The 51597-nt window shown below is 70.6% G+C and carries 46 protein-coding genes (1 of these 46 cut by a window edge); 19 read left to right on the top strand and 27 right to left on the bottom strand.

Features of this window, described 5'->3' with window-relative positions; all coding sequences use genetic code 11:
* Positions 1–111: 111 nt before the first annotated feature.
* Complete coding sequence (locus tag AB0M88_RS13040; RefSeq protein WP_364099992.1) at positions 112–1338, bottom strand: MFS transporter; 1227 nt, start codon at positions 1336–1338, stop codon at positions 112–114.
* Positions 1339–1422: 84 nt separating this feature from the next.
* On the opposite strand from AB0M88_RS13040, the gene AB0M88_RS13035 reads away from it, so the two are divergent.
* Entirely contained in the window at positions 1423–2034 is a 612-nt protein-coding gene (locus AB0M88_RS13035; RefSeq protein WP_364099989.1) for a TetR/AcrR family transcriptional regulator, read from the top strand.
* Between the two features lie 151 nt (positions 2035–2185).
* Here AB0M88_RS13035 and AB0M88_RS13030 read toward each other — a convergent pair whose 3' ends face one another.
* Together AB0M88_RS13030 and AB0M88_RS13025 are read right to left on the bottom strand one after the other, a co-directional pair.
* Complete coding sequence (locus AB0M88_RS13030) at positions 2186–4012, bottom strand: MFS transporter (RefSeq protein WP_364099986.1); 1827 nt, start codon at positions 4010–4012, stop codon at positions 2186–2188.
* A 76-nt stretch (positions 4013–4088) separates the two neighbouring features.
* Complete coding sequence (locus AB0M88_RS13025) at positions 4089–4541, bottom strand: MarR family transcriptional regulator (protein WP_364099983.1); 453 nt, start codon at positions 4539–4541, stop codon at positions 4089–4091.
* 162 nt (positions 4542–4703) lie between these two features.
* On the opposite strand from AB0M88_RS13025, the gene AB0M88_RS13020 reads away from it, so the two are divergent.
* Entirely contained in the window at positions 4704–5597 is an 894-nt protein-coding gene (locus AB0M88_RS13020; RefSeq protein WP_364099980.1) for a DUF4240 domain-containing protein, read from the top strand.
* A gap of 12 nt (positions 5598–5609) precedes the next feature.
* Here the strand turns inward: AB0M88_RS13020 and AB0M88_RS13015 are convergent, their stop codons facing one another.
* The 10 genes from AB0M88_RS13015 to AB0M88_RS12970 all read right to left on the bottom strand — a co-directional run bounded on the left by AB0M88_RS13015 (position 5610) and on the right by AB0M88_RS12970 (position 14464).
* Complete coding sequence (locus AB0M88_RS13015; protein ID WP_364100004.1) at positions 5610–5753, bottom strand: DUF397 domain-containing protein; 144 nt, start codon at positions 5751–5753, stop codon at positions 5610–5612.
* A gap of 1 nt (position 5754) precedes the next feature.
* Positions 5755–7233 (bottom strand): plasmid pRiA4b ORF-3 family protein, encoded by a 1479-nt coding sequence (locus tag AB0M88_RS13010; protein ID WP_364099977.1) that lies wholly within the window; start codon positions 7231–7233, stop codon positions 5755–5757.
* A 43-nt stretch (positions 7234–7276) separates the two neighbouring features.
* Complete coding sequence (locus tag AB0M88_RS13005) at positions 7277–7627, bottom strand: hypothetical protein (protein ID WP_364099974.1); 351 nt, start codon at positions 7625–7627, stop codon at positions 7277–7279.
* A gap of 20 nt (positions 7628–7647) precedes the next feature.
* Positions 7648–7881 (bottom strand): hypothetical protein, encoded by a 234-nt coding sequence (locus AB0M88_RS13000; RefSeq protein WP_364099971.1) that lies wholly within the window; start codon positions 7879–7881, stop codon positions 7648–7650.
* Positions 7882–7910: 29 nt separating this feature from the next.
* Entirely contained in the window at positions 7911–9500 is a 1590-nt protein-coding gene (locus AB0M88_RS12995) for an APC family permease (RefSeq protein WP_364099968.1), read from the bottom strand.
* 43 nt (positions 9501–9543) lie between these two features.
* Entirely contained in the window at positions 9544–10533 is a 990-nt protein-coding gene (locus AB0M88_RS12990; protein ID WP_364099965.1) for a zinc-dependent alcohol dehydrogenase family protein, read from the bottom strand.
* Positions 10530–11345, bottom strand: a complete 816-nt coding sequence (locus AB0M88_RS12985; RefSeq protein WP_364099962.1) for a carbohydrate ABC transporter permease — start codon at positions 11343–11345, stop codon at positions 10530–10532. The genes AB0M88_RS12990 and AB0M88_RS12985 overlap by 4 nt, the downstream gene beginning before the upstream one ends.
* Complete coding sequence (locus AB0M88_RS12980; protein ID WP_364099959.1) at positions 11342–12271, bottom strand: sugar ABC transporter permease; 930 nt, start codon at positions 12269–12271, stop codon at positions 11342–11344. Before AB0M88_RS12980 ends, AB0M88_RS12985 begins: the two co-directional genes overlap by 4 nt.
* 6 nt (positions 12272–12277) lie before the next feature.
* Positions 12278–13612, bottom strand: a complete 1335-nt coding sequence (locus tag AB0M88_RS12975) for a sugar ABC transporter substrate-binding protein (RefSeq protein WP_364099955.1) — start codon at positions 13610–13612, stop codon at positions 12278–12280.
* A 90-nt stretch (positions 13613–13702) separates the two neighbouring features.
* Entirely contained in the window at positions 13703–14464 is a 762-nt protein-coding gene (locus tag AB0M88_RS12970; protein ID WP_364099952.1) for a DeoR/GlpR family DNA-binding transcription regulator, read from the bottom strand.
* 261 nt (positions 14465–14725) lie between these two features.
* Here AB0M88_RS12970 and AB0M88_RS12965 point away from each other — a divergent pair, with 261 nt between their 5' ends.
* The 7 genes from AB0M88_RS12965 to AB0M88_RS12935 all read left to right on the top strand — a co-directional run bounded on the left by AB0M88_RS12965 (position 14726) and on the right by AB0M88_RS12935 (position 23314).
* Positions 14726–16960, top strand: coding sequence for a bifunctional diguanylate cyclase/phosphodiesterase (locus AB0M88_RS12965; protein WP_364099949.1), 2235 nt, complete (start codon positions 14726–14728; stop codon positions 16958–16960).
* Positions 16961–17091: 131 nt separating this feature from the next.
* Positions 17092–18126 (top strand): glycosyltransferase, encoded by a 1035-nt coding sequence (locus AB0M88_RS12960; protein WP_364099946.1) that lies wholly within the window; start codon positions 17092–17094, stop codon positions 18124–18126.
* 4 nt (positions 18127–18130) lie between these two features.
* On the top strand, positions 18131–18586 hold the full coding sequence (locus tag AB0M88_RS12955; protein ID WP_364099943.1) for a GNAT family N-acetyltransferase: 456 nt from the start codon (positions 18131–18133) through the stop codon (positions 18584–18586).
* Positions 18579–19607, top strand: coding sequence for a pseudaminic acid synthase (gene pseI / locus AB0M88_RS12950; RefSeq protein WP_364099940.1), 1029 nt, complete (start codon positions 18579–18581; stop codon positions 19605–19607). Before AB0M88_RS12955 ends, pseI begins: the two co-directional genes overlap by 8 nt.
* Before the next feature lie 136 nt (positions 19608–19743).
* Complete coding sequence (locus AB0M88_RS12945) at positions 19744–21321, top strand: hypothetical protein (RefSeq protein ID WP_364099937.1); 1578 nt, start codon at positions 19744–19746, stop codon at positions 21319–21321.
* Positions 21273–22277, top strand: a complete 1005-nt coding sequence (locus AB0M88_RS12940) for a hypothetical protein (protein ID WP_364099934.1) — start codon at positions 21273–21275, stop codon at positions 22275–22277. The genes AB0M88_RS12945 and AB0M88_RS12940 overlap by 49 nt, the downstream gene beginning before the upstream one ends.
* Entirely contained in the window at positions 22274–23314 is a 1041-nt protein-coding gene (locus tag AB0M88_RS12935; protein WP_364099931.1) for a hypothetical protein, read from the top strand. The genes AB0M88_RS12940 and AB0M88_RS12935 overlap by 4 nt, the downstream gene beginning before the upstream one ends.
* A gap of 178 nt (positions 23315–23492) precedes the next feature.
* Here the strand turns inward: AB0M88_RS12935 and AB0M88_RS12930 are convergent, their stop codons facing one another.
* On the bottom strand, positions 23493–24137 hold the full coding sequence (locus AB0M88_RS12930) for a response regulator transcription factor (protein ID WP_364099928.1): 645 nt from the start codon (positions 24135–24137) through the stop codon (positions 23493–23495).
* 28 nt (positions 24138–24165) lie between these two features.
* Complete coding sequence (locus tag AB0M88_RS12925; protein WP_364099925.1) at positions 24166–25461, bottom strand: sensor histidine kinase; 1296 nt, start codon at positions 25459–25461, stop codon at positions 24166–24168.
* A 109-nt stretch (positions 25462–25570) separates the two neighbouring features.
* Between AB0M88_RS12925 and AB0M88_RS12920 the strand changes: the two genes are divergently transcribed.
* On the top strand, positions 25571–27166 hold the full coding sequence (locus AB0M88_RS12920) for a methyl-accepting chemotaxis protein (protein WP_364099922.1): 1596 nt from the start codon (positions 25571–25573) through the stop codon (positions 27164–27166).
* Here AB0M88_RS12920 and AB0M88_RS12915 read toward each other — a convergent pair.
* Genes AB0M88_RS12915 through AB0M88_RS12885 form a run of 7 tightly spaced genes read right to left on the bottom strand, consistent with a single transcriptional unit; the run spans position 27163 to position 36230 of the window.
* Positions 27163–29469 (bottom strand): hypothetical protein, encoded by a 2307-nt coding sequence (locus AB0M88_RS12915; protein ID WP_364099920.1) that lies wholly within the window; start codon positions 29467–29469, stop codon positions 27163–27165. The genes AB0M88_RS12920 and AB0M88_RS12915 overlap by 4 nt on opposite strands.
* Positions 29466–31805 carry a hypothetical protein gene (locus AB0M88_RS12910; RefSeq protein ID WP_364099917.1) on the bottom strand — a complete coding sequence of 780 codons (2340 nt, stop codon included), beginning with the start codon at positions 31803–31805 and terminating at the stop codon, positions 29466–29468. The genes AB0M88_RS12915 and AB0M88_RS12910 overlap by 4 nt, the downstream gene beginning before the upstream one ends.
* Positions 31806–31813: 8 nt before the next feature.
* Entirely contained in the window at positions 31814–33004 is a 1191-nt protein-coding gene (locus AB0M88_RS12905) for an acyl-CoA reductase (protein ID WP_364100001.1), read from the bottom strand.
* Between the two features lie 5 nt (positions 33005–33009).
* Entirely contained in the window at positions 33010–34044 is a 1035-nt protein-coding gene (locus AB0M88_RS12900; protein ID WP_364099914.1) for an acyl-protein synthetase, read from the bottom strand.
* Positions 34041–35258 carry an AMP-binding protein gene (locus AB0M88_RS12895; protein ID WP_364099911.1) on the bottom strand — a complete coding sequence of 406 codons (1218 nt, stop codon included), beginning with the start codon at positions 35256–35258 and terminating at the stop codon, positions 34041–34043. Before AB0M88_RS12895 ends, AB0M88_RS12900 begins: the two co-directional genes overlap by 4 nt.
* Positions 35255–35992: an SDR family oxidoreductase gene (locus AB0M88_RS12890; RefSeq protein ID WP_364099908.1), complete on the bottom strand. Its 738-nt coding sequence runs from the start codon at positions 35990–35992 to the stop codon at positions 35255–35257. Before AB0M88_RS12890 ends, AB0M88_RS12895 begins: the two co-directional genes overlap by 4 nt.
* The gene (locus AB0M88_RS12885) at positions 35985–36230 is read right to left on the bottom strand and encodes an acyl carrier protein (protein ID WP_364099905.1); all 246 of its coding nucleotides are present in this window, start codon (positions 36228–36230) and stop codon (positions 35985–35987) included. The genes AB0M88_RS12890 and AB0M88_RS12885 overlap by 8 nt, the downstream gene beginning before the upstream one ends.
* Positions 36231–36475: 245 nt before the next feature.
* Here AB0M88_RS12885 and pseB point away from each other — a divergent pair, with 245 nt between their 5' ends.
* The 6 genes from pseB to AB0M88_RS12855 all read left to right on the top strand — a co-directional run bounded on the left by pseB (position 36476) and on the right by AB0M88_RS12855 (position 42720).
* The gene (gene pseB, locus AB0M88_RS12880) at positions 36476–37459 is read left to right on the top strand and encodes a UDP-N-acetylglucosamine 4,6-dehydratase (inverting) (RefSeq protein WP_364099903.1); all 984 of its coding nucleotides are present in this window, start codon (positions 36476–36478) and stop codon (positions 37457–37459) included.
* Positions 37456–38583 carry an aminotransferase class I/II-fold pyridoxal phosphate-dependent enzyme gene (locus AB0M88_RS12875; RefSeq protein WP_364099900.1) on the top strand — a complete coding sequence of 376 codons (1128 nt, stop codon included), beginning with the start codon at positions 37456–37458 and terminating at the stop codon, positions 38581–38583. The genes pseB and AB0M88_RS12875 overlap by 4 nt, the downstream gene beginning before the upstream one ends.
* A 4-nt stretch (positions 38584–38587) precedes the next feature.
* Positions 38588–39409 carry a hypothetical protein gene (locus AB0M88_RS12870; protein WP_364099897.1) on the top strand — a complete coding sequence of 274 codons (822 nt, stop codon included), beginning with the start codon at positions 38588–38590 and terminating at the stop codon, positions 39407–39409.
* Positions 39379–40896 (top strand): hypothetical protein, encoded by a 1518-nt coding sequence (locus AB0M88_RS12865; RefSeq protein WP_364099894.1) that lies wholly within the window; start codon positions 39379–39381, stop codon positions 40894–40896. Before AB0M88_RS12870 ends, AB0M88_RS12865 begins: the two co-directional genes overlap by 31 nt.
* Entirely contained in the window at positions 40893–41618 is a 726-nt protein-coding gene (locus tag AB0M88_RS12860) for a glycosyltransferase family protein (protein WP_364099891.1), read from the top strand. Before AB0M88_RS12865 ends, AB0M88_RS12860 begins: the two co-directional genes overlap by 4 nt.
* Before the next feature lie 82 nt (positions 41619–41700).
* Positions 41701–42720 (top strand): spore coat protein, encoded by a 1020-nt coding sequence (locus AB0M88_RS12855; RefSeq protein WP_364099888.1) that lies wholly within the window; start codon positions 41701–41703, stop codon positions 42718–42720.
* On the opposite strand, the gene AB0M88_RS12850 is transcribed toward AB0M88_RS12855, so the two are convergent.
* The 4 genes from AB0M88_RS12850 to AB0M88_RS12835 form a co-directional block, all read right to left on the bottom strand.
* Positions 42707–43720 (bottom strand): NADPH:quinone reductase, encoded by a 1014-nt coding sequence (locus AB0M88_RS12850; RefSeq protein WP_364099885.1) that lies wholly within the window; start codon positions 43718–43720, stop codon positions 42707–42709. The two genes, AB0M88_RS12855 and AB0M88_RS12850, sit on opposite strands and share 14 nt — an antisense overlap.
* Before the next feature lie 9 nt (positions 43721–43729).
* Positions 43730–45202 (bottom strand): MFS transporter, encoded by a 1473-nt coding sequence (locus AB0M88_RS12845; protein WP_364099882.1) that lies wholly within the window; start codon positions 45200–45202, stop codon positions 43730–43732.
* Between the two features lie 131 nt (positions 45203–45333).
* Complete coding sequence (locus tag AB0M88_RS12840; protein WP_364099880.1) at positions 45334–46380, bottom strand: S66 peptidase family protein; 1047 nt, start codon at positions 46378–46380, stop codon at positions 45334–45336.
* 43 nt (positions 46381–46423) lie between these two features.
* Positions 46424–47026, bottom strand: coding sequence for a TetR/AcrR family transcriptional regulator (locus tag AB0M88_RS12835; protein WP_364099877.1), 603 nt, complete (start codon positions 47024–47026; stop codon positions 46424–46426).
* Positions 47027–47100: 74 nt separating this feature from the next.
* Here AB0M88_RS12835 and AB0M88_RS12830 point away from each other — a divergent pair, with 74 nt between their 5' ends.
* Both AB0M88_RS12830 and AB0M88_RS12825 read left to right on the top strand, forming a co-directional pair.
* Positions 47101–48357 (top strand): FAD-dependent monooxygenase, encoded by a 1257-nt coding sequence (locus tag AB0M88_RS12830; RefSeq protein WP_364099875.1) that lies wholly within the window; start codon positions 47101–47103, stop codon positions 48355–48357.
* 119 nt (positions 48358–48476) lie between these two features.
* Complete coding sequence (locus tag AB0M88_RS12825; protein ID WP_364099872.1) at positions 48477–50039, top strand: HipA domain-containing protein; 1563 nt, start codon at positions 48477–48479, stop codon at positions 50037–50039.
* Here the strand turns inward: AB0M88_RS12825 and AB0M88_RS12820 are convergent.
* Positions 50036–50659, bottom strand: a complete 624-nt coding sequence (locus AB0M88_RS12820; protein ID WP_364099869.1) for a response regulator transcription factor — start codon at positions 50657–50659, stop codon at positions 50036–50038. The genes AB0M88_RS12825 and AB0M88_RS12820 overlap by 4 nt on opposite strands.
* Positions 50660–50885: 226 nt before the next feature.
* Here AB0M88_RS12820 and AB0M88_RS12815 point away from each other — a divergent pair, with 226 nt between their 5' ends.
* Positions 50886–51597, top strand: the 5' portion of a protein-coding gene (locus AB0M88_RS12815) for a BTAD domain-containing putative transcriptional regulator (RefSeq protein WP_364099866.1). 2612 nt of this gene lie beyond the right edge of the window; the window shows 712 of its 3324 coding nt (coding positions 1–712); its start codon is at positions 50886–50888; its stop codon lies off the right edge, out of view.

The raw sequence follows: 51597 nt of genomic DNA, 5'->3' as shown, positions 1-51597 counted from the left end.
CACTCATTTCTCTCCCTCCCAGTCTTTCGTGTCCGTTTCGCCCAAATCGGGGGCCGGGGGCCCGCCCCTGCCGGCCCGCCCCACGCCGGGGCGCCACGAAAGATGGCGGGTTCAGCGGGCCTTGCGAACCTGCTGGGCGACCACCGCGGCGGCTCCGAAGAAGGCCACCACCGTGCCGTAGACCAGCGCGGTCGGGTGCAGACCGGCCGAGGTGGCGGCGAAACCGGCGATCACCGCCGGCACGCTGAACGCGGTGTACGCGATCACCAGCGCGACCGCGAACAGCTCACCGCGCTCGTGCGGCGCGGCCAGCGTGGCCAGGGTGCCGAACTGGGCCAGCGCCGAGGCGCCGAACCCGATCCCGCTGAGCACCGTGCCCGCCGCGGCCAGCCAGATGTTCTCGAACTCGACGCCGAGCACGCTCACCACCGAGCCGACGGTCAGCAGCACGCCGGCCAGCGTCAGGACCCGCGCCGCGGGCACCTTGCGCAGGACGTACGAGGCGACCGCGCCCACGCCGGCGAGGAGCGTCACGACCAGGCCGCCGATCAGGTGGTTGGTGAGCCCGAAGACACTGGCCGCCACCGACGGGCCAAGCGACATGTAGAGCCCGGCGATCGCCCAGCCGGCGACGATGATCGGGGTCAGGGCGACCACGTCGGCGCGGATCCGGGCCGGGACGCCGAGCCGGGGACGCAGCGAGCCGGCGGCGCCGGGCTTGAGGGCCGAGGTCTCGGGGATGCGGGCGACGACCACGGCGGCCAGCGCCATGCCGACCAGCAGAAGTGCCCAGACGAGGTGGGTGGGCTCGGGGGCGTACTGCACGAGGGCACCGCAGCCGAGGGCGCCGATCGCCAGGCCGGAGGTCGGGGCGATGCCGTTGAGCAGCCCGGCGCGTCCGGGGGCGTGGGGCGGGTTGAGGTCGACCAGCGCGGCACCGAGGGTGGTCATCGCGGTGCCGGTGGCCACACCCTGCAGCAGCCGGGCCAGCAGCAGCACCGGCACGTTGCCGGCGGTCAGGAAGAGCACGAGCGAGATCACCTCGAGGGCGATCGCGGCGGCGAGCACCGGGCGGCGGCCGATGTGATCGGAGAGCGCGCCCAGCATGAGCAGCGCACCGATCAGGCCGGCGACGTAAACCGCGAAAACAACGGTGAGAGTTGTCGCGGAAAAGCCCCACAGGTGCTGGTAGACGACGTACAACGGGGAGGGGGCGGCCGACGCGGCGGCGAACGTGATGAAGATCGCGGCGATCGCGGCGAAGGCGACCGGGCGGGAAAGCCGTCGGTCGGAGCTGCGGGCGACGTCCGGCCGGGCCCTCTGGGCAACGGTGGTCATCTCGGGGTTCCTCCCGGTCAATTAGCCAGACAGGTCTGTCTGACTCCAAGACAGTAGACAGATCTGTCTGCTATCGTCAACCTCATGTCCGCTGCGTCACCTGCAACCACCCGGCCGAATTCCCCGCGCAGGGCGTCGGCCCGCGAGCGGCTCCTGGCCGCCGCCGACGAGCTGTTCTATGCCGAGGGCGTGCACACGGTCGGCATCGACCGCATCATCGAGCGCGCCGGCGTCGCCAAGGCCTCGCTCTACAGCTGCTTCGGCAGCAAGGACGAGCTGATCCGGGCCTACCTCGAAGGCCGGCACGAGATCCGGCGCAGCCGGCTGCTCGCCGGCCTGGAACGCCACGACGACCCACGCGACCGCCTGATCGGCGTGTTCGACGTGCTCGCCGACATGGCCTCCGACAACGGGTTCCGCGGCTGCGCGTTCTACAACGCGTCGGCCGAGTCTGCGCCCGGCGGCGTGGTCGACGAGGTCGCGACCGCCAACCGGGCCTGGACCCGGGGGCTCTTCACCGAACTGGCCCGCGACGCCGGCGCCCACGACCCGATCCTGCTCGCCGAGCAGCTCATGGTCCTCTACGACGGCGCGACCGCCGGGGCCCGCATGGACCGCCGGGCGGCGGCCGCCGTGACCGCCCGCGGCGTGGCCGCCTCACTGGTCGACGCCGCGATCGCGCCCACCTCCGCCTGAAGCCCGCGGGGGCCCGTCATCTCGGCCGCGCTCATCTCGGCGGGACCGGACGGGCGGCCCAGCTTCCGGCCGCCCCCGATCAGACCGCGCCTGGGACGGGCGATGGGGCCCGCCGAACCGGCGAGCCCCATCCAATCCTGTGCGGTAACGCCTACTTGGTCAGCGGCGCCGAGTCGTCCGGCACCTGATCACCCAGCGGTTCCGGGATCGCCGTCATCGGGGCGATCGGCACCGCGTCGGCCAGTTCGGCCTGCACCTCGGCCTCGTGGGCGACGAACTCGCCGGTCCGCTCGACCGCCGGCGACTCCCCTTCCGCCGGCTCGACCGGCTTGCGGGCCTTGACCAGCGAGGCCGCCGCGCCGACCAGGGCCATCGCGATCGCCAGCCAGAAGACGATCACCAGGCCGTCGTGGAACGGCTTCGAGATCAGCTGCGGGAAGAACTCCAGGCCGGTCAGCCGGTCGGAGTTGGCCTTCGGCAGCGCGCCGAGCACCTGCGGACCGAGCAGCTGGCCGATCGGGTTGAAGCCGAGGAACGCCGCGAACAGCGTGCCGACCGGCGGCAGCTGGGCGATCTGGTTGGCGGTCGCGGCCGGCACCCCCTGGCCGGTGAGGCCGGCGCTCAGGCTGCCCGGCAGCGAGTTGGCCAGCCCGGCCACCATCAGCGAGAAGAAGACGCCGATCGAGAGCACCATGCCCGAGTTTTGGAAGGTGGCCCGCATGCCGGAGGCGGCGCCGCGCATGTTGGCGGGAACGCTCGACATGACCAGCGACGTGTTCGGCGCCGCGAAGAGACCGCCGCCGAGGCCGTTGACGAAGATCAGGATGGCGAACAGCGGGTAGTTGAAGTTGCCCGGCAGCAGCAGGAGTCCGAAGAACGACGCCGCCATCACGACCAGGCCGCCGCTGGCGAACAGGCGCGGCCCGAACCGGTCGGACAGGTAGCCGGCGAGGGGACCCGCGACCAGGAAGCCGATGGTCATCGGCACCAGGTAGATGCCGGCCCAGAGCGGAGTCTTCTCGTACGTGTAGCCGTGCTGCGGCAGCCAGATGCCCTGCAGCCAGATGATGAGCATGAACTGCAGACCACCGCGGGCGATGCTGGCCAGCAGGTTGGCCGCGTTGCCGCTGGTGAAGGCCAGGTTCTTGAAGAGCCCGAGCGGGAACATCGGCTCGGCGACCCTGGTCTCGATGATGCCGAAGATCACGAGCACCGCCGCACCGCCGATCAGGCCGGTCAGCACCCACGGGTTGGTCCAGCCCATCGTGTGGCCACCGTACGGCTGAATGCCGTACGTGATCGCGGCGAGAAGGGCGGTGAGCCCGATCGCGAAGGTCGCGTTGCCCCACCAGTCGATCTTGGCCTTCCGGCGTACGCCGGTGTCGTGCAGCGAGCGGTACGCCCAGATCGTGCCGATCACGCCGACCGGAACGTTGACCCAGAAGATCGACCGCCAGTCCCACTCGGCGAGCACCCCGCCGAGCACCAGGCCGATGAACGAGCCGGCCAGCGCCGAGACGATGTTGACGCCGAGCGCCATGCCGCGCTGCCGGGTCGGGAACGCGTCGGTGATGATCGCGGCCGAGTTGGCCATCAGCATCGCGCCGCCGACCGCCTGCAGCACCCGCCAGCCGATCAGCCACAGCGCGCCGTCGCCGCCGCTGAACGGGTCGAGCGACAGAATGACCGAGCAGACGGTGAAGATCGCGAAGCCGGCGTTGTAGATCTTGACGCGGCCGTACATGTCACCGAGCCGGCCGAGGGTGACGACCAGCACCGCGGTCACCAGCATGTAACCCATGAGCATCCACAGCAGGTAGCTCACGTTGCCGGGCGACAGCGGGTCGACCTTGATGCCCTTGAAGATGGCGGGCAGCGAGATCAGCACGATGGAGGAGTTGATCGTCGCCAGCAGTGTGCCGAGCGTGGTGTTCGACAGCGCGATCCACTTGTAGCGCGGATGATCCACGGATAGCACGCGTAATACCCCCTTCTTGGGCAGCTCGGACCGGGCCCGCGTCGGCGCGGGCGGACGATCCGATGGTCAGGTCGGGTCAGGTCGTAGGTTGCTCGGCGACCAGGTCGCCGAGCCGCTCCAGCGCCGGCAGCGCCGCGACGATGGCGGCATGCTCAGCCGGAGTGAGGTCCTGCAGGAGCCCGGAGAGGGCCTGGGCCCGGCCCTCCCGGCGGCGGGCCACGGCGGCTCGCCCGGCCTCGGTGATGCTGACGACCACGGCGCGTCCGTCGGCCGGATCGCTGCTCCGCTCGGCGAGGCCCTCCTTCTCGAGGCGCGTCACCAGCTGCGTCATCGCGGGCTGGCTGATGCCCTCGGGGGTGTACAGCTCGCACAGCCGGTGAGGGCCGGACCGCTCGAGCCGGCGCAGCGTGGACGCGGCGGTGAGGCTCAGCTCTTCGCGCGGGGTGATGCGGCGGAGCGTCTCGAAGAAGCGCTCGAACCCGGCCGCGACAGCCGCGTCCTCGACCGGAAGCATCACTGACTGCTGCACAGGAGAATTTATATCACCTGCTTATAGAAGCAGGTTATCCACCGTGACGAAGCCCTCAACCCCTCAGAACGGGGTAACCGGCCGGTCATCACCCGGCAATTCGCCCGTACGTGCCGAGTCGCATTCCAGCCGGAGAGTGATCGCAATGTCACCATGCGGGGTATGGACGAGCAGACGTTCTGGGGCCTGGTCGACTCGATCGGCCGCGAACCGGCGGACTTCGACCGGCTAGCCGATCAGCTCTCCGACCACGGCGCCGCCGACATCCGGGACTTCGCCGACCACCTGGCGCGCGCACTGCACGCCCTCGACACCCCCGCGCATTTCCGCGCGGTGCAACGGTCCGGCGCATCGTTCCTGGGCGTACGCTGCGCGGCCGTCGCCGCCGGCGCCTCGGCGTACCGTCAGGTCTTGTCCGCACCGGACCGCCTGGCCGGATTCACCGACCGGCCCGCCGCCCAGCTGATGCCGATCGCCGAGCAGGCCTACCGCATCTCCACCCGCACCGACTGGCAGCACGAGCCGGCGGTCGACACCGGCACCGGCGCCAACACCGCCGCCTGGGGCAGCTCCTGGCTGCACCCGCACATGGGCACCACGACCGGCGAGGGCGACGCCCCACAGGACTACATGATCGCGCTCCAGCACGTCGCCCTGACCCTGAACGCCGACCCGGCCTGGCGCTCCTGGTGGCGCCGCTCCGGCCTGGCCGCCTGCGAACTGGGCATCGTCGCCGAAGGCAACCTCGACCACCTGCGCCCGAGCGCCGACATCCGCCGCCTCGACGACCGGCTGCGCGCGAACTTCACCTGCGCCCTCCCCCGCCGCGAGGAGACCGACCTGCCGGTCCGCGCGACCTCCGAGGTCCGGAGCATGTTCGAGGTCATCCGCCAGGCCATGTCGATGCCCGACCTCCCACCGACCCCACCGGTCCCCCGGCTCCCGGCCGACGTCCGCGCGGTCACGGTCACCACCAGGCCCCTTCCGGAGATCCCGGCCGACCTCGAGCCGCAGGGCTATCTCACCTTGGCCCAGATCCAGGAGTTCTTCGGCTGAAAGCCGGGCGCCTCAGGCGTCGAACTCGCCGTCCTTGACCCCGCCGACGAACGCCCGCCATTCATCGAGGGTGTAGACCAGAGGCGCCCGCGTCAGGTCCTTCGAATCCCGAACCCCACGAGCCCCGGCACACTGAAATTCGCCTCGACGCGTCAGGTCACCTCAGCCGGGCGAGGGCCTCGTTGATGGCGGCCTGGTCGAACCGGGCGGGCTGGAAGTCGTCCGCTGAGTCCAGGCCGAGCCACTCCAGGCGGTCCTGGTGTTCCGGGTGACTCGGGTCGGCCAGCACCGCGACCAGTTCTTCGTAGCCCCAGACGCCTCCGGAGTCCTCGGACGGTGCCGCCCGCCGCCCGTCGGTGCAGCGGGGATAGGTCACCTGCTCCCGGGTGGGCGTGTCCTCGAACACGATCTCGTGGAGCCAGTTGTCGCCGAAGTCGTAGAGATAGGTGAACATCTCCCCCGCCATTTGTTCCAGGGTTACCGACGCCTCCGAGCGGCCTTCGTCGCCGAATTCGCCGTACGGGGTCCGGAAGATGTGGAGGTGGCTGTCGTCCCAGCCGAACGCCACCTGAATGATCCGGTGCAGGCGGGCGAGCGTGGTGTCGGCCGGCAGTTCGAGGCGCCGCCAGATCGGCGGTTTCGCGCCTCGCAGGCTCACCTTGATCTGGTAGATCGGGGCCGGTCCGTCGGCCTTCTTCCGTTTCGGCTTCGGCGGCAGCTTCGCCTGTCCGAGCCGCTTGAGCCGGTTGTTCCCGGATTCCTCGGCTGCCTCGGCGATGTGGCCGATCGACTCGACCAGCGAGAAGTCGTCGGAGCCGTGCCGGGCCGGCGGGCGGGTCGGCTCGGGCAGCGTACGCATCCGTGACCGCAGCAGTTCCGCCAGAACGTCGTAGTCGGGTTTGTCGGAATCGTCGGGCTCTTCCGGCATCGGGCCGTCTTCCTCGTCGTGCACCGCCCGGGCGTCGAGCGCCCGCTCGATCTCCCACCGGAAGTCCTCCGGGGCGAGATCCTCGGCGACCACCTGGATGCCTTCCTTTTCGGCCTCGACCGGAGTCTGGGCCATGAACTCGTCCAGAACCTCGCCCGGCGCCAGCTGGATGTCGATCGCCGAGTGACAGTCGGTGTCATCGATCTTGACGACGAACGCCTGGGTGCGGCCCGCCCGCTCGAAGGAGCAGACCAGCATCGAGGCGGCGACCTCCTCGAACCGGAAGGCGCGAAACAGGTGGCCGGTCAAGGGTTCGCGCGTGGCCGCCGCCCACCTCGGCTCGGGCATCCCGGCCTGGGCCAGCTGCTCGACCGCCGCGGCGGTGGCCGGCGAGCCGCGTACGGCGTCGAGCTCCAGCAGCAGGGCGAAGGCCTGCGGGGTGGCCGCCGTGATCAGCGACGGCACGACCTCGTCGGCGGTGATCGGTGCCGCGGCGAAGAACAGCGCGGCGAGCAGTTCCGCCTCGGTCGGATCGTCGACCTCGGCCAGCTCACCCATGCCGCCCAGCAGGTCGTCGAACATCTCCGCCGGATCGAATTCCTCGCCGGTGCAGGCCGGGCAATTACACGGCTCAGGCTCGACATAGGCCGGAACTGCCCGCACCACCCGAGCGGTGGCACCCTTACGACGACGACTGACCGGGCTCATGTCGCCATCCTGCCGCAAATCCCGGGGCGGCCAGCCATCGCCTTCACCCATTCGGTGCGCGCACCTGGAGGCCGGCCGCCACGACGTAGTAGTCGCGCTTGTCGCCGAGCAGCTCGTAGCGGCGGTACGCACCCTGGGGTCCGGCGTCGACGACGGCGGTCGGCCGCATGTGGGCGCCGGCGACCTCGAACTCCTGGACGTCGTGGAAGACCAGGCGGCCCAGGATCATGCGGTGGTCCGACGTGATCGCCCGGAGCCAGAGGCCGTCGCCGTCGAGCGTGAGCGGCAGCACGGCGTCTTCCAGCGGCCCGAGCGTGGGTCCCTGGAACGTCTTGGCGTCGGGTGTGTAGTCGCGCTCGGTGATCTGCCAGGCGAACGCGCCCCAGGGGACCACGAAGTCGCCGCTGGGCAGCGTCAGGTAGTCGTGCCGGGCCGCTCGTCGACGACCGGCTGGAACGGGCGCTCCGAGCGGGGCCATCCGGCGGGCCGGGCGGGCCGGGGCGTGAGCAGCGCTTCCGCCTCGGCGTCGGTCAGCGCGCCCTCCGGGTCCCAGCCCGACCACCCGGCGAGCGGCCGCAGCCGGTCGAGCTCGATCTCGAACGCGTGGTGCAGCATGATGACCAGCCGGACGACACTGTCTTTCTTCATGTGGGCCCCCGCGCTCGTCCCGTAAGGCGTCAATCTCTAACGCGCTCGGGGCGGTGGGCGCCAGGTTCCCGTGGTTTTCGGGGCCGGGGGATTTTCGGGCTGACCACGACCGGGGCGCCGCCGTGGCCGATGCCGGCGTAGATCGCCGGGCGGGTCGCGCGGAGCATCGCCGCGTGCAGGAGGCCGATCAGGGCGACCGCGCCGAGCGCGGCCGGCACGATCCAGATCAGGTTGTCCGACGCTCGGATGCTCAGCAGGGCCGGCAGGTTACGGAAGGCCAGGTAGCACAGCACCCCGAGGGACACAGTGGACAGAATGGGCGCGATGAAGCGGGCCATGACACCGTCGGCCCGGGCGTTCGGGACGCGGTTGAGGTGCAGCAGGGCGGCGAGCGAGGTCGCCAGCAGCAGCACCAGGATGCCGAGGCCGCCGAGGGCGGTGAGGCGGCGGGCGAGCACGCCGGGTGCGTCGACGCCGGCCAGGACCGCGGCGCCGAGCGCCGCGCCGGTGAGAACGGTCTGGGTGAGCGATGCGGCGCGCGGTGCGGACGTACGCCGGGACGCCCGGCCGAGCACTCGCGGGAAGATCTGTTCGCGGCCGAGGGCGAACAGGTAACGCGCGATCGTCGCCTGCAGCGCGACCATCGCCCCGAGCAGCCCGGTGACCAGCACGATCCGGCCCAGCGTCACCGCCCACGGCGCGAGCCGGGCCGACGCCAGGTCGAACACCATCTCCGAGCCTCGCGTGTCGGCCAGCGCGCCGACCCGGTCCGGTCCCGCCCCGGCCGCGAGCGCCCACGCCGGCACGGCCAGGAGCAGCGTGAAGCAGATGACCACCGCGTACGTCGCCCGGCCCGCGTCCCGGCGCGGCCGGGTCGTCTCCTCGGCAAAGACCCCGGTGGTTTCGAAGCCGACGAAGGCGAGCGCGCCGAACGCCAGGAGCAGGCCGAGCACCGGCCGGTCGATCGCCGCCGGGTGGCCGGGGAGGATCGCCGTGCGGGTGAGGTGGTCGCCGGCCGGGTGGATGAGGTCGGCCGCGGCGAAGCCGGAGAGGACCGCCGCCTCGGCGACCACGATCACCGCGAGCAGGACGCCGAGGGCGCGGACGCGTGCGGTGCCGGCGATCGCGACCAGGAACCAGCCGGCGGCGGCCACGGCCCACCACGGCTCGTGGAGGCCGAACCAGTTCCCGAGCATTGGCGCCGCGGCCGCTCCGACGATGCCGTAGAGGCCGGCCTGGAGTGCGGTGTACGAGAGCAGCGCGACCCAGGCCGCGCCGAGCCCGGCCGGGCGGCCGAGACCGCGGGCGATGCACGCGTACAGGGCGCCGGCGAACGGGGCGCGGTCGGCCATCGCGGCGTAACCGGCCGAGAAGAGCAGGAGCACGACGGCGAGCGCGACGAAGGTGAGCGGGACCAGCGGACCCCCGCCGCGGGCGTACGCGGCGGGGACCACGGTGATCAGGACGGCCAGGGGCGCGGTCGCGCCGAGTGCCGAGACGAGGACGGAGGCCGGACCGATCCGATCTGAGGCGAGCGTGGGCGGTGAATCCTCGGCGTTGTCCACCGGTCCATTGAGCGTGACCGGCAAGAGAAGAGACAACCGGGTGTGACCATTCATTCACTGATCGTGGATAAAGATGGCACAAACCCATGTCTACCAGCTAAGGCTCTATGAGGATCTTTCGGCCCACACCGGCTCGGAACTGGCCCAGCGCCTCGGCGTACGAGGTCAGAGGGAACCGGTGACTGACGAAGATCGATGGGTCGAGGACGCCCGCGGCGAGAAGCTGCCCGGCCCGGTCGAAGCTGTGCAGCACCGCCATCGAGCCGGTGATGGTGATCTCGCGGCGATAGATCTCGTACGGCTCGATCGCCACCCGCGCGTCGTACGCCGCGACCCCGAACTGCAGGAAGGTGCCTCCTCGTCCGACCCGCTGGAGACCGTCGCGAATCGCCGCCTCCACGCCCGTACAGTCGATGACCACGTCGAAGCCTCGCGGCGCCTCGATCTCCTCGGCCGAGGTCACGGCGGCGGAGCAGCCGATCCGGCGGGCCGTTTCGAGGCGCGCCGGGTTGAGGTCCACGATGGACACCGACTCGGCGCCCGCCCGCTTGGCCAGCGAGAGCATCATCAGCCCCATCGTGCCCGAGCCGTAGATCAGATAGGTCGAGGCCATGGCTCGGGGCAGCACGTCGAACCCGCGGACCGCGCACGAGAGCGGCTCGATCAGAGCCGCGTCGCGCGCCGCCAGATGAGCGGGGAGCTTGAACAGGTTGGCCATCGGGGCGGCGACGTATTCGGCGGCCGCCCCGGCGGCGGTCACCCCGATCGCCGCCCAGTTCTCGCACTGGTTGCCCCGCGCCCGTTTGCAGTAATAGCAGTGTCCGCAGTAGAGGGACGGGTCGACTGCCACCTGGTCGCCGACCGCGTAGCCGGTGACCCCGGAGCCGACCGCGACGATCTCGCCGGCGAACTCGTGGCCCGGCACGATCGGATAGGCCGGGGCGAACTCGCCGTCCATGATGTGCAGGTCGGTGCCGCAGATCCCGGTCGCGGCCGGCCTGACCACCACCTCGGTGGGACCGGGCGCCGGGTCCGGCACCTGTTCGACGGCGATCGTCCCCGGGGTGGTGACGACGGCTGCTTTCACTTGACGGCTCCCATCGAGAGGCCGCGGACCAGCTTGTTCTGAGCGAGCCAGCCCGCTATCAGCACCGGCAGCGACACCAGCGTCGCGGCCGCGCAGAGCTTGGCCAGGAACAGCCCCTCGGAGGTGATGAAGCCGACCAGGAAGATCGGCGCGGTGCCGGCGTTCGTCGCGGTCAGGTTAACCGCGAGGAAGAACTCGTTCCAGGCGAAAATGAAGCAGATCAGTGCGGTAGCCGCCAATCCCGGCGAAACGATCGGAAGGATGATCTTCCGGATCGAGGTCGTCAGCCCGGCGCCGTCCACCTCGCCGGCCTCGAGCACCTCGCGCGGCACCTCGAGCAGGAACGAGCGCATCATCCAGACCGCGAGCGGCAGGTTCATCGACGTGTAGAGGATGACCATGGTCCAGACGTTGTCGAGCATGTGCAGCTGCTTGGCCAGCAGATAGACCGGCAACAGGGCGGCCACAGCCGGCATCATCTTGGTGCTGATGAAGAAGAACAGCGTGTCCGTCCACTTGCGTACCGGGCGGATCGAGAGCGCGTACGCGGCCGGGGTGGCGAGCGCGATCACCAGCACGGTCGAGAAGATCGCCGCCATCAGCGAATTGAGCAGGAACGGCAGGATGTTGCGGTCGAAGACCTCGTGATAGTGCGACAGGGTCGGCTTGAAGACCCAGGTCGGCGGGTTACTGGCGGCGTCCTGCTCCTGCTTGAAGCTGGTCAGCACCATCCAGATCACCGGAAACACGAAGACGATCCCGGCCACCCACGCGACCACGCCCCAGACCGTGTTGCTCAGGCGCTTGTTCACCGGCTCTCCTCCATCTTGAAGAGGCTGGAGATGACCCGCAGCGCGAAGGTCGCCACGATGATCGTCAGGACCACCACGACGACGCCGGCCGCGGACGCCTCGCCGTACTCGAACTTGCGGAACGTGGTCAGGTAGATCTCGTACGGCAGGTTCGTGGTCGCCGTGCCGGGACCGCCCTGGGTGATGCTGAAGACCGCGTCGAACGTGTTGACCAGGTAGATCGAGCCGAGGAGCCCGCCCAGTTCGAGGTATTGGCGCAGATGCGGCAGCGTCATCCGGCGGAAGATCTGGAACGCGTTGGCCCCGTCGACCCGCGCCGCCTCCAGCACCTCGTTCGACTGCGACTGCAGCCCGGCCAGCAGGATCAGCATCATGAACGGCGTCCACTGCCAGACCAGCGTCGTGATCACCGCGGCCTTCGGGTACGACGAGATCCAGTCGGTCTGACCGCCGAGCAGCCCGTTGATCAGACCGTACGCCGGGTTGAAGATCGCGTGCTTCCAGAGCAGCGCGGCCGCGATCGGCATGACCAGGAACGGCGTGATCAGCAGGGTACGCACGACCGACCGCCCGATGAACTTGCGGTCGAGCAGCAGGGCCAGCCCGAGCCCGATGATCATCGAGCAGATCACCGCGCCGGCGGTCAGCAACACCGTGTTGAGCAGCGCCGCCCGCAGCCGCGAGTCGGAGAGCACGGTGCCGTAGTTCGACAGCCCGACGAAGTCGTGCTTGCCCGGCCGCAGCGCGTTCCAGCTCAGCGTGGACAGGTAGAGCGTGTAGAGGAACGGGATCTGGGTGACGACGACGGCGAAGATCAGGGCGGGCAACAGTGGTGCGCGGCGTACCCAGCGTTCTTTGGCTGCGCCCCGGGCGGGCCGGACGGGCGGCTGGGTCCGCTCGTCCGGCCGGGCGACCATGGTGGTCATCGCCGTTTACTTGCCCTTGTAGTTCTTGGCCACGGCCTCGGCCTGTTGCTGGCCGTCGTCCAGCGCCTTGTCGACCGTCGTGCTGCCGGCTATCGAGGCGCTCACCTCCTGCGACACCTTGGTGCCGAGGTCGGCGAACTCGGGGATGCCGACGTACTGGACGCCGAGCGCGGGCCGCGGCTGCAGACCGGGGTTCTGCGGGTTGGCGTGCTCGATCGAGCCGAGCGTGACGTCGGCGAACGCCTTGGCCGAGTCCTTGTACTGCGGGATCGAGTACGTCGAGGTGCGCTTGCCGGACGGGACCCGCGACCAGCCGAGCTTGGAGCCGACCAGCTGCTCGTAGTCCTTACTGGTCGCCCAGGAGATGAACTTCCAGGCCGCCTCGGCCTTCTTGGTGGTCTTCGGCATCACCCACGACCAGGTCCAGAGCCAGCCCGAGTAGTCGGTCTTCTCGACCGGGGCGTAGACGTAGCCGACGTGGCCGGCGACCTTGCTGGCGTTCGGGTCCTCGAGCGTGCCGGCGGCCGACGTGGCGTCGTACCACATGGCGGCCTTGCCCTGGCCGAAGGTGTTCAGGCACTCGGTGAAGCCGGACTGCGGGGCACCCGACTCGCCGTACTTCTTGACCAGGTCGACGTAGAACTGGGTGGCCTGCTTGAACTCGGGTGCGTTGACCTTGGGCGTCCAGTCCTTGTCGAACCAGGTGCCGCCGTACGTGTTGACGACCGTGGTCAGCGGGGCGAACAGCTCACCCCAGCCGGGCAGCCCGCGCAGGCAGATGCCGGCCACGCCCTTGCCCTTGTCGTTGAGCTTGGCCGCGAACCCGGCGACCTGGTCCCAGGTCGGGTGCTCGGGCATGGTCAGGCCCTTGGCCGCGAACAGGTCCTTGTTGTACATGAGGAACGACGACTCGCCGTAGAACGGGGCGCCGTACATTTTGCCGTCGTCGCCGGTCAGCGCGGCCACCATCGGCTTGAGCAGGTCGCCGGTGTCATAACCGGCGTCGGCGTTGGCCTTGTCGGAGAGCTGCTGGAGCCAGCCGTTCTTGGCCCAGATCGGCACCTCGTAGGCGCCGACCGTGGCCACGTCGTACTGGCCGCCCTGGTTGGCCACGTCCTGGGTGACCTTGTCGCGCAGTTCGTTCTCCGGGAGGATCGTGAACTTGACCTTGATTCCGGTCTGCTTGGTGAAGTTGTCGGCGGTCAGCTTCTGGATGTCCTCCATCTGCGGGTTGCCGACCATGAGCGCGGTGATGGTCTGGTCATCGGAGCCGCCGGAGCCGCTGCCGGTCGACCCGGCACCGGAACAGCCCGCGGTCAGCAGCAGCAGACCGGCGGCCACCAGTGCTAGCTTCTTTGGCCTGAGTTTTTTGGGCATGGTGGAACCTCCGTTTTATGGAAAACGGCGAATGGATCGGGTGCGAGAGAGCGGTTAGACCCGGATGACCGACGGCCCGAGCCGGGAATAGCGTTGCGCCTCGGACGCCGGCAATGCGGTGTCCGTGACCAGGGACTCGAAATCGGAAACCTCGGCGAATTTGCAGAACGTGCGCACGCCGAATTTGGTGTGAATGCCGGCGAAGACCCGGCGTCGTGCGGAGCGGACCGCGTGCGATTTCACGTCGGCGACCGCCGGGTCGGGGGTGGTGAGCCCGGCCTCCCGGGAGATGCCGTTGGCGCCGACGAAGGCGAGGTCGATGACGAAGCCGGCCAGCATGGCGCTCGCCCAGTGGTCGACGGTGGCCAGGGTGCGGCCCCGCACCCGGCCGCCGAGCAGCAGAACCGTGGCCGGGCTGGAGGTCGCCAGCCAGGCCGCGGTGTGCAGGGAAGCGGTGACGACGGTCAGCGGCCGGTCGGTCGGGAGCGCCTCGGCGATGAGCTGCGGGGTGAATCCCTCGTCGATGAAGATGGTCTCGGCGTCACCGATGAGGGCGGCCGCGGCGGCCGCGATCCGGCGTTTTTCGGGAACGCCGCGCGTGGTCCGGATGGCGAGGTCGGTCTCGAATTTCGCGGTCTCCACCGGATATGCCCCGCCGTGCGTGCGCCGGAGGAGTCCGTGCTTTTCGAGCAGCCGCAGATCGCGGCGAATCGTCTCGGCCGAGACATTCAGTTCCGCGGCGAGTTTCGCGACGTCGACCTCGCCCTGCTGACGGGCCAAGGCGACGATCTGGTGCTGCCTCTCGTCCGCATTCATCCCCGCCCCCTCGCTCGATCAACCGACGACTATTTTTAACACCGGAGAAACCTGTGGCCCCCATCACAAGGTAGGCGAGTTTGTTGTTTACTTGCCCGCTTCGATGCCTGTCGAGCTCGCCACGAACCATGATCAAACCGGCCGGAACTCGCAAATTGCGTGCCCGTTTGGCCGAAAAATCTGACCGCTTCATGCCCGCGGTGTGGCCTCCGGGCGTCCCCTTTTGCTCAAGTGCCCGAGCGGGCGGCCGATTGGCCCGGCGTGCTAGCGACCCAGCAACTCACCGAGTTCCTGTCCGTGGTGGCCGACCGGCCCGGCGGACCGGCCGCTCAGCATGCCGCCGTGGAGTGCGCGGCCCGGGCCCTCGACGCCGACATCGCGGTGCTGATGATGGACGAGGGCGTCGTGGCCGCCTACGGCATCGCCGCCGAGGACGTACCGGCGTACGCGATCAGCGAGATCCTCTCCGGAAGCCGGGCCACCCTGGAGATCGGCGGCCGGCGGCACGCCGCCACCGTGGCGACGATCGACGGCGACCCGGCCGGAGTGCTGGTGCTCGGCCGGCAGTCGGCGCCGTTCACCGCCGAGGAGATCTGCCTGCTGCGCGGCCTCGCCCGGGTGCTCGAACTGAGCCTGCGCACCCTGCAGACCACCGAGTCGGAACGCCGGTACGCCCGCGAGAACGACCGCCTCCTCGACTTCCTGCACCAGCGCCAGCGCCTGTTCGAGCAGCTCACCGACGTGCAGCGGGCGATCGCCCGGCGGGCGCCGCTCGACCAGATCTTCGACACCGTCACGGTCAGCCTGCGCGGCCTGCTCGACGTCGACATGTGCTGCCTCAACCTACTCGACCGGGACGACCCGAGCCGGGGCAGCATGACCGCGTTCACCGGGGTGCCGGTGGAGACCGCGGTCCGCCTGCAGCACCTGCCGCTGCCCTCGGCCGGCGTCTCCGGGCTGGCGATCCTGGGCGACGAGCTGACGATGGTCACCGACTACGCGGCCTCCCCGATCGCGATGCCGTCGATGAGCGCGCACCGGCTGGCCTCGGTGATGGCCACCCCGGTGCACGAGAACGGCGTGGTGGTGGGCAGCCTGACCGTCGGCACCTATGGCCGGACCCGGGAATGGGACAAGCCGGCCCAGGAGGTGCTCAAGGCGTACGCCGAGCACGTCAGCCTGGCGCTGACCGACGCACGCACCCTGGAGGCGATGAACCAGGCCTTCCACGACTCGCTGACCGGGCTGGCCAGCCGCGCCCTCTTCCTGACCCGGATGGAGGAGCAACTGGCCGCCGGCAGCCTGGCCGTGCTCTTCGTCGACCTGGACCGCTTCAAGGTCATCAACGACTCGCTCGGGCACGCGGCGGGCGACCGGCTGCTCGTCGAGGTGGCCGACCGGATCCGGGCCTGCCTGCGGGACCAGGACACCGCGGCCCGGCTGGGCGGCGACGAGTTCGCGGTGCTGCTGCCCGGGATCGGCGGGGCGGACGAGGCCAAGCCGATCGCCGACCGGATCCTGGCGTCGCTGCGCGAGCCGTTCCAGCTGCAGAGCGGGGCCGGCGAGTCGTACATCAGCTCGAGCATCGGGGTGGCGTTCAGCGAGGCGGCCGAGCACGACGCCCAGGAGCTGATGGTCCACGCCGACCTGGCCATGTACCAGGCCAAGAAGCAGGGCAAGGACCGGGTCGAGCTGTTCGCGCCGGAGATGGAGGAGGTTTTCCAGGCGACCATCGCGATGGAGGCCGACCTGCGCCGGGCGGTCGTACGCCACGAGTTCGAGCTGCGCTACCAGCCGATCGTGCACCTGCGGACGCGCGAGATCACCGGGGTCGAGGCACTGATCCGCTGGCGGCACCCGGAGATGGGCATCATCCCGCCGCTCGACTTCATCCCGCTGGCCGAGGAGACCGGCATGATCGTGCCGATCGGCGAGTGGGTGCTGCGCGAGGCGTGTGCCCGGGTCGCCGAGTGGAACCAGCAGCGACCGGGGAATCCGCTCTCGGTCAGCGTCAACATCTCGGCCGTCCAGCTCGAGCAGAGCAACCTGCCCGAGATGGTCCGGGCGATCCTCGACGAGACCGGCCTGCCGCCGTACAGCCTGGTGCTCGAGCTGACCGAGTCGCTGATGGTCGACCACCGGCCGGAGACGCTGCGCCAACTCGAGGCGCTGAAGGCGCTCGGCACCCGGCTGGCGATCGACGACTTCGGGACCGGCTACTCCTCGCTCGCCTATCTGCGGCAGTTCCCGGTCGACATCATCAAGATCGACAAGTCGTTCGTCGACGACGTGGTCGACGAGCCGACCGCGGCCGCGCTCACCCACGGGATCATCCAGCTCGGGCAGGCGCTTCAGCTCTCCACGGTGGCCGAGGGGATCGAGCACGCCGGGCAGCTCAGCTCGCTCGCCGGCGGCAACTGCGAGCTCGGCCAGGGTTATTACTTCGCGGAGCCTTTGACCGGTGCCGCGCTGCATGAGATGTTGTTCCCCGAATAGGGGAATCTGACCGCTTTAATCCGATTTTCACGGAACCGACCGCAACCTGGACGACGTGAATTGGACTAGCTCGCGTCCGTCCTTAAATCCGAGTTTGCCTCCGCTTCACCGAAGGGGCAGAGGTTAGCGCGATGGTCACCTTGAGCGTCGTGGTGCCCGTGCATGCCGTCGAGCGCTACCTGGTCCAGTGCCTCGACTCCATCCGGGCCGGCCTCACCGCCGCGGAGAACGCGTCGGTCGAGGTCATCGCCATCGACGACGCCTCGCCGGACCGCAGCGGGGCGATGCTCGACGCGTATCCCGGGATCAAGGTCGTCCACCTCCCGCAGAACGTCGGCCTGGGCCTGGCCCGCAACGCCGGGCTGGCCGCGGCGACCGGTGACTACGTCTGGTTCGTCGACAGCGACGACTGGCTGCCCGCGGGATCGGTGAGCGCCGTCCTGGGCACCCTGGCCCAGAGCCGCCCCGACGTGCTGCTCGTGGACCACCTGCGCGCTCACGAGGACGGCCGGATGGAGGTCGACGCCAGCTCGCCCCTGCTGGCCGGACCGGTGACCACCGAACGCATGCTCGGCGTCCAGCACACGGCCTGGAACCGCATCGTCTCGCGCGACTTCCTGCTCCGCAACGACCTGCGCTTCGGCCCCGGGTGGTACGAGGACGTCCCGTTCAGCCACCCGGTCGTGCTCGCCGCCGACCGCCTGGCCGTGCTGAACCGGGTCTGCTACCACTACCGCATCGGCCGGCCCGGCGCGATCACCTCGACCCGCAGCGACCGCCACTTCGAGGCCTTCGAGCAGTACGACAACCTCCAGCAGTGGATGGGCACGCGCGAGGTCGACCCGGCCCTCAAGATCAAACTATTCAGCCTCATGATCAGCCATCTGCTGGTCGTGGTCGGCAACGAAGGCCGGATGCATCCGAGTCGGCGCCGGCCCTTCTTCCACCGCCTCGCTGAGCTGTACCGCCGGCACCGTCCGGCCGGTTACGCCGCGCCGAGCGGCTCGAAGGGCCTCAAGCACCGGCTCGTCGCACTGGACAGCTACCCGCTGTATGCCCTGCTCAGGCTCGGCTACCGGGTCAGCCGTGGCACCGAACGGCCACCCCTCGTTTCGACGGAAGTTCCGTATTCGATACCGCGGCCTCAGCCGGCGTCCATACTTTGACGCGGTGCTGAGACCCGCCCTCGAATCCGAACGCGACCTGGTCCTCCCCTGGCGCAATCACCCCGCCGTGCGCGCGGTCAGCATGACCACGCACGAGATCCAACCGGCGGAGCATGCCGCCTGGTGGGCGAAGAACTGGCCGGCCGTCCTCATCTTCGAAGACGAGGGAACGCCGGCCGGTGTGGTGATTTTCAACGGCGAGACGTGGGCGTTCTACCTCGACGTCGAAGGGCTGGGGCGGCGCATGCTGCCCGCCTGGATGCGGCTGGAGAAAGAGGCGATCGAGTACGCGTTCACCACCCTGGGCCTGGACCGCCTCGGCGGCGAGACCCTGGAGGAGAACAAGCAGGTCCTGGCCCTGCATCGACGCTTCGGTTTCCGGGAGATCCGACGTTACGAGCGCTCCGTCGACGGCATCATGAAAACCGTCGTGGTGACGGAGAAAGGCAGAAATGACTAAGTTCGGACCCGATAAGCGGCCGTACATCGTCGCGGAGATGTCGGGCAACCACAACGGATCGCTCGACCGCGCGCTGGCCCTGGTGGACGCCGCGGCCGACGCCGGAGCGGACGCCATCAAGATCCAGACCTATACCGCCGACACGATGACGGTGGACGTCAAGCATCCCCGCTTCCAGATCTCCAAGGGCCACGAGCTGTGGGGTGATCAATACCTCTACCAGCTCTTCGAGAAGGCCCACACCCCGTGGGACTGGCACCAGCCGATCTTCGAGCGGGCCCGTGAGCGGGGCATCACGCCGTTCTCCAGCCCGTTCGACCGCACCGCGATCGAGCTGCTGGAGAAGCTGGACGCGCCGATGTACAAGATCGCGTCCTCGGAGATCACCGACCTGCCGCTGATCCGGATGGCCGCGAGCACCGGCAAGCCGATGATCATCTCGACCGGCATGGCTTCGGTCAAGGAGATCGCGGCCGCGGTCGAGGCCGCGCAGGGGGCCGGCTCCCCCGACGTGACCGTGCTCAGCTGCACCGCCTCCTACCCGGCCCCGCCGGAGGAGACCAACCTGCGGCGCATCCCGGTGCTGGCCCAGATGCTCGAGCTGCCGATCGGGCTCAGCGACCACACGCTGGGCATCGGCGTGCCGATCGCCGCGGTCGCGTACGGCGCCTGCCTGATCGAGAAGCACGTGACCCTCGACCGGGGCGACGGCGGCGTCGACTCGGCGTTCTCGCTCGAGCCGCACGAGGTCAAGCTGCTGCGCGAGGAGTCGGAGCGGGCCTGGCAGGCGCTCGGCACCACGCACATCGGACCGACCGAGGCCGAGAAGGAGAGCCTGCGGTTCCGCCGGTCGCTCTACGTGGTGGCCGACGTCAAGGCCGGCGACCCGGTGACCGAGGAGAACGTCCGCTCGATCCGCCCGACCGGCGGACTCGAGCCCGACGCGATCGGCACGGTGCTCGGGCGTACCTTCGTCGGTGACGCGGCCAAGGGCACGCCGCTGACCTGGGATCTGATCTAGGCGGCCCTCGGTGCCGGGGCCTCGGCCCCGGCACCGAGAGTTAACCCTCCGCTTGCCCGGCGGCAACCAAGCTCTCAGCCGCTGTCCGTACGGTTGCGCGCTCCCCCCGTTTGATGAGGAAAGGCACGAAGTCACCGTGTGGCTCATTGCGAACCCCAAGGAACTGCAGGTGTTCCTGGAGTCGGCGACCGTCTACTGGGAAAAGAACCTCCCCCGGCCGACCGACGACGCGGTCATCCTGGTCGAGGCCTTCCACCAGGACATTCGCGTGACCCTGCGGAACCTGGCGTTCGCGAACGCCATCCGCAAGATCCGTCCGGCCCGGATGATCGTATTCACCGGCGTCGAGGCGGCCTGGCGAAAGACCCTGTGGACCGCCTTCGACATCGGGCTGGTCCGGCAGATCGCCGAGGCGTTCGGCGCGTCCGAGACGATCGACGTCTGGGACATCGTGCGCGGCAGCGCCCCCGGGCCGGTCGACGAGGTGGTCACCGACTACGCCAACGCGACCTACTGCCGCCTGGCCAAGGTGCCGCGGCTCCCGGCCGACTATCAGAGCCGGGCCGATTACCGGCAGCGCCTGGCGTACGCGGCGACGCTCAAACACTTCTACGAGCAGCAGATGGAACAGAACGTGGTCGCGCTGGTCACCAGCCACGTCGACTACGACCAGTGGGGGCTGGCGGTCGAGGCGGCCCGCGACCACGACGTGCCGATCATCCACACCCAGCAGACCGGGTGCTTCAAGGCGTACGGCCTGTTCCCCGAGAACGACACCCACACCGGCACCTTCCGCGAGGAGCTGACCCGCCAGATCGGCGACACCTTCGAGCGTCAGGTGTGGGCGCGGCGCGACCAGCTGCGCGACGCGGCCGAGCTGATCGCCTGGCGGTCCAAGGTCAACCTGGGCCGGCCGAGCTGGTGGCGGGGCGGCGCGACCGCGTCGGTCGACCTCAACAACCCGGACGAGCGCAAGCAGCTGCGCCGCAGCGCGGTGACCCGGCTCGGCTTCAGTGCCGACCGCCCGATCGTCACCGTCTTCAACCACGCGGTCAGCGACGCCCTGGGCACCAACCGGGAGCTGTTCGACAGCCTGGCCGACTGGTTCGCCGACACCGCGGCCTGGGCGGCCAAGCACCGTGAGGCCCAGTGGCTGTTCCTCGAGCACCCGAGCCAGGCGCTCTACGACTCGACCGGCTTCTTCAACTCGCTGGCCAAGCAGTACAAGAAGGAAGATCACATCGTCTTCCGGCCGAGCACCGCGTTCAGCAAGAACGCGCTGTGGAGCCTCACCGACCTCGGCGTCACGGTCCGCGGCAGCGTCAGCAACGAGCTCCCGGCGTACGGCATCCCGGTGATCCAGGCCGGCTGGTCGGAGTGGAGCTCGTGCGGGCTCTCCACCGTGGTCGACGACCAGGAGCAGTACTTCAAGACGCTCGAGCAGAGCATCAACCAGATCCGCGAGGGCGTCGACCTGGTCACGCCCGAGCAGGTCGAGCGGGCCCGGCTCTGGCTGTGGCTCTACCGCAGCGGCACCGACGTCGTCACGCCGGTGGTGCCGCAGTGGGAGGTCTGGCCGGCCGACGTGCTGCTCAAGGCGGTCAGGGCGACGTTCCGGCACATCGAGAGCGACGCCGACCCGCTGTTCGAGACCGTCGAGCGCATGTGGAACCGGCACGAGCCGATGCTGACCCGGACGGACTGGTCGGCATGATCGGCTCCTACTTCGCCACGAAGTTCGACGAGCCCCGCCACACCCTGGAGCTGCCGGTCGAGGTGACCAGCGGCCGCGACGAGGGCCTCATCATCGTCGACCAGGTCATCCGCGGCACCGCGATCGTCGGCCGGGCGACCGGTGACTTCGGCGCGGTGGCGCTCAAGGTGCAGGGCACCGGCAAGCCGGTCCACGTGACGATCACCATCCAGCTCGACGACATGAGCACCCGCTGGTGGTCGGACAGGGTGCGGCCGCCCCGGCTGACCCCGGAACGCCCGCGGCTGGTGCTGGTGCGCGCCCAGGGCGACCTCAAGGGCGCCGCCCTGCTGGCCCGCCGGCAGGCCTGGCGGCGGGCGTCCAACTCGATCGTCGAGATCGGCTTCGACCTGACCGCCGACGAACTCGACCGCGACGGCCTGCTGGTCGTCGAGCTGGCCGAGGCGCCGCGCCCGTCCTGGGTCGAGGGCCGGTTGTCCCGGCAGTCAGCGCTGGGCCTGCGGATCGACCGGATCACGGTGCGCGAGCAGGGCGACGGCGAGCCGGTGCGGTTCGCCTACCGGCAGACCGGCTGCGACCTGGCCCTGCTGCCGCCGGACGGGCCGAGCGCGTTCCGCCTCGACGTCAACACGGTCGAATACGCGCCGCCCCTGCCGCGCACCCCGACCGGCAAGATCACCAGGCGTACGCCGGCCCGGGCGGTCTTCAAAGCCGGCCGCATGGCCCGCCGCGTGGCGGTCAGCGCCGGCTCCCGGGTCAATCCGGACCGGCCGGGCAGCAGCCTGGGCGTGCTGGCGGCCGACCTGAGCACCGGTGAGCCGGTCGACGTCGCGATCGTCGCCCGGCGACCGGGCAGCGTCGACGTCGAGCTCGACCCGCGGCCCGGGGTGCCGGTCCTGGTCGGTCTGGACACCGCCCATCCGGGCGTCTCGTGCCGGGTGGTGACCCCGCGATGACCCATCGCCCGGCGCTCACCACCGACGCCGACGACAACCGCCGGGTGCTCCAGGAGACGCTGGACTCCGCCCTCGGCGGTGAGCTGGAGGTGCCGCGCGGCGAGTGGACGATCACCGACGGCCTGCGGGTGCCGGCCGGCTGGACGCTCCGCGGCGCCGAGACGGTCGACCCGGCCGCCGAGGCCCCGGCCAGCACGCTGGTGTCGGCCGGCCGCACCGGCCATCCGGTCCTGCACGTGCTCGGCTCCGACGTGGCGATCAGCGATCTCGGCCTGAAGCCGCCGCCCGCCGACCCGGGCGAGCACGGCGGCGACCGCGGCACCGCGATCACCATCGGCGACTACCTCTACGCCTCGATGCCGGAGTGGATCCAGCGGGTCGACGTCCGCCGGGTCTACGTCGCGCGGCCCGGCGAGCGGCACGCCAACTGCGTCGCGATCATGGGTGCGGTCCGGGAGATCACCGTGCACGACGTGCTGGTCCGCGGCGGCTACACGGCCGTGGCGGTGCACTGGGGTGCGGTCGGGGCGGACGTCTCGTCGATCGTCGGGCCGACCTTCCACCCGCACCAGCTCTCCCTCACCGACATCCGGGTGCGGGACGCGGTCGAGGGCTTCTACCTCAGCTCGGTCCACGACGTACGCGTCGGCGGCGCCTGCCTGCGCGACGTCGAGATGGGCTTCCGCCTGCTGCCCGGCGACAACACCAACCGCTTCGTGCCGTCGGCCTACACCGGCGACACCCCGTCGGCCAGCCTGGCCGTCGACATCGGCTCCCGGATCGAGATCGCGGACTGCTGCGTGGCCTGGAACGGGCCGCGCTACGGCGTGCGGGTCGCCGGCTGGGGCCGCAGCGAGGTCGACGGCGTGGTCAGCGTCCTGACCTACCGGGACGCGCTGATCCGCGACTGCACGATCAACGGGACCGGCAGCGGCGACTCCTGGTCACCGATCGTGGTCGAGCAGGCGGCGGGAGTCGAGCTCCGGTCGGTCCTGACCGGCTCCCGGGCGGACGGAAAGTGCTGCTCACTGGGTTGAATCGGGGACCGGCGGCGCGGCTGGCAAGATCAAAGCCTACAGTGGACGCAGACACCACTCCTCTGTCCTGGCGAAACTTGCCCCCGGCACCGCTACCCAAGCGCGGTCGCCTACGCCAGGACGCATGACGCGGCCGGGACGAGCGCCGCCACGCCCGTCCCGGCCGCCCATGCACGTATTACGGGTGCAGATAAGCCAGGACGGCCAGCACGCGCCGGTGCTGCTCCTCGTCCTGGTGCAGGTCGAGCTTGGTGAAGATGTTGCGCACGTGCTTCTCGACCGCACCCTCGGTGACCACCAGTTTGCGGGCGATCGCGGTGTTGGACAGGCCCTCGGCCATCCGCTCGAGCACCTCGCGCTCGCGCGGCGTGAGGTTGCGCAACGGGTCGTCGCGGCGCCGCCGCACCAGCAACTGGCTGACCACCTCGGGGTCGAGCACCGTGCCGCCGTCGGCCACCCGGGTCAGCCCGTCGAGGAAGTCGGCGACCTGGGCGACCCGGTCCTTGAGCAGATAGCCGACCGCGCCACGCCGGTCGGCCAGCAGATCGTCGGCGTATGACACCTCGACATACTGAGAGAGCACCAGGATCGGGGTGCCGGGCACCAGGGAGCGGGCCTCGACGGCCGCCCGCAGGCCCTCGTCGGTGTGCGAGGGCGGCATGCGCACGTCCACGATGGACACGTCCGGCTTGTGCTCGACCACCGCGCGGACGAGAGAAGGCCCGTCGCCGACGGCCTCCACCACCGTGTGGCCGTTCTCTTCGACGAGCCTGATCAGGCCCTCGCGCAGAAGCACCGCATCATCGGCAATCACGACCCGCATGCCGCCATGCTGTCAGATGACGGCCCGCTCAGAGTGGCAGGGCGGCCGTGATCGTCGTTCCCAGCCCGTCCGGGCTCTCCAGCGAGAGCACCCCGCCGGCCGCCCGCACCCGGTCGTCGAGCCCGGCGAGCCCGTGACCCTTGGCCAGGCTGGCCCCGCCGACCCCGTCGTCGCTGACCGCGACGAGCAGGCCGGTGGCGAGCCGCTGCACGCTGACGTGCACCTCGCTGGCCCGGCTGTGCTTGGCGACGTTGGTCAGCGACTCGGCGACCACGAAGTAGGCGGTCGACTCGACGGCCGGGTCGAGGCGGTCGATGAGCGGCGCGTCGAGGTCGACCGGGATCGTGCAACGGCCGGCCAGGGCGGTCAGCGCGGCCTGGAGGCCCCGGTCGACCAGAATCGGCGGGGCGATGCCCCGGGACAGCGCCCGCAGCTCGTCGAGCGTCTCGCGGGTCTGGGTGAGCGCCTCGGCCAGCGTCGCCCGGGCCGCCTCGGGGTTGGTGGCGAACTGCTGCTCGGCCCGGCCGAGATCCATCGCCAGGCGGACCAGCCGCTGCTGGGGGCCGTCGTGGATGTCGCGCTCGAGCTTGCGCAGCGCGGTCGCCTCGGCCGAGACCGCGGCCGCCTTCTGCGCCTGGGCCATCTCGCGGGCCGCGTTGGCCTCGACGACCTGGGTGCGCAGCTCGTGGACCCCGCTGAGCAGGGCCCGGGCGAAGAGCGCCTCGAGCAGCGTCACGCCGCGCACGACCGGATAGAGCGTCAGCGCGAAAAAGGCGCCGATGACCAGGTAGAACACGACGGACGTGGTGTAGTCGCCCTGCAGGCCGAGCAGTTCCGGCAGGCCCTCGTTGCCCTCTCCGAGGGTGGCCCAGCCCCACAGCGACCAGCTGAGGCCACCCAGCGCGATGCTCCACCACACGACGGTGAAGGCGAAGGCGATCGTGCTCGGGATGAAGCGGAAGGCACCGTGCACCAGGTCGAGCCAGGCCTGCCCGTCGGTGAGCGGAGTGATCATGCGCCGCACCCAGCCGGCTTCTCTGCGCTTCTTGTAGTACGGATGCGGCATGTCGCGGTGGAGCACCGGACGGATGCGGGCCCGCTCGATGGTGGCGAAGCCTCGCGCCATCATCAGCGTGGCCGGCATGATCACGATGCCGATCCAGATCACCGTCGTGCCGAGGCCGAGGAAGAAGAAGGGCAGAAGGAGCGCGACGGTGAGGATGCCGAGTGGGAACCCGAGCAGCGCGTATTGCGTGTCGATCCCGAGCTGGCGGAGCATCCGCAGGGGCCGGCTGGGAGCGTAGTCGGCGTAGATGGTGGTCATGTCATTGACGCTAGGCATCGGAGCGCCCCCTTCCGATCCCGCTCGCCGCCCGACCGACAGTAGGGTTAACCTGACCACCGGCTCAACCCCGTTGTGATTTTGTGGATGCATGAGCTGGTTGCGCCCTTTGACCGACCGCCGCGTCGGCACCAAAATCATGATTGCGGTGTCCATCGTCGCCGTCTTCAGCGTGTTCGACGGGCTCTGGGCACTCGACAGCCTCGGCGCGACCAACCGGCAGGTCAAGGTGGTCTACCGACATAGTCAGGAACTCGATGCCATAGGAGCACTGCACAGCGCGGTGAACCAGGCCTGGCTCGCCGCCGACGACTATCTGCTGGCCCCCGACGCGACGACCCGGGCCGCCGCCGGCGCCGCGCTCACCGCGGCCCGGGCCCAGGTCGACCACGACGCGGCGACCTATCGAAGCTATCCGCTCAGCAGCGCGGCCGCGGGCGATGTCGCCTCATTCGACGCCGACTGGGCCCGCTACCTCACGGTGCTGCAAAATCAGGTCCTGCCGCTGGCCGGCTCGGCCGGCCGGTCACGCCTCGACGCCGTACGCAAAAGTCAGGTCGCCCCGCTCATGACGACCGTGCGCTCGGCCCTCACCAGCCTCTCCACCCGCACCGTGGCCGACGCCGCGGCCCAGGAGAACACGGCCGAGAGCCGGTACCAGTCGACCAGGACCTGGGTGATCGTGCTGCTGGTGGTCAGCGCGCTGGCCGGGCTCGCGCTGGCGGCCGGCATGGCCCGGCTCATCGTCGGCCCGCTCGGCCGCTGCGTGGCCGCGCTCGACCGGATCGGCCGGGGCGACCTCACCACCCGCATCGCCGTGGAGAGCAAGGACGAGATCGGCCGGCTCTCGCAGACCCTCAACCAGACCGCGTCCGCGGTCGGCGGCATGGTCGGCAAGGTGCACGCCAGCTCCGATCTGCTCGCCACCGCGTCCGACCACCTCTCCACCGTCTCGGCCCAGCTGTCGGCCTCGGCCGAGGAGGCGTCGGCCCAGGTCAGCACCGTCTCCGACTCGGCCGACCGGGTCAGCGACGGCGTACGCGCGGTCTCCGCCGGCGCCGAGGAGATGGGCGCCTCGATCCGCGAGATCGCCACCAACGCCGGTGAGGCGGCCGGGGTGGCGGCCGACGCGGCGAAGACCGCGGCCGACACCAACGCCAGCGTGGCCAAGCTGGGCGACGCGTCGGCCCAGATCAGCACCGTGGTCGCCCTGATCACCTCGATCGCCGAGCAGACCAACCTGCTGGCGCTCAACGCGACCATCGAGGCGGCGCGGGCCGGCGAGGCCGGCAAGGGCTTCGCGGTGGTCGCCTCCGAGGTCAAGGACCTGGCCCAGGAGACGGCCAAGGCGACCGAGGAGATCACCGCCCAGGTGGCGGCGATCCAGGCCGAGAGCGAGGGCGCGGTGGCCGCGATCGGCCGGATCGCCACGGTGATCTCGACGATCAGCGAGTACACCACCACGATCGCCTCGGCGGTCGAGGAGCAGACCGCCACCACCAGCGAGATCGCCCGCAGCGTGAGCGACGCGGCCGAGGGGTCGTCGAGCATCGCCGAGAACATCCATGGCGTGACCACGGCCGCCCAGCAGGTGACCGACGGCGCGACCCAGACGTCGACGACCGCCGCCGAGCTGGCCACCACCGCGGCCGAGCTGCGGACGACGGTCGCCGCGTTCCGGATCTAAAGCTCGAACACGCTCACCGGGCCCGACTGGTAGCGCAGGTGGCAGACCCGCGCCAGCTCGGGTGAGACGCCGCCGACGCGGGTGTCGGCGAAGAGCCACTTCACGTGGTACTGCCGGCGGAGCTGCTCGACGTCGGCCGCGTTCCCCTGGGCGAACACCCGGTCGTTGAGGGCGAACTGCTCCGGATGGGGCGGCGGCTGAAACATGTACCGTTCGCCGTTCGTCCCGTCCGCCGCCACCGCCTGGTCGGTGTAGCCCCAGCTCTCCACCAGCGCGCGCCGGCCGGTGAGCCCCACGACCCAGAACGCGCGCGCGTCGCAGTGGGCCGGCTGGTTGCCCATCTGGCAGTGCACGTTGGTGGCGATCACGTCGTCCTTCCCGGAATGGTCGCCCAGCCAGAGCGCGGCCCGCATCTCGTCCGCGGTGACCGACAGCCGGACCGCCGCCACCGCCGCCTTGCCGTGCAGGTCAGCATCCACCCGCGCGTTGACCGGCCCGGCCAGCGACGCCCCGAGGATCGCCGCGGTCAGGCCGGCCGGAACGGCGCGCCAGGCGAACCGGCCGATCGCGACCCGCCAGACCACGAGCACCACCAGGGCCACCCCGGCGGCCACGGCCGCGGTCACCAGTAGCGGGTCGAACATGGCCCGGAACCAGTCGCCGACGGTGTCGTGCCGGGGCGTGAAACCGTTCGGCGCGAACACCTCCCAGAGCGCCCCGGCCGCGAGCCCGGCCACCACCGGCCGCCAACCGCGGGCCTGATCGGCCAGCAACCAGACGGTCAGCAGCCCGGCGAACGGTGCCGCTCCGACGAAGAAGTAGATCTGGCTGGACGCCGCGTGCCAGATCACCCAGAGAGCTCCGACGCCGGCCGTCGTGATGCCGGCCAGCAGCCACGCCGCCGGATCGACCTGGGTGCGCCGACGGGTCAGCGCGACCATCCCGAGCAACCGGGGCACCTGGACGACCAACCACCAGGCGAACATGCCGAGTGCGACCCGGACTCCGTACGCCCCGTGGCTTTCGATGCCGGTCGGCAGCAGATGGGTGGCGTCGATCGGGTCGTCCGCTCCGATCGTCCGCCGGAAGGGCAGGAACCATTCGAGGACCGCGAACACCTGGATGGCCAGGGAACCCGCGCCGCCGCCGGCGAAGAGCCTCGTGCCGAGCACCATCGCCACCAGGGTCAGCCCGAACATGAGCAATCCGGCGCGCAGCCGGTCCCGGTGGCGCAGCAGGAGCACCAGCACCGCCAGCGCCATGCCGGCCACGAACAGGGGCAGCGTGCTCTCCTTGGCCCCGGCACAGGCCAGCGCCAGCGGGAACACCAGGGCCCAGGTCCCGCCCAGCCGGCGGCCGTGCAGCACGTCCAGACTCACCGCGATCAGCAGGCCGAGCAGTGGCAGGGCGTACGACTGGGAGGGGCTCAGGAAGGAGAACGCCGAGCCACCGAAGGCGGCGACCACCGAGCCGAGCATCAGCGGCCACGCGAGCAACGAGACGGCTCCACCGAGCGCGCCCGCCCACCACTTGCCGGTCAGTTCGCGCGCGATCGCCGCGCAGACCAGCACGGTGGCCAGCCCGATCGGGACGATCCAGAGCCGGAACAGCAGTGTGGTCGCCGGGATCCGGGTGATCATGCTGGCCGTGGCCATGTCGGCGTCGGACAGATAGTGGTAGCGCAGCGTGTCCCCGGCCACCTGCGGCACCTGGAACGGCATCGAGCGGGTCATCTCGTGCACCAGCGCGAGGTGGTAGGTGAGGTCCTGGTAGTAGTCGGCGGTGGCCGGCGGCAGCGGGTTGTCCCGCCAGAACGACCAGGTCACCGCCACCAGGGCGAGTGCCACCGCGGCGAGGATCCACGACCAGGCGGCGGGCAGCGGCCGGCGCTCCCCGGCCGGGATCCGCCAGTGCCGGCGCAGCCCGGGTACGGCCACGAACAGCGCGATGACCAGCAGCGGCCAGCCCGGCAGCAGGATCTGCAGGCCGGTCGCCGCCGCGAGCGCCCAACCGATGATCAACACCAGCAGGCCGGTGGCCGCCCCGAGCCCGAGGTCCTCGGGCAGGTTGCCCCGGCTGCCCCGCAAGGCCCGGTGCACCAGCGTGCCGGGCAGCACGATCGCCACGGCCAGGTACGCCGCGTAGAGCGCGATGTCACCGGCCGGCGTGCCGAATCTCAGCAGGCCGAGCGTCCAGGCGAGCGCCGGGACCAGCCACGGCACCAGGGTCCCCAGGAGCCGCCCGCGGGTCCCGGCGGCGGGTTCGGTGTGCGTGTCCACCGGGCGTTCGGCGAGGAGGCTCACGACACCGCGTTCAGCTGATAGACGGTTACCGGGCCGGCGGTGTAGCTGACGTGGGCCACCCGGGCCAGGGCCGGCGCCACCTCACCGGCCCGCGTGTCCGCGAAGAGCCACTTGACGCCCTTCGCGCGCAACTCGGCCACCGAGGCGGCGTCACCGGTCGTGAAGACCCGCTCGTTGAGCGAATACCGGTCCGGGTACGGCACCGGCTGGTACATGTACTTCAATCCGTTCACTCCGTTCGCGCCGACCGACTGGTCGGAGTAAGCCCAGCTCTCCACGTAACTTCGCCGTCCGCCGAGCCCGGCAACCCAGAACGCGCGGGCATCGCACTTCTTCTTCGCGCTCACCGCGTTCATCGGCATGCAGTGCACGTTGGTGGCGACCACGTCGTCGGCACCCGCGTTCTGGTCGAGCCACTGGGCGGCCCGCATCTCCGACGTCGTGACCTCGGCGCGCAACGGCACCGGCCCGTAATGGGCGTGGATGCCGCGGGCCGTGACCTCGAGATTGGCCGCCACGCTGCCGCCCAGGACGGCGGCCAGCAGGGCGACCGGCACCGCGCGGAGCGCCCGGCGCCGCCAGATCGCCACCCCGATCGCCGCGAGGACCACCGCTGTCCCGGCGGCGACCAGCACCGGAACGACGAGGGCGGTCTGCCAGGCGTCGACGGTGGAGTGGGACGGCGGCCGGTACCGGAGACCGAACCACATCCACAGCGCCCCGGCCGCGGCGCCGGCGGCCAGTACCGGCCAGCCGCGGCTCCGCAGGGCGACGGCCCGTACGGTCAGCACCACGCCGAACGGCACCGCGCCGTTGAAGAAGTAGACCTGGCTCGCCGCGGGATGCCAGAGCAGCAGCGCGGCGCCCAGCCCGGCCAGGATCATCCCGCCGAGCAGGACGGGCGCGGGGTCGCCGGTGCCCGTCCGGCCGGGCACGACCAGACCGATCAGTCGCGGCGACTCCATCAGCAGGAACCAGCCCATCAGGATGGCGACGAAGAGCAGGCCACGGCCGTCCGCGTGCTGCATGCCCGGCGGGAACAGCCCGTCCCGGCTCACGCCGTCGTCGACGCCCAGCGTCTGGCTGTACGGCTGCAACCAGCGGAACAGGCTCAACGGTTGCAGGCCCAGTGTGCCGGCGCCACCGCCGGCGAAGAGCCGGAAGCCGACGGCCATCCCGAAGGCGACCGAGGCGAGCAGGCCGACCGCGGCCCACGGGATCGTGCGGCGCCGCCACCACAGGTAGAGCCCGGTGAGCAGCACACCGGCCAGCAGCGGCGGCAGGGCGCTCGACTTCGCGCCGGCGCAGGCCACCGCCAGCACGGGGAGGGCGCCCCAGCCGGCCCGGCCGGCCCAGCCGCGGGCCACCCGGTCACCGCGCAGCTTCTCGACCGCGACCAGGGCGAACAGGGTGAGAAGCGGTATCGAGTAGGACAGGGACGGACTCAGCAGGGAGATCGGCTGGGTGCCGAACGAGATCGGGGAGTTGCCGAACAGAGGTTGGCCGGCGAAGGCCACCGCGGCGGTGACCGGGCCGGCCCACCAGCGCGGGGCGACCATACGGGTGAGCGCCGCGATCGTCACCGCGGCCGTCGCGGCCACCGGCAGGATCCAGAGCCGCAGGAACACGGTCGTCGGCGCGATGTGCGTGACCATGCTGGCCGTGGCCATGTCGGCGTCGGACAGGTAGTGGTAGCGCAGTGCGTCTCCGGCCAGCTGGGGCACCTGGAACGGGAACGACCGCATCATCTCGTGGATCAGCGAGAGGTGGTAATAAACGTCGGGGTAGTACTGGGTGGTGACCGGCGGCAGCGGGATGGTGCGCAACTGCGCCGCCGCCCAGGCGACCAGGGCCAGCAGCACCGCCGCCATCGCCCAGGACCAGACGAGCGGCAGCGGGGACGGGTCGGCGATGCGCCAGTTCCGGCGCAGCCCCGGCACCGCCAGGAAGAGCGCCAGGATCAGGATCGGCCAGACCGTCAGGATCAGGTGCTGGCCGGTCGCGGCGCCGATCGCCCAGCCGACCAGCTGCAGCAGCATGCCGGTGGCCGCGCCGAGACCGAGGTCCTCGGGCCAGTTGCCGCGGCTGCCCCACAGGGCGCGGAAGACCAGCGTGCCCGGCAGCACGACGGCCAGCCCGACGTACGCGGCGTAACCGGCGGTCGCCCCGTCGGGAGTCCCGTAGTGGTGCAGCACGAAGCCGGCGACCACGGCCACGACCAGCCACGGCAGCAGCGCCCAAACCGTCCTGACCAGACGCGGTGTGATGGCCGCCGACGGAGTGACCTCCACCGGCACATCGGCGACCTGGTTGTCGATTTGCCCCGTGGAGGTCATCGGCTCCATCAGTTCTGGAGAACGGTCAAGCGCGTGAACTCACGCGGCAGGTCGTAGCCATCCCAGATCGCTCCGAAGGTCAACGCCTGGCCGAACGGCACGATCCGGTCCACCCCGCGTCCGCCGAGTGCGCTCGCGAACGCCCGCAACTCCTCCGGCGCGAAGCCGAAGTGACTGAACGTCTGATCCTGCCGGTTCATCGCCGGCACCAGGTCGAGCAGGGAGCCGACCTGGGCGAACGGGAAGGCACCGGCCCCGATCCAGTGCCGCGGCGCGTCCGGCACCGCGGTCAGCGACATCGAGGTCACCGCGTTGGCCGGGAAATCCATCCGGGTGATCGCGCCGGTCGCGGCCAGCCCGTACGCGTTGACCCGCTTCTCGACCGCCATCGCCGCGTCGACCTCCCAGCCGCGCTGGGCGACGACCTCGAGCAGCAGGGTGAGGAACTCGTCGCGTACGTCCTCGCCGTCGTCTCCGACGAGGAAGACCGTGCGCGGCGACGAGCAGGCGGCCTGGTCGAACCAGTACGCGTCGTTGGAGAACCCGACCACGGCCTGGCGCCGCGCGGCCGGATCGGCGGCCCGCCAGCCGGCGACCGACAGCGCGGCCCAGCTCGTACGGTCGGGGAAGGTCAGGTCGCGCCCGGACGGCCGGAGCGGCTGCCTGCGGATCGTGTTGACCGCGACGTCGCCACCCCAGATCACCCGTAGGTCGCACCACTGGCTGAGGGCGGCGGTGACCGCGTCGTCCCGGCCGTACGTGATCATGCGCTGGGTGCGGCCGATCACCGGGTCGGCGTCGGCCAGCGTGGCGTTGAGCGCCTCCAGGATCGTGTCGGCCGCGGTCGCCGAACGCTCCGAGATCCGCACGATGTTGTGGTTGCCGGCCAGCGCGGACAGCGCCCACGAATACACGAAGATGGTGTCCACGTTCGCCGGCGGCACGTGGAAGACGTTGCCGCGCGGGAAGACGAAGGCGTCCTCGCGCCGCATCCGGGCGACCGCCCGGGTGAGCTCGGCCGGGCGCATGAAGTAGCCGAGCGAGCCCAGCTCCGGGTGCCGCCGGGCGACCGACGGGGCGAGCAGCCGGCGGGCCAGCTTGCTGAGGAAGTCGACGACCCGGGGGTCGCCGACGGTCAGCCGGTCTTCGGCGAGGGCGGGTGCGGTGAGGTCGCCCTCGGCCCCGAACCGGAAACGCACGCCGTTCACGCCGCCTCCTTGTAGGTGTCGGAGCAACCCCGCGCCTCGGCCCGCGGCAGCCGGCCGAGCACCGAGAAGCGCTTGCCGGGCCAGTCGCCGTCGTCGATGCCGTGCACCACGCCGAGGTCCTCGGTGAGCAGCACGTGCCCCGGGTAGGACGTGGGCAGCGTGCTCACCACCTCGAGGAGACCCGGTTTGCCGGGCGGAAGCTCCGCCCAGGTCTGCGGGTCGCGAACCACCACGTCCGCGAAGTCCGGGCAGTACAGCGAGCCACCGGACGGTCCCTCCAGGAAGATCGTGCCGATCTGCTCGACCATGCCGTAGAAGTTGTGGGTCCGGGTCAGTCCGACCCCGGCCAGCCGGCGCCGGAACTCCTCCGGCGACACCGCCTGGTCGACCAGCTTCTTCCAGCCGCCCGAGTGGATCAGGATGCCGTTGCTCAGGTCGAGCCCGTTGTCGCGGGTGACCTCGTAGAGGTGCAGCCACACCATGAAGGTGAAGCCGAAGATCAGGAACGGCTGGTCGCCGTGCTTCTCGAGGAAGCTTTTTATAGCGGAAAGGTCGACGAGCCCTTCGTTGTCGAGCGCCCAGACATGGTCACGCCCGAATGTCGACATGCCGAGAACGCCGGCGCCCCGGGCGCTGAACGACTTGCGGTCCTTGAGCATCGCCTTGGTGTCGACCAGCAGCATCGGCAGCCGCTTGGGGCCGAGCACGCTCTGCACGGTGGCGCCCAGCTGCCGGGTCTGAGTGGCGGCGGCCACCTTGTCGAGGTAGATCTTGCTGACCTCGCCGGTGGTGCCGCTCGACGTGAGGACCTTGAACACCTCGTCGTCGCCGATGCTCTTGAGGTCGAGGTTCTTGAACAGGCGTACGGGCAGCCAGGGCAGGCCGGCGACCGAGTCGGCGCCGGCATATCCGTTGGCGGCCAGGATCCGGGCGTACGGCTCGCACCGCTCCCGGTGGTGCTCGACGAGGCCGGACAGCTCCTCGAGCAGCACCTTCTCCTTCTCCGCCTGCGGAAGGGTGAAGACACTCACAGCGACGCCTCCAGGGCCCGATAGTCGGTCTTGCCGTTGGGCAGCAGAGGTAGGGCCTCGATGCGGTGCACGACCACGCCGGTGTGGTGGGTGCCGAGCCATTCGGCGATCTTCGAGCGGAGAGCCTGCTCGTCGTCGAGGTCGACCACGAAAACCACCAGTTTGTCGTCGCCGGCGACGGCCGCGACCGGGAAGTTCTTCTCGACGTCGTCGAGGTTGATGCGGACGCCGAAGACCTTGGCCATCCGCTTGAGGCGGCCGGTGATGAACAGGAAGCCCTCGTCGTCGAGCCGGCCCAGGTCGCCGGTGCGCAGCACGCCGCCCTGCTCGTCGCCCTTGGCCAGGTCGGCGGCGGTCTCGGCGTAGCCCATCATGACGTTGGGTCCGTGGTAGACGACCTCGTCGTTCTCGATCGTGAACTCGCCGCCGGGCAGCACGCGGCCGACCGATCCCAGCTTGTCGGCGAGCCGGTCGGCGGGCAGTGTCGCCATCCGCGGGCCGGCCTCGGTCTGGCCGTACATCACGAAGAGCCGGCCGCCGACGGTCGCCATCTTCTCGGCGAACTCGGTGACCCGCTCGGTGCGCAGCCGGCCGCCGGCCTGGGTGAGCGTGCGCAGCGCCGGGTATTTCGCCGGGTCGAAGCGCAGGCGGCGGAGCATCTCGTACTGCGAGGGCACGAACGCCATCGAGGTCACCTGGTGCTCGACCGCGGCGTTCCAGAAGGTGCGCTGCATGATGCCGGTGCGCTCGAGCACGACCGTGGCCCCGCGGATCAGGTGGGAGTTGAGCACCGAGAGACCGTACGAGTAGAACAGCGGCAGCGTCGTGATCGCGACCTCGTTGCCGTCGATCTCCAGCGCCTCGGCGATCTGCTCGGCGTTGGTCCGCACCGCCGTGCGGGAGAGCCGGACCAGCTTGGGGTTGCCGGTCGAGCCGCTCGTGGTCAGCAGCAGCGCCAGGTCGGGGTGCACCTGGTCGGTCCGGAATCCGTCGGCGAACTGGTTGTGACCGCCGTCCGGGTCGAGCAGCAGCACCGGCTTGCCGAGCCGGAGCGCGGCCACGTAGCGAGCGATCGACGCGACCGTGGTCTCGATCGGCAGGATCACGATCGTCTCGCCGGCCAGCGCGGTCGCCTCGGCCTCGATCAGCTCTTCGGTCAGGGTCTCGCCGGTCACCGCGTCGATGACGCGGGCCGAGGGGTGAAGCAGATTCACAGCGACAATCCTCCGTCCACCCCGACGACCTGACCGGTGACGAAGCGAGCCTGGTCGGAGAGGAGGAACACAATGACGTCGGCTACCTCGCCGGGCTCGCCGAGCCGCCCGAGTGCGGTGTCGGCGATGCGCTCGGCGCGGCCCTTCTCGTCGAGCGAGTCGAGCATGTCGGTGGCGATGAACCCCGGTTCGACGGCGTTCACCCGGATGCCCTGCGGTCCGAGCTCCTTGGCCGCCGAGCGGGCCAGGCCGGCCACGGCCGCCTTCGACGCGGCGTAGACGGCCTGACCGGCGATGCCGCGGGTCCCGGTGATCGACGAGACCAGGACCACCGCGGGGTTGCTCCCGCGGGCCAGCAGCCGGGCCGCGCCCCGCAACGTGTACGCCGCGCCGGCCGCGTTGACCGCGAAGAGCCGCTGAATCGTCGCGTCGTCGGTCATCCCGAGCATCCCGGCCGCGTGGGTGCCGGCGTTGACCACCAGAGCGTCGAGGCGCTTGAAGTTCTGGAACGCGACCTGCATGAGGGTCTTGCTGGTGGCCGGGTCGGCAATGTCACCGTGCGCGGTGAGAACCGTCACGCCGTACTTCTCCGTAATCGTCTCGGCCGCTTCCGTAACCGCTTCCGCGCGACGGCCGTGCAGCACGAGTTGATAGCCGTTCTCCGCGAGTCGTACGGCAGTGGCGAAACCAATACCGCGGGAAGCCCCGGTGACAAGGGCCACCCGCTCACTCATCGAACGACACCCCGTATTTACCGAGAATTCGTACTGCCTCGGCAAAGCTGGACATGTTGATCACATCGTCCGTGTCGATCATAACCTCGAATTCATCTTCGAGGGTCGCGATCAACGACATGTGCGCCAGCGAATCCCACTTCTCGTTGTCTTGATAGTGCAGGTCGTCCACGGGCGCGTCCGCCGGCAGTTCGAGGGCGGTGCGGAACGCGTCACGCAGTCTCTGCAGCTCAATCACGGGGTGACTCCAAGGTGGGGTGGCTAAGTGGGGTGGACAGAGGACTCCTACTTTCTTACAGCCTCGTGGTCCGCAAAACCAAGGTAAGTTGAACGAGATATGAACGAGTGCTGGCGTTTTCCATTCGCCCTGGAAATGCCACGAGAGCTGGTTATGCTTCCGCCTCGAACCCCATCCGACCGCCCCACCCGCCACCCTCGAGCGGACTGAAGGCTAGCTATCGTGCCCACCCCCGGGAGCTAAACGTGTCTGAAATCAGCGGATCCTCGATCCTCGTCACCGGAGCCACCGGTTCGTTCGGGAAGGCGTTCCTGGATTACGCGCTGACCCACCTCGACCCGCAGCGCATCGTCGTCTTCTCCCGGGACGAGTTGAAGCAGTACGAGGTCCGCCAGATGTTCGGCGACGACAAGCGGATCCGCTTCTTCCTGGGCGACATCCGGGACCGTGACCGGCTGGCGCGAGCCATGCACGGCGTCGACTACCTGGTTCACGCCGCCGCACTCAAGCAGGTCGACACCGCGGAGTACAACCCCTCCGAGTTCGTCGCGACCAACATCAACGGTTCGCAGAACGTGATCGACGCCGCGATCGACGCCGGCGTCAAGAAGGTCGTCGCGCTCTCCACCGACAAGGCGTCCAGCCCGATCAACCTGTACGGCGCCACCAAGCTGGTCGCCGACAAGTCGTTCATCGCCGGCAACCACTACGCCGCCACGCACCCGACCCGCTTCTCGGTCGTCCGGTACGGCAACGTGATGGGCAGCCGCGGCTCGGTCGTCCCGCTGTTCCGCAAGCTCGCCGCCGAGGGCAAGAGCCTGCCGATCACCGACAAGCGCATGACCCGCTTCTGGATCACGCTCCCCCAGGCCGTGAAGTTCGTCGTCGACTCGTTCGACAACATGCGCGGTGGCGAGCTGTTCGTGCCGCGCATCCCGAGCATGCGGATCATGGACCTGGTCGAGGCTGTCGCGCCCGACTCGGCGACCCACGAGACCGGCATCCGCCCGGGCGAGAAGCTGCACGAGGAGATGATCGCCGCCGACGACAGCCGCCGGACGCTGCGCTTCCCCGACCGCTACGTGGTGCAGCCGGTGGTCGCGAGCTGGGGCTACGAAACCCCGCAGGGCGGCGAAGAGGTGCCGGACGGCTTCAACTACCGGTCGGACAACAACGACCTGTGGCTCTCCATCGACGACATGCGCAAGCTGCTCGAGGAGAAGAAGTGACACTGCCGTACGGGCGGCAGTCGATCGACCAGTCCGACGTCGAGGCCGTGGCCGCGGCGCTCACCAGCGACTGGTTGACGACCGGCCCGCGGGTGGCCGACTTCGAGGCCGACATCGCGGCGATCGCCGGCGCGCCCGCGGTCACCGTCACCAACGGCACGACCGCGCTGCACACGGCGTACGCGGCGGCCGGAGTCGGACCGGGTGACGAGGTCGTGACGACCCCGATGACGTTCGTGGCCACCGCGTCGACCGCGATGCTGCACGGCGCCACGATCCTGTTCGCCGACGTCGAGGACGACACCGCCAACATCGACCCGGCCTCGGTCGAGACGCTGGTCAGCGAGAAGACCCGGGCGATCGGCGCGGTCGACTACGCCGGGCACCCGGCCGACTACGACGCGCTCCGCAAGATCGCCGAGCGGGTCGACGCGGTCGTGATCGGCGACGCGGCGCACGCGATCGGCTCGACGTTCCACGGGCGGCCGGTCGGCACGCTGGCCGACCTCACCACGTTCAGCTTCTTCCCGACCAAGAACCTGACCACGGCCGAGGGCGGCGCGGTCGCCTCGACGCGTCCCGACCTGCTCGACCGGGCGCGCACGTTCCGCAACATCGGCATGGTCCGCGACCGCGACCAGCTCCGCCACCCCGACGAGGGCGGCTGGTACTACGAGGTGCAGGGGTTCGGGCTCAACTACCGGCTGCCCGACGTGCTGTGCGCGCTCGGCAGCTCGCAGCTGCGCCGGCTCTCCGCCTTCAAGGGCCGCCGCCAGCAACTCACCGCCCGGTACGACCGGCTGCTCGCCGACGTGCCCGGCCTGCGCCTGCCGGTGCAGCGCGACGGGGTCGACCCGATGCGCCACCTCTATCCGGTGCGCGTCCTCGACGGCCGCCGCCGCGAGGTCTACGACCGTCTCCGGGCCGAGGGCATCCTCGTGCAGGTCAACTACATCCCGGTCTACTGGCACCCGATGTTCGAGGACCTCGGATATCGCCGCGGCATGTGCCCGGTCGCCGAGGCCTTCTACGCCGAGGAGCTATCGTTGCCGCTCTTCTACGACCTGACCGACACCGACCAGGACCGCGTCGTCGAGGCGTTGCGAAACATTCTCGGGGGATAGCCCGGTGCACCACGCCAACCACTTCTACGGCCACGCGCACGTGCTGGCGGAATACTGCGGCCTCGATCCGGAGAACCCACCCCGGATCAACGGCTATCTGCAGCACGGCTGGAACGTGGTGGACGGCCTCGGCGTGGGTACGCCGTACCTGCCGGGCCAGCCCATCTTCGTGTGGTCGGAACGGACACGCCGCCGGGCCTGGTCGATGGGCCGGCGGCAGGCGACCGTGGTCGGCGCCCCCTTCCTCTACCTGATGAAGATCGCGGAGCAGCCGCCGGTCGAGCGGAAGGGCACCATCTGGTACCCGTTCCACGGCTGGGAGGGGCAGTACGTCAAGGGCGACCACCAGCGGATGATCGCCGAGATCACCGCCACCGAACCGGGGCCGATCACGTTCTGCCTCTACTGGCACGAGTTCCGCAACAACCGCATCCGGTCCGCGTACGAGAAGGCCGGCCGGGTCGTCTGCCACGGCTACCGCGGCTTCCAGTTCCGCGACACCGACACCCGGTTCCTGCACAACCAGCTCGACGAGCTACGCCGGCACGAGCGGGTCGCCTCCAACCGGCTGAGCAGCGCGGTGTTCTACGGCGCGGCGGCCGGCTGCGCGCCCGCGGTCTACGGCGACCCGATGCGCCTGCAGGACGAGCACCGCCCGACCGCCGACCGGATCCGCCGGGAGTGGCCGGAGCTGCACGGCAAACACCCCGATCCGGTGGCCGGCCGCGCCGCGGCCCTCGCTGAGCTGGGTGAAGGCTATTTGGCCTCGCCCGAGGAGCTGCGCATCATGATCGGGTGGAGCGACGAACGGACGGCGGCGGCATGATCCGGATGATCGGCGGGGAGATGCCCGCCTTCACCGAGGTGCGCGCACCGGCCGGCGGCGCGCTCTACGGCTACCTGGCCGACCAGCTGCCGGCCGGGGCGGACGTCCTGGTCGCCGGCCCGCACGCGGCCGGCCTGGTCGAGACCCTGGCCGCCCGGACCCGGGTGACCTGCCTGCTGCGGTCCCAGCCCGAGGCCATCGAGCTGGACGCGCGCGGGCTCGACGTGCAGTGCGGCACGATCTCCAAGCTCACCGACGTCGAACGGTACGACGTGGTCGTCGCGCTGGACGGCCTCGACCGGCTCTGCTCGGTCGAGGGTCCACAGTACGACTGGTCGGAGACCCTGCAGGTGCTCAAACGGACCCTGCGCCCGGGCGGCATGCTGCTGCTCGCGGTCGAGAACGAGCTCGGCGTGCACCGGCTGGTCGACCCGGCATCCCCGACCGCGGCCCAGGACGACGCGGCGTGGCGGCCGCTCGGCGAGTTCGACACCAAGCCCGGCAACCCGACCCGGCTGGCCGCCCGGCTGGCGGCCGAGGGCCTGGCCGTCGACTGGCTGGGAGCGGCCTGGCCCCTCCCGGAGGCGCCGACCCTGATCGCCACCCCGAACGCGCTCGAGGACGGCCCGGTCGACGCCCTGGCCGCGGTCGCCGCGAGCGCGGTCTCCCGGGCGTACGAAAAAAAGAGCGTGCTCTCCGATCCCCGGCGGCTGGCCGCCGCGGCCGTGCGAGGCGGCCTCGGCGCCGAGCTGGCCGCCGCCTGGGTGGTCGTCGCCTACCGCGCCCCCCGGCCGGCCCTGGTCCTCAACCTGCCGCCGGCGCTCACCTTCAGCGGATCGATCTTCGAAGTCGGCCCGGACGGCGAGGCGGGCTGGACCCGCCGCGCGGTCCGCGGCGAGGCCCCGGACGGCCCGATACCGGCCGGCCGGTTGCTCGAAGAACTGCTGCTCGGCGCGGCCCTGCGGCACGACCTGCCGACGCTGCGCCGGCTGCTCACCGGCTGGATGGCCACGCTACCCACGTGGACCGCCGACAACGTAGTCGTCGACCACGACCGCTTCGCCCGGCTCGACCCGGCCGTCCCCGAAACCGAGGACGCGCTGCGCCGGTTCGGGCAGATCCTGCTCGGCGGGGTATATCCCCACCCCTGGCCGGCCGCCACCGATCTCGACACCCTCACCGCGATCCTGCGGGGCGCGGCCGGACTCCCGGCCGGCACCCCGGTGCCGGCCCCGGCCGGCGAGCCACCGGCTCCCGACTCCCGCCGGGAGCACGAAGAGCAGCTGAGGGCCCTGCACCGGCGGCTGGCCGACGCCACCTCGCAGGTGCAGTGGTACGAGGCCGAACTCGCCAAGCGCGACGACCAGCTCCGGGACGCTCAAATCAAGATCGAAACCTTCAGCGGCAACCTCTCCTACCGTGTCGCGCGGCTCGGCCTGCGGGCCGCCCGCCGGGCACGCACCCACCTCCGCAAAGGAAATCCATGACCACCCTCGGCATAATCCAGGCCCGAATGGGCTCGACCCGGCTGCCCGGCAAAGTGCTGCGCAAGCTGGCCGGGCGCACGGTGCTCGACCGCGTGGTGCGCTCGGCCCGGGCCAGCGGCGTCATCGACGACCTGGTCGTCGCCACCACCACCGAGGCGATCGACGACGCGGTCGAGGCGGAGTGCGCCACGATCGGCGTCGACTGCTACCGCGGCCCGGTCGACGACGTGCTGACCCGCTTCCTCGGCGTACTCGAGACCCACGACAGCGACAACGTCATGCGGTTCACCGCCGACTGCCCGCTTCTCGACTCCCGCCTGGTCGCGATGGCCGCGCGGGTCTTCGAGGCGGCCGGCGTCGACTACCTGACCACCTCGATCGCCCGCACGCTCCCCCGCGGGCTCGACGTCGAGATCGTGCGTACGCCGGTGCTCAAGGGCATCGACACGCTCGCCACCGACCACCACCGCACGCACGTGACCTCGTACATCTACACCCACGCGGACGACTTCGACGTGATCGGGCTGACCATGCAGCCCGACCTCTCGCACCTGCGGCTGACCCTCGACACCGAGGACGACTGGAAGCTGATCGAGGCGATCATCGGCCACTTCGGCGACGAGCCGGTCGAGGTGCGCGAGCTCGCCGACTGGCTGGCCGGCCAGCCCGATTTGGTGCTGCTCAACGCGCACGTCGAGCAGAAAGCTCTCATCCAGGCATGATCGACTGCACCGAGCGGCACCCAGCCGGACCTGAAGACGGCGCTGAAGGCGAGGGCCAGAAGAGCATGCCAAGGTGCACAGCATGACCGTCACGGTCGGAATCAGGACGGACGCCGGGGCTCGGCGCGGCGTCGGGCATCTGGTGCGCTGCGTCGCGCTGGCCGAGGAACTGATCGAGCGCGGCGTGGCGGTGAAGTTCCTCAGCGACCTGGGCGGCCTCGCCTGGGCCGAGCAGCAGCTCACCCGGCGCGGCCTGCCCTGGCATCCGGCGCCCTACGACCCGGTCGGGCTGGTCGCCGCCTGCGAGCGGCTCGACCTGGACGCGCTCGTGATCGACTCGTACACCCTGCCGACCGAGCACAGCGTCGCGGTGCGCCGGACCGGGCGGCCGGTGCTGGCCGTCGTGGACGGCGACTTCCGGGGCCAGACCGCGGACATCTACGTCGACCAGAACCTGGACGCGGCGATCACCACCGACGACGCGATCGGCCTGGCCGGGCTCGACTACGCGCTGCTGCGGACGTCGGTGCGGCAACTGCGCCCGCTCGAGGCGCCGGTGCACCTCACGTCGCGTACGCCCAAGGTGGTCGCCTTCTTCGGCGGCACCGACGCCTACCGGGCGGCCCCCCAGATCGCCCGCCTGCTCACCGCGACCGGGGTGGCTTTCGACGCGACCGTGGTGGCGGCCGACGAGAGCCTGCGCGCCGACCTGATCGCGGTCGAGGCCGGGCCGGGCCAGCACTTCGAGATCATCGCGCCGACCGACGACCTGCCCAAGCTGCTGGCCGGCGCCGATCTCGCGGTCAGCGCCAGCGGCACGTCGACCTGGGAACTGCTCTGCCTCGGGCTCGCGTCGGCGCTCGTCTGGGTCGTCGACAACCAGATCCTGGGCTACGAGCGGACGATCGCGCACGGCTACGCGGCCGGGCTGGGCCGGCTCGGGCAGTTCACCGACAAGTCGGTCGCCGTGCTGCGGGAGCTGCTGACCCTGCCCGGCTCTCGGGCCGCGCTGGCGGTGCGGGCCTGGGAAGCGGTGGACGGCCGGGGCGTCGAGCGGGTCGCCGACGTCCTGCTGGCCCGGACCGGGCCTAGCCTTCGCTGATCTCGATCACGACCTTGCCGGTGACGTGCTGCTCGACCGCGGCGTGCGCGTCACCGGCCTGCTCGAACCCGAACCGCACGATCGGCAACCCGGCCCGCTCACCAACCCGGAAGGCGCCCGCGTCGACCGCCTCGGCGACGGCCGCGACCGCCGCCTCCTTCTCGGCGTCGGTGGTCGTGTAGGTCAGCACGAAATCGAGGCTGACGTTCTTCAGCATCGCCTTGAACGACGGCACCGAGAACTTGCCGCCCACGTAGATCGCGATGTTGCCGCCCGGCGCGACCGCGTCGAGGTCGGCCTCGAGGTTGTCGGTGTTGACCTCGACGATCACGTTGGCTCCGCCCGGCGCCAGCTCGCGCACCCGGGCCGCCAGATCCTCCTCGCGGTAGTTGATCACCGCGTCGGCCCCGGCGGCGGCCGCCAGCTCGGCCTTCTGCGGGGAGCTGACCGTGGTCAGCACGGCCGCGCCGGCCCACTTGGCGAGCTGGATCGCGGCGTTGCCGACCGCGCCCGCCCCGCCCGCGACCAGCACGGTCCGGCCGGACAGCGCGCCCGGGGCGAGCCGGGCCGGCCCGTCCGAGGCGACGGTCAGGCACCGGTGCGCGGTCAGGGCCGGGATGCCCAGGGCCGCGCCGACCTCGAACGGCACGTCGTCGCCCATCTTCACGACCTGGCGGCGCGGCGCCGTCACGTACTCCTGAAGCGTGCCGTTCTCGCGGCCGTAACCGGCGTCCCAGAGCCAGACCCGGTCGCCGGGCCGCAGGCCGGTGACGCCCTCGCCGATCTCGTCGACGACGCCGGCGCCGTCCTGGTTGGGCACCCGCGGCGGCTCGACGCCGTCCGGAACGCCACGCCCGGCCCGGGTGCCGGTGTCGGTCGGGTTGACCGCGGAGAGCACGATCCGCACCCGGACCTCGCCCGGGCCGACCGGCGGCATCTCGCGTTCGACGATCTTCAGGACATCGACGGGACCGGGTTCGGTGAAGACGGCTGCACGCATTTTCTTAGATTAAGCGGCGGTTCGGGAGGGATGCACGGGCGGACTGCACGGATCGCAGTACGTCTTCACCGGGTCGGGCTCGTTCTTCGAGAGCCGGTTGGGGATCGTGAAGAACGCCAGCACGCCGCCGCCGACCATCAACGCCGCGCAGAGCAGCATCGAGTTGCGGTAGACCGGGTGCAGGTCGGCCGCGTCGGTCAGGTTGCCCGAGCCGAGGCCGGCGGCCAGCGGCAGGATCGCCACCGAGAGCAGGCCGGCCGCCCGGGCGACCGCGTTGTTGACCCCCGAGGCGATTCCGGCGTGCATGTCGTCGAGCGAGCCCAGCGCGGTCGACGTGAGCGGCGCGACCAGCGCGCACAGCCCGAGACCGAAGATGATCACCGCGGGGAGCACCCCGGTCACATAGCTCGTGCCCGGGCCGATGCGGCTCATCAGCAGCAACGCGACCGCGCAGATGATCGGGCCGGCGGTCATCGGGATGCGCGGCCCGATCTTCTGGCCGAGAGCGCCCGAGCGGGCGGACAGCAGCAGCATCAGCACGGTCACCGGCAACAGCGCGATGCCACTGGTCAGCGGGCTGAACCCGGCGACCACCTGGAGGTTGACCACGACCAGGAAGAAGACGCCACCGTTGGCCGCGTAGACCAGGAACGTCACCAGGTTGGCCCCGCTGAACGCCTTGCTCCGGAAGATGTCCAGCGGCAGCATCGGGTGCTTCGAGCGCCGCTCGCCGAGCACGAACGCGACGAGCCCGGCCACGCCGGCCACCAACGAGATCAAGACCGCCGGATCACCCGGCCCGTGCGCGGTCCAGGCGGTGAAGCCGTACGTGAGTCCGCCGAGCCCGATCGCGCCGGTGAGCACCCCGGCCACGTCGAACTTCTGCGTTGCCATCGGGCTGCGCGACTCCGGTACGTGCCGGGCCGCCACCGCGAGCACGAGCACCGCCAGCGGCACGTTGATGAGGAAGATGTAGCGCCAGTTGCCCAGCTCGACCAGCCAGCCGCCGAGGAACGGGCCGAGCGCGCCGCCGATGCCGCCGAGCCCCGACCAGGCGCCGATCGCCCGGGCCCGGTCGCCGGCCACGAACGACGCCTCGAGGATGGCCAGCGCCCCCGGGGTGAGCAGCGCGCCGCCGATGCCCTGGAGCACGCGGGCACCGACCAGCAGGCCGATATTCGGGGCGAGGCCGCAGAGCAGCGAGGACGCCGCGAACCAGGCCACGCCGATCATGAAGATCCGCTTGCGGCCGAGCCGGTCACCGAGCGAGCCGCCGAGCAGAACCAGCGCGGCCAGGCTGAGCGCATAGCCGTTGACCGTCCACTGCAGACCGGCGGCCGACGAGTGCAGGTCGCGCCCGATCATCGGCAGGGCGATGTTGACCACGGTCGCGTCGATGAACGCGAGGCTTGAACCGAGCACGGTGGCGAGCAGGACCCAGCGACCGGGGGCCGTGCCGTATCGGACCAGGCGATCTTCCATGGCGCCGACGCTACGCCCCCCGGGTGGCGGTCAGGCCGATCGGCCGCCGGGTGGAACGCTTTGCCAGACTGGCCCGGTGATCAGGACGGCGCGACCCGAGGACATTCCGGCCCGGCGTCGCCTGGAGGTCTTCAGAAGTGCGCCGTGATCGTACGGGCCGGCCCGTCGATGGTCATCCGGCCACCGAACGGCAGCACCCACTGCGGTGTCGTGTGCCCGAAATCGACCCCGCAGACCGCCATCGCCGATGGGTTGTACATCTCCAGCGCCCGCAGCACCGCCGCCCGCTGATCGTCGCGGAACTTCTGCCGCTCCTCCTGCGGCGGCCGGTGCCTCTGGTTACTCGCCTTGGCCGTCGCCACCACGACGGCCGGGAACTGTTCGAGCAGCCCGCGCTCCCCCGCGTTCCGCAGCATCCAGAAGACCTCCTGGGCCGACGGCATGTCCTCGGACGTCTCCAGCAACAGCACGCACCCGGCGTAGTCGGCGGACGGCCGGATCCACCGGTTGGCGGCCAGGTTCCACGACATGATCTCGAGGTTGCCGCCCCAGGTCGGCGCAGTCACCACTCGGTCGGGCCGGTGCCACTGCCAGCCCGGACTCGGCACCTCGGGCGCCGCTGAGGTCAGCGCCTCCGGCGACGACCAGCTCAGCTCCTCGTCGCTGAAGCTCTCGACCGACGTGATCTGAAGGTCGGTGGTCTCGAAGAGAGCCGCCCGCAGCGACGCCAGGTGCGGGGCCTCCACGCCGGCGCCCCGGCCGAGGTGCACCTGGGTCGAGCCGCCGTGATAGGCGGCCAGGCCGTGCAGCCAGAGCCAGTTGAGCAGGTTGGTGTTGTCCGAGTAGCCGAAGAACGGCTTCGGGTCGGCCCGGAACGGCGCCGGATCGAGGTGCGGCAGCACGGTGATCTGGTCCTCGCCACCGATCGTCGCGAAGACCGCCCGGATCGACGGGTCGGCCCAGGCCGCCATCAGGTCGGCGGCGCGCTCGGCCGGCGACGAGCCGTATTTGCGGGTGGCCGGGAACTCGACCGGCTCCAGCCCGAGCTCGTCCCGGATCCGGCGCATGGCGAGCTCATGCATCTCGGGAAACCGGCTGGGCGCGGCGAACGAGGGCGAGACGACGGCGACCTTGTCACCGGGCCGGAGCTTGGGCGCAACGATCAGACTCGGGCTCATGCGCGTCATTGAACCGGGCCGGCCGGCCGGGCGACAACGAGTTTCAGCCGGGCTCGCCCAGCCGCGCGATCACGAGTCTCAGCTGGGCCGCGTAGGTCTCGCGGAACTCGTCCGACTCCGGGTCGAGGCCGGTGAACTGCCGCGCGACGTGCGGGACCACGGTCGGCGCCAGCACCGCACCGAACAGCAGCAGCATGAGGTGGGCCGGATCGAGGTCGGCCGAGATCTCGCCCGCCTCTTGGCGGCGACGCAGGTCGTCGACCATGCCGAGGAAGAACGGCTCGTCGTCGGGCGTGCTGTCGGCCAGGCCGCCCCAGATCAGCATGCGGGCCCAGGGCCGGTTGTCCGCGTTGATCCGCAGGAACTCGGCGACCACGTCGGCCAGTCCTCGCCCGGGGTCGTTGGCCTGTGCGCTGGTGTCGCGCCAGCGGCTCTGCAGGGCCTTGAACAGGCCCTCCTTGCCGTCGAAGTAGTACGAGATCAGCTGCTGGTTGACCCCGGCCCGGCGGGCGATCGCACTGATCCGGGCACCGGCGTAGCCGTGCTCGCCGAACTCGACCAGGGCCGCTTCGAGCAGGCGCTCGCGGGTGCGCTCGGGATCGCGTTTGCGGTCCGGTCCGCGCGGCGACCGGCGGGGCTGCGTCACGGTGATCACGGTAGCAGGTGAACTAATCATGCAGACGTTTGACAAAGTCACTTATCCATCTGAGACTCGATCGCATGAGCGAAATCCATGTACTGGTGATCGGCGGCGGAATCGGCGGGCTCTGCCTGGCCCACGGCCTGCGCCGCAGCGGCGTCCGGGTCACCGTCTTCGAGCGCACCCGGGCCCGCACCGACTGGCTGCAGGGATACCGCATCCACATCAATCCGCACGGCAGCCGGGCCCTGCACGACTGCCTGCCACCGGAGGCCTGGCAGCGCTTCCTGGACACGGTGTCGGTGAGCGGCGGCGGGTTCGGCTTCGTCACCGAGCAACTGCGTGACCTGCTGCGATACACGGCGTCCGAGATCCTGCCGGAGACCGGTCCGGCCGAGGGTCACTACGGCGCCAGCCGGCTCGGGCTCCGCGAGGCCCTGCTCACCGGCCTCGGCGACGACGTGCTCCGGCTGGGTGCCGAGTTCGAGCGCTACACGCTCGGGCCCGACGGGCGCGTCACCGCGCATTTCACGGACGGCGGCACGGCGACGGGCGATCTGCTGGTCGGCGCCGACGGCGCCAATTCACGCGTACGCCGTCAGCTCCTTCCGCACGCCGAGAGGATCGACACCGGCGTTCTGGCGATCGCGGGGAAGCACCGCCTCCCGGACCCGGCCCTGCCACGGGTCCTCACCGAGGACACCAACCTGGTGCTGCCGGGTCGACGCGGTTCTCTGTTCACGTCGGTCTGGCACCCCGACCGGGCCGCCGTGACGACAGCGGGCGCACCGCAGTCGTTCCTGCTCGACCGCTCCACGGCGTACGCGATCTGGGGTTTCTCGGATGCGACCGCGACCTTCCCGCCCGGCGTGGAAACGCTGGCCGGCGGCGATCTGCGCCGGCTCGTCCTCGACCGCACGACCGGGTGGGCACCCGGCCTGCGCGACCTGATCGGCGGCTCCGACCCCGACACGATCAACGCGATCCGGGTCCGCAGCGCCACCCCGGTCGGCCCGTGGGAGACGGGCCCGGTCACCCTGCTCGGCGACGCCGTCCACAACATGACCCCGATGGCCGGCATCGGCGCCAACACCGCGCTGCGGGACGCCGACCTGCTGCGACGCGCCCTACTCGCCGACGACCTGCTCCCGGCCGTGCACAGCTACGAGGAGCAGATGCGCGGCTACGGCTTCGCCGCGGTCGCGAAGTCCCTGCGCAATGCCCGGATGGGCGCCTCCGGCAACCGCCCCGCCCGCCTCGCCTTCCGCACCGCCCTGCGCACGGTCAACGCCATCGCCCCGCTGAAGCGCAAATTCGCCACCGGCCTCGGCACCTGATCTCGTGCACGTACTCGCACAGCAATTCCGATGTGCGCGTTCGTTCCTAATACTGTGCACGAATGCCACCGCGCCCTACGATGTGCAAGTCCGCTCTCAACTGCGGAAGGAGCACTCGGATGCGCATCGACAGCCCCGGCAACCTGGGCAGATACCTCCGCGAGCAGCGCCGGGTGGCCGGCTTCAACCAGACCGATCTGGCCGCGGCGGCCGGGGTCAGCCGACGCTGGCTGGCCGACCTCGAGGCCGGCAAGCCCTCGGTCGAGCTGGGGCTGGCCTTGCGAGTCATCGCCGCGCTGGGCCAGTTCGTCGACGTGCAGCCGGGATCGACCACCAACTTCGACCTCGACACCTATTTGGAGCCTCCGACGACCGCCGCCCAGCAGTCAACGACCCGGACCCTGGTGGCCGTGCTCGGCGGAGTCCGGATCGGCACCCTCACCCAGAGCGCGGGCGGCAAGCTCACGTTCTCCTACGACCACGACTATCGGCAGTCGCCCGATGCGATGCCGCTGTCCCTGTCCATGCCGTTGTCCGCCGCTGATCACGACGGTCCCGAGGTGCGCGCCTTCTGCCGAGGCCTCCTGCCCGACAACGACGGCGTGCTGGAGCGGTGGGGCCGCGACTTCCACGTCTCGGCCGGCAACCCGTTCGCGCTGCTCAACCATGTCGGCGAAGATTGCGCGGGCGCGGTGCAGTTCGTCGGACCGGATCGGCTCCGGGTGATGCTCGCCGGCCTGGGCTCGGTCGAGCCGCTGACCGAGGAGCAGGTCGCCGGCCGGCTGCGGGCGCTGCGCCGCGACTCCTCGGCCTGGCACCTCTCGAGCGGCGGGCAGTTCAGCCTCGCCGGAGCGCAGGCCAAGACCGCCCTGCACTGGGACGCGATCAGCGGGCAGTGGGGTGATCCGTCCGGGGTGGTGCCGACCACCCACATCCTCAAGCCCGCGATCACCGGATTCGACGACCACGACCTCAACGAGCATCTGTGCCTGCGGGCGGCCCGGCTGGCCGGCCTGCGTACCGCCTCGACGAGTGTCCGCTCGTTCGCCGGCGAGCGGGCGATCGTGATCGAGCGCTACGACCGCCGCTCCGGTCCCCGCGGCTCCGTGGTGCGCGTGCATCAGGAGGACATCTGCCAGTCGCTCGGTGTGCTGCCGACGACCAAATATCAGAACGAGGGAGGCCCCTCACCGGAGCAGATCGTGGCGCTCATCCGGCGTGCGGTCGGCCCGCCCACCGTGGCCGAGACCGAGGTCGGCCGCTTCGTCGACGCCCTGGCGCTGAACTGGCTGATCGCCGGCACCGATGCGCACGCCAAGAACTACTCACTGCTGATCACCGCCTGGCAGGTCCGGCTCGCTCCGCTCTACGACGTCGCCAGCATCCTGCCGTACGACGACGTGCACCTGCCGAAGCTGCGGCTGGCCATGCGGATCGGCACGGAATACCGGGTCACCGCCATCACCGGACGCCGCTGGGCGACCTTCGCCGAGCGAAACGGGCTCGATCCGGAGCGGGTCGTCGCTCGGGTCGGCGAGCTCGCCGCTCTGCTTCCCGGCGCGTTCCGGAAGGCCGCGGCCGACGACGACGTCGTCGCGCTCGATTCCGACCTTCCGGCCATGCTGGCCGACCGGGTCGCCGAGCACGTCGAGCGGTGCCAGGCCGCCCTGGCCCGGCGCTAGATCATGCCGGCCCGCAGGGCGTAGGCGACGGCGTGGGAACGGTTGCGGAGCTTGAGGCGGTGGGTGACGCCGTAGATGACGTTCTTGACCGTGCGCTCGGAATAGCAGAGTTTGCCGGCGATCTCGTTGGTGTCGAAGCCGTCGGCCATCAGGCGGAGGACGTCGATCTCGCGCGGGGTCAGGCCGGACGGGTTGAGCCCGTTCGGGGTGAGCACGTCGCGCTGCATGCGCTCGACGTGTTTGAGCAGCTCACCGACGAGGTTGGGGGGCATCACGCCACCGCCCGCGGCCGCCGCCTTCACGCTGTGGGCGAGCCGTTCGGCGGTGACCGCCGCCCGGGGCAGGATCGCCACCACCCGGCACTCGACCGCGGTGAGCAGTTCCGCCTCGGCGATCTCCTGGACCACCAGCACCACCGGAATGCCCGACTCGGTTCCGGCCCGGCGCAGCGAGGCGACCACGTCGGAGGAGAGCCGTTCGGCCGCCATCACCAGCACGTCGGCCTCGGCGCGCTGCGCCGGGCGCAGCACGGTGACGTCGGTGCGGTACTGCATCAGCGCGGCCAGACCGGCGTGGCTGAGCGGATCGGTCGCCTGCAACGAGACCCGGACCTGTTCCATGACTCCACCTCCCAGTAGCGAAGTGAGGTCAGTCTCGGAGAAGCTCCTTCAGAGAATCTTCATGGATCCTTCATGCCTCCGTGAAGGATGACAGCCCAGTTCACCAGAGGTCCGAAGGACGGCGGAAGCGGGACGAAGCAGGAGTGCCCGTCCGTCCGGTTTCCGTTATCCATTGACACCCGGGCCGTCACCCGTGAAGTTGGCATTCACTGACCCGGGAGGACACGTGCCGAACGCGTTGCGCATCTGCGTGCTCGGTCCGGTGCGTGCCTGGGTGGACGAGCTCGAGATCGACCTGGGTCCCGGGCGGCAGCGGGCCGTCTTCGCCGTGCTCGCCGCCCACGCCGGACGGCTGGTCGGCCGCGACGAGCTGATCAACGCGATCTGGGGCGACTCGCCGCCGGCGACCGCCGCCGGCAGCGTCTACACGTACGTGTCGGGGCTCCGGCGCGGGCTCGAACCGGGCATGCTCAGTTCGGCCTCGGGCGGATACCTGCTGCGGGTCGCCCCGGACGACCTGGACGCCAGCCGGTTCCAGCGGCTGCGGGCGATCGCCGCCGAGCTGCTCGCCGCGGGCCGGGGCCACGAGGCGGCCGACCGGCTCGACGAGGCGCTCGCGCTCTGGCGCGGCGACGCGTACGCGACCCTGGCCGGACCCTTCCTGGAGCTGGACCGTCAGCGCCTGGCCGAGTTGCGTCTGGCCGCGGCCGAGCAGCGGGCCCGCATCCTGCTCGACGAGGGCGGCGACGACGGCCTGGTCGCCGAGCTGACCGGCCTGGTCCGCGACAACCCGCTGCACGAGCCGCTCCACGAGTTGCTGATGCGGGCGCTGCACCGGGCCGGCCGGCACGCCGAGGCGCTCGAGGTTTTCCGGGCGGCCCGCCGCACCCTGGTCGCCGAGCTCGGCATCGAGCCCGGGCCGGCGCTGCGCGACCTGC

It is taken from the genome of Actinoplanes sp. NPDC051411 (assembly GCF_040682075.1).
Classification (GTDB): domain Bacteria; phylum Actinomycetota; class Actinomycetes; order Mycobacteriales; family Micromonosporaceae; genus Actinoplanes.
This window is presented reverse-complemented; position numbering and strand designations above follow the sequence as displayed.

Coding starts and splice junctions, on each gene's coding strand:
- AB0M88_RS13040 (WP_364099992.1), bottom strand. CDS start 1,338: ATGACCACCGTTGCCCAGAGGGCCCGGCCGGACGTCGCCCGCAGCTCC.
- AB0M88_RS13035 (WP_364099989.1), top strand. CDS start 1,423: ATGTCCGCTGCGTCACCTGCAACCACCCGGCCGAATTCCCCGCGCAGG.
- AB0M88_RS13020 (WP_364099980.1), top strand. CDS start 4,704: ATGGACGAGCAGACGTTCTGGGGCCTGGTCGACTCGATCGGCCGCGAA.
- AB0M88_RS13010 (WP_364099977.1), bottom strand. CDS start 7,233: ATGAGCCCGGTCAGTCGTCGTCGTAAGGGTGCCACCGCTCGGGTGGTG.
- AB0M88_RS13000 (WP_364099971.1), bottom strand. CDS start 7,881: ATGAAGAAAGACAGTGTCGTCCGGCTGGTCATCATGCTGCACCACGCG.
- AB0M88_RS12995 (WP_364099968.1), bottom strand. CDS start 9,500: ATGAATGGTCACACCCGGTTGTCTCTTCTCTTGCCGGTCACGCTCAAT.
- AB0M88_RS12980 (WP_364099959.1), bottom strand. CDS start 12,271: ATGACCACCATGGTCGCCCGGCCGGACGAGCGGACCCAGCCGCCCGTC.
- AB0M88_RS12970 (WP_364099952.1), bottom strand. CDS start 14,464: ATGAATGCGGACGAGAGGCAGCACCAGATCGTCGCCTTGGCCCGTCAG.
- AB0M88_RS12960 (WP_364099946.1), top strand. CDS start 17,092: ATGGTCACCTTGAGCGTCGTGGTGCCCGTGCATGCCGTCGAGCGCTAC.
- pseI (WP_364099940.1), top strand. CDS start 18,579: ATGACTAAGTTCGGACCCGATAAGCGGCCGTACATCGTCGCGGAGATG.
- AB0M88_RS12935 (WP_364099931.1), top strand. CDS start 22,274: ATGACCCATCGCCCGGCGCTCACCACCGACGCCGACGACAACCGCCGG.
- AB0M88_RS12930 (WP_364099928.1), bottom strand. CDS start 24,137: ATGCGGGTCGTGATTGCCGATGATGCGGTGCTTCTGCGCGAGGGCCTG.
- AB0M88_RS12925 (WP_364099925.1), bottom strand. CDS start 25,461: ATGACCACCATCTACGCCGACTACGCTCCCAGCCGGCCCCTGCGGATG.
- AB0M88_RS12920 (WP_364099922.1), top strand. CDS start 25,571: ATGAGCTGGTTGCGCCCTTTGACCGACCGCCGCGTCGGCACCAAAATC.
- AB0M88_RS12910 (WP_364099917.1), bottom strand. CDS start 31,805: ATGACCTCCACGGGGCAAATCGACAACCAGGTCGCCGATGTGCCGGTG.
- AB0M88_RS12890 (WP_364099908.1), bottom strand. CDS start 35,992: ATGAGTGAGCGGGTGGCCCTTGTCACCGGGGCTTCCCGCGGTATTGGT.
- AB0M88_RS12860 (WP_364099891.1), top strand. CDS start 40,893: ATGACCACCCTCGGCATAATCCAGGCCCGAATGGGCTCGACCCGGCTG.
- AB0M88_RS12855 (WP_364099888.1), top strand. CDS start 41,701: ATGACCGTCACGGTCGGAATCAGGACGGACGCCGGGGCTCGGCGCGGC.
- AB0M88_RS12850 (WP_364099885.1), bottom strand. CDS start 43,720: ATGCGTGCAGCCGTCTTCACCGAACCCGGTCCCGTCGATGTCCTGAAG.
- AB0M88_RS12845 (WP_364099882.1), bottom strand. CDS start 45,202: ATGGAAGATCGCCTGGTCCGATACGGCACGGCCCCCGGTCGCTGGGTC.
- AB0M88_RS12840 (WP_364099880.1), bottom strand. CDS start 46,380: ATGAGCCCGAGTCTGATCGTTGCGCCCAAGCTCCGGCCCGGTGACAAG.
- AB0M88_RS12830 (WP_364099875.1), top strand. CDS start 47,101: ATGAGCGAAATCCATGTACTGGTGATCGGCGGCGGAATCGGCGGGCTC.
- AB0M88_RS12825 (WP_364099872.1), top strand. CDS start 48,477: ATGCGCATCGACAGCCCCGGCAACCTGGGCAGATACCTCCGCGAGCAG.
- AB0M88_RS12820 (WP_364099869.1), bottom strand. CDS start 50,659: ATGGAACAGGTCCGGGTCTCGTTGCAGGCGACCGATCCGCTCAGCCAC.